This is a genomic window from Pseudomonas sp. CJQ_9, from assembly GCF_043106615.1.
Taxonomy (GTDB): Bacteria; Pseudomonadota; Gammaproteobacteria; order Pseudomonadales; family Pseudomonadaceae; genus Aquipseudomonas; species Aquipseudomonas juntendi.
Map to the genome: position 1 here is coordinate 1 of NZ_JBICMS010000107.1, position 56,019 is coordinate 56,019.

The window sequence follows — 56,019 nt, forward strand, 5'->3', positions numbered from 1 at the left end:
TGGGCCAAAAACAATCTCCGGCACCATCACTGTGGGAGCGGGCGTGCCCGCGAACACCGGCACAGCCGGTGCCATTCACCGCGCCGTGCGCTTCACGGGCACGCCGGCTCCCACAATTCGAGCCAGAACACTAGAATAGGCCCACGCACCTATTCAGAAGCACTCTATGTCCAATCCCGTCGAACCTGAATCGCTGGCCCGGTTGCCGCTGGAAGAGCTCGTGGCCTGCCACGAATGTGACCTGCTGCTGCGCAAGCCCGTGTTACAGCATGGTGAAAAGGCCCTCTGCCCGCGCTGCGGTTACGAGCTGTATGCTCACCGGCACAATGTGGTCAATCGCAGCCTGGCCTTGGTACTGACGGCCTTGTTGCTGTTCGTGCCAGCCAATTTTCTGCCCATCATGCAGCTGCACCTGCTTGGCCAAACGTCTGACGATACTGTCTGGAGTGGTGTGCTAGGCCTGTACAACTCGGAAATGCGTGGCGTGGCGGTGGTGGTTTTCCTCTGCAGCATGGCCATTCCATTAACCAAGTTGCTGTGCCAACTGGCTGTATTGCTGAGTATTCGCCTGAACGTGGGGCGCAGTTTGGGCCTGCTGTTCTACCGTATCTATCACCACCTGCGCGATTGGGGCATGCTCGAGGTCTATTTCATGGGTGTGCTGGTGGCCATCGTCAAGCTGGTCGACCTGGCTGAGTTGACCGTAGGGTTAGGGTTGTTCTGTTTTATCAGCCTGTTGTTGATTCAGGTTTGGCTGGAAGTGGTGATGTCACCGCACCAGATCTGGAGTGCGCTATCGGGGGAGGACCTGCATGCGGGCGATTGATGCGGGCATTCTGGTCTGCAATGAATGCCATGAGCTGAACCGGCAGGCGCCGGACAGTAAATCGCAAAGCTGCACACGTTGTGGCGCTGTAGTGCATGCGCGGCGTCCGAACAGCATCGTGCGCACCTGGGCGCTGCTGATTGCCGCGTCGATTCTGTACATTCCGGCCAACGTGTTGCCCATCATGACCGTGAGTACCCTCGGCCAAGGCAGCCCGGACACGATCATGTCCGGGGTCATTACCTTGCTCAAGCACGGCATGGTGCCGATCGCTGCAGTGGTGTTCATTGCCAGCATCCTGGTGCCGACCTTCAAGCTGGTAGGCATCGGTTTGCTGCTGTACTCCGTACAACGGCGGCAGCCGCTTTCGGCCCGGCAACGGATATTCATGTACCGCTTCATCGAATTCATCGGGCGCTGGTCCATGCTGGATATCTTCGTCATTGCCATTCTCGTGGCAGTGGTGAATTTCGGCCGAATAGCCAGTGTCGAAGCCAATTTGGGCGCCGTCGCCTTCGCAACTGTGGTGATCCTGACAATGTTTGCTGCTTTAACTTTCGATCCCCGACTGATTTGGGATAACACGGAGTCGGATGACGACCATGAGTGACCTGCCAACGGCTAAAACCCGCCCAGCCTCGAACTGGTCGGCCATCTGGATCCTGCCTTTGATCGCCTTGATGATCGGTGGTTGGCTCGCTTGGCAGGCTTACCGCCAGGCCGGTGTGGAGATTGAAGTGCGCTTCGAGTCGGGCGACGGCATCGTCGCCAACAAGACCGAGGTGATCTACAAAGGGATGCCGGTTGGCAAGGTCAAGAGCCTGGTGCTCGATGCCGAGGGTGAGAACCAGGGTGTTATCGCCACGATCGAAATGAACAAGGATGCCGAACCGCACCTGACCAAGGGGACGCGTTTCTGGCTGGTGAAGCCCAGTGTCACCCTGGCAGGCATTTCAGGCCTGGAAACCCTGGTGTCTGGTAACTACATCGCAGTCAGCCCGGGCGAAGGTGAGCCTACCAAGCGCTTTACCGCGCTGAAGGTGGCGCCGCCACTGTCGGACAGCGAACCTGGCCTGCATCTTGTACTCAAGGCTGAACGGCTAGGTTCGCTCAACCGTGACAGCCCAGTGTTCTATAAACAGATCCAGGTCGGCCGGGTGAAGAGTTATCGCCTGTCCGAAGACCAGAGCACGGTGGAGGTAAAAGTATTCATCGAGCCGGCTTACGCCAGCCTGGTGCGCAAACACACGCGCTTTTGGAATGCCAGCGGGGTAAGCATCGACGCTTCGCTTTCGGGTGTGAAAGTGCGTAGCGAGTCGCTGTCGAGCATCGTTGCCGGTGGTATTGCCTTTGCAACCCCGGAGTATCGCAAGGACAGCCCGCCAACCGACCCCAGCCTGCCGTTCCGCCTGTATGAAGACTTCGATGCAGCTCAGGCGGGGATCCGGGTCAAGGTCAAGCTCACCGATTACGAAGGCCTGCAGGCGGGCCGTACCCCGGTCATGTACAAAGGCATCCAGGTTGGCTCGCTGAAAACGCTGAAGATGGAAGACAACCTGGCCAGCGCTTCGGCCGAGCTGACACTGGACCCGCTCACCGAGGACTACCTGGTGGAAGGGACCCAGTTCTGGGTGGTCAAGCCTTCGATTTCCCTGGCGGGTATCACGGGGCTGGAGGCGCTGGTAAAAGGTAACTACATCGCCATTCGCCCCGGCGAAAAGGGCGCGCGGCCAGAGCGCGAGTTCGAGGCGCGTGCCAAGGCGCCGCCGCTGGACCTCAAGGCGCCTGGCCTGCACATGGTGCTGTTTGCCGACACCCTCGGTTCGCTGGAGGTCGGCAGCCCGGTGATGTATCGCCAGGTCAAAGTGGGGAGCGTGCAAAGCTATCAGTTCGCCCGCAACAGTAACCGCATCCTCATTGGTGTGCACATCGAGAAAGAATACGAAAAACTGGTCAACGGTTCGTCGCGCTTCTGGAACGCCAGCGGTATTACCCTGACTGGCGGCTTGTCGGGCATCAAGGTGAAAAGTGAGTCGCTGCAAACGCTGATGGCCGGTGGCATTGCCTTCGACACGCCGCGTGCGGATGTTCCGCTGAAGCGGCACATTCCGCGTTTCCGGCTGCACGAAAGCCAAGAGGCGGTGAACCGTGCGGGCACCTTGATCACCATCCGTGTCGACCGCGCGGATGGCCTGAAGCCAGGCACAGCGATTCGCTTCCGGGGCCTGGATGTGGGCAGCATCGAGAGCGTCGACTTGACCAATGACCTGCAGGCGGTGCTGCTGCGGGCGCGTATCACCGAAGCGGCGAATCGCATCGCCCGGGCCGGGACGCAGTTCTGGGTGGTCAAACCGGCGTTTGGCCTGGTGCGCACTGAGAACCTGGATACCCTGGTGACCGGCCAGTACCTGGAGGTGCAGCCGGCTACCAAAGACCGCGGGCCGCAGAGTGACTTCATTGCGCTGCCCGAGGCGCCGCAGGTGGCAGGGCCAGAGGTCGGCCTGCCGTTGACCCTCAGTGCACCACGCCGTGGCTCGATCAAGCCTGGGGTACCGGTTACTTACCGCGAGGTAGCCGTGGGTAAGGTGACAGGCTTCGAGCTTGGGCAGAGTGCTGACCGCGTGCTGATCCATATCCTGATCGAGCCGCGTTATGCCGCGCTGGTGCGCAGTGGCAGCCGCTTCTGGAACACCAGCGGCTTCGGCTTCGACTGGGGGCTGTTCAAAGGCGCGACCGTGCGCACCGAGTCGCTGGAAACCGTGATCGATGGTGGCATCGCCTTCGCGACGCCGGATGGCGAGCGGATGGGTAACCCGGCCAGGCCGCAGCAGACCTTCGCCTTGTTCGACAAGGCCGAGGACGAGTGGCTGCAATGGGCGCCGAAGATTCAGCTAGGCAAGTAACAGCAGGCAAACACAGTCACTGGGGCTGCTTTGCAGCCCGGTGGCGACCAAAGCCGCCCCTGCAAAATTGCGGTTACACCTTGGCGCATGCCCAAATCGCAGGCAACAAAAAGCCGACCCTAGGGTCGGCTTTTCGACTTTAACGTCGCTTAGGCAGCTGCAGCTTCTTTCAGCGCCTTGATGTGGCCATTCAGACGGCCTTTGTGACGAGCAGCCTTGTTCTTGTGGATGATACCTTTGTCGGCCATACGGTCGATTACAGGTACAGCCAGAACATAAGCGGCTTGTGCTTTTTCAGCGTCTTTTGCGTCAATGGCTTTAACTACATTCTTGATGTAGGTGCGGACCATGGAACGCAGGCTGGCGTTGTGGCTGCGACGCTTCTCAGCCTGTTTTGCACGTTTCTTGGCGGAAGGTGTGTTGGCCACCGTCGAGCTCCTCGAAAGACTTTAGGTAAATAGCAAACAAAATAGGCCGCGAATCATGCCGATCAGTCGAGCGGATGTCAAGGCCACCTGCAAGGTTCCGCCGAGCGGTGCGCCAACAAGCTGGAAAGATTCCTTTCTGCTGCGCGACCTGTACACTCGGGAATTTTTGGCTCCCCTGCGAAGGCGCGGGAGTATCGCACATTCGGATGCTGTCTGGCAGCGTCCTCTGTCATTGGCGTGAATCTTTTCGATGAACCTGCTCAAATCCCTGGCTGCAGTAAGCTCGATCACCATGATTTCGCGGGTGCTGGGCTTCATTCGCGACACCATTCTGGCGCGTATCTTCGGTGCAGGCATTGCCACCGACGCTTTCTTCATCGCTTTCAAGTTGCCCAACCTGCTGCGGCGCATTTTCGCCGAAGGTGCATTTTCCCAGGCCTTCGTGCCGATCCTGGCCGAATACAAGACGCAGCAAGGCGAGGAGGCGACCCGCACTTTCGTTGCCTATATCACCGGTTTGCTCACCCTGGTCCTGGCCCTGGTGACCGCCATCGGCATCCTGGCGGCACCCTGGGTGGTGTGGGCCACGGCCCCGGGGTTTGTCGACAGCACGGAAAAGTACGAACTGACCACGGCCCTGTTGCGGGTGACCTTTCCTTATATATTGCTGATCTCCCTGTCGTCCCTGGCCGGGGCGATCCTCAATACCTGGAACCGTTTCTCGGTACCGGCCTTTACCCCGACCTTGCTCAACGTGGCGATGATCGCCTTCGCGGTACTGCTCACGCCGTACTTCAACCCGCCGATCATGGCCCTGGCCTGGGGGGTGCTCGCCGGTGGCCTGGCGCAACTGTTGTACCAGTTGCCGGCGCTGAAGAAGATCGGCATGCTCGTGCTGCCCCGCCTGAACCTGCGCGATACCGGCGTGTGGCGCGTGCTCAAGCAGATGCTGCCGGCCATTCTCGGGGTATCGGTGAGCCAGATCTCGCTGATCATCAACACCATCTTCGCCTCGTTCCTGGTGGCTGGCTCGGTATCCTGGATGTATTACGCCGACCGCCTGATGGAGCTGCCTTCCGGCGTGCTGGGCGTGGCGTTGGGTACCATCCTGCTGCCGACCCTGGCCAAAACCTACGCCAACAAGGACCGCGAGGAGTATTCGCGGATCCTCGACTGGGGCCTGCGCCTGTGCTTCCTGCTGGTGTTGCCGTGCACCCTGGCACTGGCCATTCTGGCCGAGCCGCTGACCGTGGCGCTGTTTCAGTATGGCAAGTTCAGCGCGTTCGATGCCGCCATGACCCAGCGGGCGCTGATGGCCTATTCGGTGGGCTTGCTGGCGATCATTCTGGTCAAGGTACTGGCACCCGGCTTTTATGCGCAGCAGAATATCCGCACGCCGGTGAAGATCGCGGTCTTCACCCTGGTCTGCACCCAGCTATTCAACCTGGCCCTGGTCGGCCCGCTGGCGCATGCCGGGCTGGCATTGGCCATCAGCCTGGGTGCCTGCCTGAATGCCGGCTTGCTGTTCTGGAAACTGCGCAGCCAGCGCTTGTTCGAGCCGCAGCCGGGCTGGGCGATGTTCCTGACCAAGCTGGTGCTGGCCGTGGCGCTGATGTCGGCAGTGCTGCTGGTAGGCATGCACTATATGCCGGCCTGGGAGCAGGGCATCATGCTGGAGCGCTTCATGCGCCTCGGCGTGCTGATCGTGGCGGGGGTCGTGACCTATTTCGGCTGTTTGTTCCTGTGCGGTTTCCGCCCCCGGCATTTCGCTCGCAAGGCCTTGCACTAGGGCTACCTGCAGGTCAGGCGTCGGTTTTTCGCATTCCACGCCGCCCCTGGGCGCTGCTGCCTGTCACCGGCGCCCGGGTGTGGTTATAATCGGCCACTTTATGAGCAAGAAGCGCGTTATGCAGCTGGTTCGAGGTCTTCACAACCTGCGCCCCGAGCACCGGGGCTGTGTCGCCACCATTGGCAACTTCGACGGGGTTCACCGTGGCCACCAGGCAATCCTGGCGCGCCTGCGCGAGCGCGGTCAGGCCTTGGGCCTGCCGACCTGCGTGGTGGTCTTCGAACCGCAACCGCGCGAGTACTTCGCGCCCGATACCGCACCTGCGCGCCTGGCCCGCCTGCGCGACAAGCTCGAGCTGCTGGCCGCCGAAGGCATCGACCGGGTGCTGTGCCTGGCCTTCAACCAGCGCCTGAGCAAGCTCGGCGCCGATGCGTTCGTCAAGACCATCCTGGTCGATGGCCTGGGCGTGCGTCACCTCGAAGTGGGCGACGATTTCCGCTTTGGCTGCGACCGCGCCGGCGACTTCGCCTTCCTGGTCGAGGCCGGCAAGCAATATGGCTTTACCGTCGAAGCTGCCAACACCGTGATTCAGGACGGCCTGCGGGTCAGCAGCACCGAAGTGCGCCAGGCCTTGGCCGACGGCAACTTCGAGCTGGCCGAGCACCTGCTGGGCCGCCCGTACCGCATTACCGGCCGTGTGTTGCACGGCCAGAAGCTGGCTCGCCAGCTTGGCACGCCCACTGCCAACATCCAGCTCAAGCGCCGCCGCGTACCGCTGTCCGGGGTCTACCTGGCCAGCATCGAAATCGACGGCAAGGCCTGGCCGGGTGTCGGCAACATTGGCGTGCGCCCCACCGTTGCCGGTGATGGGCGCCCGCACCTGGAAATTCATCTGCTGGACTATGCCGGCGACCTTTACGGCCGGCGCCTTACGGTGGAGTTCCACCACAAGCTGCGTGAAGAGCAGCGATTCGCCTCCCTGGAGGCGCTGAAGTCGGCGATCGATGCGGATATCGCCGCCGCACGTGCACATTGGCACGCTCAACCGCTAACGAAGAGCCTGAAATGACCGACTACAAAGCCACGCTTAACCTTCCGGACACCGCCTTCCCCATGAAGGCCGGCCTGCCTCAGCGCGAACCGCAGATCCTGCAGCGCTGGGACAGCATTGGCCTGTACCAGAAGCTGCGCGAAATTGGCAAGGATCGTCCAAAGTTCGTCCTGCACGACGGCCCGCCCTATGCCAACGGCAAGATTCACATCGGTCATGCGCTGAACAAAATTCTCAAGGACATGATCGTCCGTTCCAAGACCCTGGCCGGTTTCGACGCGCCGTACGTGCCGGGTTGGGACTGCCATGGCCTGCCGATCGAGCACAAGGTCGAGGTTACCCACGGCAAGCACCTGTCGGCCGACCGCACCCGCGAGCTGTGCCGCGAGTATGCTGCCGAGCAGATCGAAGGGCAGAAGACCGAGTTCATTCGCCTGGGCGTGCTGGGTGACTGGGACAACCCGTACAAGACCATGAACTTCGCCAACGAGGCGGGTGAAATCCGTGCCCTGGCCGAAATGGTCAAGCAAGGTTTCGTGTTCAAGGGCCTGAAACCGGTGAACTGGTGCTTCGACTGCGGTTCGGCGCTGGCTGAGGCGGAAGTCGAGTACGCCGATAAAAAATCCCAGACCATCGACGTGGCCTTCCCGGTTGCCGACGAAGCCAAGCTGGCTGCTGCCTTCGGCCTGGCGTCGCTGGCCAAGCCTGCCGCCATCGTGATCTGGACTACCACCCCGTGGACCATTCCAGCCAACCAGGCGTTGAACATCCATCCCGAGTTCACCTACGCCCTGGTCGACACCGGTGAGCGCCTGCTGGTGCTGGCTGAAGAACTGGTCGAGTCGTGCCTCAAGCGTTACAACCTGGAAGGCTCGGTCATCGCTACCGCCCAAGGCGCGGCGCTGGAGCTGGTCAACTTCCGTCACCCGCTCTACGACCGCCTGTCGCCGGTGTACCTGGCCGACTACGTCGAGCTGGGCGCCGGTACCGGGGTGGTGCACTCCGCGCCAGCCTACGGTGAAGACGACTTCGTCACCTGCAAGCGTTATGGCATGGTCAACGATGACATCCTTACCCCGGTGCAGAGCAACGGTGTGTATGTCGAGTCGCTGCCATTGTTCGGCGGCCAGTTCATCTGGAAGGCCAACCCGGCCATCGTCGAGAAACTCGGTGAAGTCGGTGCGCTGATGCACACCGAAACCATCAGCCACAGCTATATGCACTGCTGGCGCCATAAAACCCCGCTGATCTACCGCGCGACCGCGCAGTGGTTCGTGGGTATGGACAAGCAGCCGACTACCGGCGAGCCGCTGCGTGAGCGCGCGCTGAAAGCCATCGAGCAAACCAAGTTCGTTCCGGCCTGGGGCCAGGCACGCCTGCACGCGATGATCGCCAACCGCCCAGACTGGTGCATTTCGCGTCAGCGCAACTGGGGCGTACCGATTCCGTTCTTCCTGCACAAGCAGACCGGCGAGCTGCACCCGCGCACCGTCGAACTGATGGAAGAAGTGGCCAAGCGCGTCGAGCAGCAGGGCATCGAAGCCTGGTTCAAGCTGGACGCTGCCGAACTGCTGGGCGCTGAAGCCGAGCAGTACGACAAGATCGCCGACACCCTCGACGTGTGGTTCGATTCGGGCACCACCCACTGGCACGTGCTGCGTGGCTCCCACAACATCGGCCACGCCACCGGCCCGCGCGCCGACCTGTACCTGGAAGGCTCCGACCAGCACCGCGGCTGGTTCCACTCTTCCTTGCTGACCGGTTGCGCCATCGACAACCATGCGCCGTACCGCGAGCTGCTGACCCACGGCTTCACCGTGGACGAAAACGGCCGCAAGATGTCCAAGTCGCTGGGCAACACCATCGAGCCGGAGAAGGTCAACAACACCTTGGGCGCAGACATCCTGCGCCTGTGGGTATCGGCTACCGACTATTCCGGTGAAATGGCCGTTTCCGAGCAGATCCTGCAGCGCAGCGCCGACGCCTACCGGCGTATCCGCAATACCGCACGCTTCCTGCTCTCGAACCTGTCCGGTTTCGACCCGGCCCGCGACCTGCTGGCCCCGCAAGACATGCTGGCGCTGGACCGCTGGGCCGTGGACCGCACCTTGTTGCTGCAACGCGAACTCGAAGAGCACTACAGCGAGTACCGTTTCTGGAACGTGTACTCCAAGGTGCACAACTTCTGCGTGCAGGAGCTGGGCGGCTTCTACCTCGACATCATCAAGGACCGCCAGTACACCACCGGCGCCAACAGTGTCGCCCGCCGTTCCTGCCAGACTGCGCTGTATCACATCAGCGAAGCGCTGGTGCGCTGGATTGCACCGATCCTGGCGTTCACCGCCGACGAAATCTGGCAGTACCTGCCGGGCGAGCGCAACGAGTCGGTCATGCTCAATGGCTGGTACCAGGGCCTGAGCGAGCTGCCGGAAGGCACCGAGCTGGACCGTGGCTACTGGGACCGCGTCATGGCTGTGAAGGCCTCGGTCAACAAGGAGCTGGAAAACCAGCGTACCGCCAAAGTCATCGGCGGCAACCTGCAGGCTGAAGTGACCCTGTACGCCGATGAGGCCCTGAGCGCCGACCTGGGTAAGCTGGGCGACGAGCTGCGCTTTGTGCTGATCACCTCCGCTGCCAGCGTGGTGCCATTTGCCCAGGCGCCTGCCGAAGCGGTTGCCACCGAAGTCGAGGGCCTGAAACTGCAGGTGGTCAAGTCCGGCCACGCCAAGTGCGGCCGTTGCTGGCACTTCCGTGCCGACGTTGGCAGCCACCCGGAGCACCCGGAAATCTGCAGCCGTTGCGTCGACAACCTGACCGGCTCGGGTGAGGTGCGCCACTATGCCTAACCCTGCAGCGGGCCGCTTCGGGCGCCTCGCATGGCTGTGGCTGAGCTTGCTGGTCCTGGTCATCGACCAGGCCACCAAGCTGTATTTCAACAACGCCCTGACCATGTACCAGCAGATCGTCGTCATACCTGACTACTTCAGCTGGACCCTGGCCTACAACACCGGCGCCGCGTTCAGCTTCCTGGCCGACGGCGCCGGCTGGCAGCGCTGGTTGTTCGCCCTGATCGCCGTGGTGGTCAGCGCAGTGCTGGTGGTGTGGCTCAAGCGCCTGGGGCGCAATGAAACCTGGCTGGCCGTGGCGCTGGCGTTGGTGCTCGGTGGGGCGATCGGCAACCTGTACGATCGCATCGTGCTGGGCCATGTGGTCGACTTCATCCTGGTGCACTGGCAGAACCGCCACTACTTCCCGGCTTTCAACGTGGCCGACAGCGCCATCACCGTTGGTGCGGTAATGCTGGCGCTGGATATGTTCAAGAGCAAGAAGTCCGAGGATCCGGTCCATGACTGACACCCGTATCGGCCAGAACACCGAAGTCACCCTGCACTTCGCGCTGCACCTGGAAAACGGCGACACCGTAGACAGCACGTTCGACAAGGCCCCGGCAACCTTCAAGGTCGGCGATGGCAACCTGTTGCCGGGCTTCGAGAACGCCCTGTTCGGCTTCAAGGCCGGTGACAAGCGTACGCTGCAGGTTGCACCAGAAAATGCCTTCGGCCAGCCCAACCCGCAAAACGTGCAAATCATGCCGCGGTCCAACTTTGAAGGCATGGAGCTGTCCGATGGGCTGTTGATCATCTTCAACGACGCCGCCAACGCCGAACTGCCAGGTGTGGTCAAAGCGTTCGACGACAACCAGGTGACCATCGACTTCAATCACCCACTGGCTGGCAAGACCCTGACCTTCGAGGTAGAGATCCTCGAGGTGAAGGCCCTGTAAGCCTGGAGCCGAGCATGCAAATCAAACTCGCCAACCCTCGCGGCTTCTGCGCGGGGGTCGACCGGGCGATCGAGATCGTCAACCGCGCGCTGGAAGTCTTCGGCCCGCCGATCTACGTGCGCCATGAAGTGGTGCACAACAAGTTCGTCGTCGAAGACCTGCGCAACCGTGGCGCCGTCTTCGTCGAAGAGCTGGACCAGGTGCCGGATGATGTCATCGTCATCTTCAGTGCCCACGGTGTTTCCCAGGCCGTGCGCCAGGAAGCTGCTGGCCGTGGCCTGAAAGTGTTCGATGCCACTTGCCCACTGGTGACCAAGGTGCATATCGAAGTCGCCAAGTACAGCCGCGATGGCCGTGAGTGCATTCTCATCGGCCACGAAGGGCACCCGGAAGTCGAAGGCACCATGGGCCAGTACGACCCCAGCAACGGTGGCGCCATCTACCTTGTCGAAGACGAGGAAGACGTGGCCAAGCTGCAGGTGCGCGACCCGGACCACCTGGCTTTCGTCACCCAGACCACCCTGTCGATGGATGACACCAGCCGTGTGATCGACGCCCTGCGTGCGCGCTTCCCGAACATTGGTGGCCCGCGCAAGGACGACATTTGCTACGCCACGCAAAACCGCCAGGACGCCGTCAAGCAACTGGCCGATGAAAGTGACGTAGTGCTGGTGGTTGGCAGCCCGAACAGCTCCAACTCCAACCGGCTGCGCGAGCTGGCCGAGCGCATGGGCACCCCGGCCTACCTGATCGATGGCGCCGAGGACCTGCAACGCGGCTGGTTCGACCAGGCTGCGCGTATCGGCATCACCGCCGGTGCGTCGGCCCCGGAAGTGCTGGTGCGTGGTGTGATCGAACAGCTCAAGGCCTGGGGTGCTACCGGCGCTGAAGAGCTGGATGGGCGGGAAGAGAACATCACGTTCTCGATGCCCAAAGAGCTGCGGGTTCGCTCGCTGATCTGACCGGCCAGGGCTTAGGTGCACGAGCGGCCTTGCGCGACGCAAGGCTGCTCGATAAGCGCGTTAGCCGGGGCAGCGCTGATTGTCGCGGTGCTCAGCCAGCAAGTTGACCCTCCCTGAAGAGGCCATCACCACTTGGTGGCGGCTGCTGGCCGCCGAGCGCTCGCACACCTCCAGGGTGATGGCGAACCAGCCGTTGCCCAGCTTCATTGGCACACCCAGGGCACTGAACTTGAACTGTTCGTCGCTGTTGCCGACGATTACCAGCGGCCTGGCCAGGCGCTGCTCACGCAGTACCTGCCGGTTGTGCTCCAGGGCTACACGCCAACCATTTCCCCAATTGCCATCCAGCGCCTGCACCAGCACCGGTTGCCCCTGCAACAGCGCGTGGCTACGGGCGCTACGCAGTGCCTGGGCCAAGTCGCGCGCCACCGCCGCCCGCTGCAGGTCATCGCTCATCCTGGCGTAGGCCGGTAGGCCGATCTGCGTCAGCAACGTCGCCACAGCCAAGGCCGACAACATCTGTATCAGTGTTACCCCACGTTGCTTCACCGTGCATTGCTCCCAGGAAGTGCTTCGCTAATAGCTTCTCGGTGGCTGGGCAGGAGGTCCAGTCGCTCAAGTTGAAGGCTATAGCGGGAAAAATCGCAGGAGGTGCAGGGATGCACGCATGGCAAAAGGGCATGACGCTGCTGGAGGTGTTGTTGGCGGTGGTGGTCGTGGCCGTGGGCATGTTCGCCGCTGCGGGGCTGCAACTGCAGGCCTTGCAAGCCACAGACAGTGCGCGCCGCGATGGGCAGGCGGCAATGGCGGCACACAGTGAGCTTGAAAGGGCACGGCGATGAGGCGCCGGCAAACGGGTGCTGGTTTGCTTGAGTTGCTGCTGGCGCTGACCATCGGGTTGATGGTGCTGGTGGCGGCCAGCCAGCTGTTCGCCTCCGTGCACCAAGCCTGGCGGCTGCAAGGCGCCGCGCTGCGCATGCAAGGGGAGGCGCGCCAGGCGCTGCTGCGCATGGCCCAGGATATTCGCATGGCGGGCATGTTTGGCTGTTTGCGCCTGAAACCTGGCGACTTTCCGGCCCAGGCTGTGCCGCCTGGCTTCGCCCGGCCAATGGAGCTGGGGCCGTCCAGCTTGAGCCTGATGGTCGCCGAGTTGCCGGGGCATACCGGCGACCCGGATTGGACCTTGCTGACCAACTGTATCGACGAGGTCAAGGTGCTGAGCCGCCGGGCACAGGCTAGCGCCACACAGATGGCGGTGCCCATCAGCCATCACCATTATGCGCACAGCGGCGGCAGGCTGTATTTCAAGCGCCGGGGCAACACTCAGCCGCTGGTCGAGCATGTGCGGGAGCTGCGCATCGTGCAGGTTGCCGGTGAGCGGGTGGATATTCAGCTGACCTTGTATGAGCCCACGCTGCAACTTGAGCAGCACCACGCGTTGAGCGTGGCATTGCGCAACCCGGTACCGGCTTCATGAGCCGCCAGCGGGGTGTGGTGCTGCTGTTGGCCTTGGTCCTGAGCCTGCTGCTCGGTCTGCTGGCCGCATCGGCGCTGCGCGACGCGCTGGTCGAAACGCGTATGAATGGTTACCTGAGCGATGGCCTGCACGCACTGGAAGAGGCCGAGGCCGCCTTGCAGGCCGGGGTGCGCCAGCTGGAACAGGGCCCGCCGCCGCCCTCGTGCAATGCCTGCCTGCCGCCACCACAGCCACACGACCTGGCTGGCCAGTGGCAAGCCACTCCGACCGGCTATTTCCAGCTACAAAACCTGGGCATCAGTCAGCGCGCTGCCCACGTGCCCGAAGGGCAGGCGGTCACCCTGTTGCGCATTACTGCCGTCAGCAAGCGAAGCCAGTCCAGGCATGTACTGGAGGCGGTCTACGCCGCAGCCGACGGCACATTCCAGCGCATCACCTGGCGACAGAGACTGAGAGGAGACTGACATGCAGCAAGGTTTGAGCCTGATGGAGTTGTTGATTGTCCTGGCCGTGACCGGCATTCTGGCAGCCATTGCCTACCCCAGTTACAGCGACCAGCTTCGGCGAGCCGCGCGCAGCGAAGTGGTTGGCCTGCTGCACGATGCCGCCCTGCGCCTGGAGCGCCACCGCGTACGCACCGGCCAATACGCCGGGGGCGACCCGGCGCTGCCCGGCGGCACCCGCCATTACAGCCTGCAGGCGCAACGCGACAGCGACAGCTTCACGCTGCGGGCCCGGCGCTTGCCGCATGGGCTGATGGCGCAGGATGGCTGTGGCGACTTCCAGCTGGACCAGGCAGGGGTGCAGCGCAACCCAGGTGCCGTTGAGCACAGCGCGCACTGCTGGGGGAGCTGAAGGTTGAATGGTGCCCGGCGCATCGCGGTTTTACTTCAGGTGTTGGATCGACAGATGAGCAAGCGAGTAGTGGTGGTTGGCGGCGGGGTGATCGGCCTGTTGACGGCGTTCAACCTGGCGGCCAAGGTCGGCCATGTGGTGGTGTGCGATCAGGGCGAGGTCGGCCGTGAGTCGTCGTGGGCCGGTGGCGGCATCGTTTCGCCGCTGTACCCGTGGCGCTACAGCCCGGCAGTGACTGCCCTGGCGCACTGGTCACAGGACTTTTATCCGCAGTTGGGCGAACGCTTGTTCGCCAGCACTGGTGTCGACCCCGAAGTGCACACCACTGGCCTGTACTGGCTGGACCTGGATGACGAAGCTCAAGCGCTGGCCTGGGCCGAGCGCGAACAGCGGCCGTTGAGTGCGGTGGATATCTCGGCAGCCTATGACGCGGTGCCGGTACTGGGCCCGGGTTTCAAGCGCGCCATCTACATGGCGGGCGTGGCCAATGTGCGCAACCCGCGCCTGGTGAAATCGCTGAAGGCGGCGTTGCTGGCAATGCCGAACGTGACTTTGCGCGAGCACTGCCAGATCACCGGTTTCGCCCAGCAAGGCGGGCGTGTGGCCGGGGTGCAGACGGCCGACGGTGTGCTGGCGGCGGATGAGGTGGTGCTCAGTGCTGGCGCCTGGAGTGGCGACCTGTTGGCTACGCTTGGCCTGGCGCTCCCGGTGGAGCCAGTGAAGGGCCAGATGATTCTGTTCAAATGTGCCGAAGCCTTCCTGCCGAGCATGGTGCTGGCCAAGGGGCGCTATGCGATCCCGCGGCGTGATGGGCACATTCTGGTGGGCAGTACGCTTGAGCATGCCGGGTATGACAAGACCCCGACCGGGGATGCGCTGCAGAGCCTGAAGGCTTCGGCGGTGGAGTTGTTGCCTGAGCTGGAAGGGGCCACCGTGGTGGCGCACTGGGCCGGGCTGCGGCCGGGGTCGCCTGAGGGCATTCCGTATATCGGGCCGGTGCCGGGGCATGCGGGGTTGTGGCTGAACTGCGGGCACTACCGGAACGGGTTGGTGCTGGCGCCGGCTTCGTGCCAGCTGTTCACCGATTTGCTGACCGGTGCCGAACCGATCATCGACCCGGCGCCCTATGCCCCAGCGGGGCGTTTGGGCTGAGAATGCCGGGGCCGCTGTGCGGCCCTATCGCAGGCAAGCCAGCTCCCACAGGTATTGCACAAGGCTCAAGGGCAGTACAGGTATTTCACAAGGCTCAAGGGCAGTACAGGTATTTCACAAGGCCCAAGGGCAGTACAGGTATTTCACAAGACTCAAGGGCAGTACAGGTATTGCACAAGGCTCAAGGCCTGCGAGGTACCTGTGGGAGCTGGCTTGCCTGCGATGAGGCAGGGGAGGCCAGTAGCGATATCAGCCTGTAATCGGCGCCTGTAAATGCCGGCTTGGGTAATGCTGCTCATACACCTTGCACACCCGCAGCACCTGATCATCGGCAAAACGCCCGGCCACGACCTGAAGCCCCACCGGCAAGCCTTCGCGGGTGAACCCGCAAGGCACCGATGCTGCGGGTTGTTGGGTCAGGTTGAAGGGGTAGCTGAACGGCGTCCATTCCATCCATTGCGCCATCCCCGACCCAGGCGGCACGTTGTGCCCGGCCTCGAACGCCACCAGCGGCAGCATCGGCGAAACCAGCACGTCATAGCGCTGGTGGAAGGCATTCATCTTCGCAATCAACTCCGCCCGTGCCTCCAGCGCTTGGGTGTATTCGCTCAGGCTGATGCGAGCCCCCTGTTCGGCAATCCAGCGCAGCCCAGGGTCAAGCAGCGCTCGCTGCTCATCACTCAACGCACTGGCCAGCCGCGCTGCACCTGCAAACCACAGGGTATTGAACGTTTCCAGCGGGTCGCTGAAGCCGGGGTCCACTTCTTCGACCTGCGCACCCAGCCGGGCCAGGCGCTGTACCGCTTGCGCCACCAGCGCCTCGATCTGCGGGTCGACCTGCACGTAACCAAAATTGGCACTGTAGGCGATGCGCAGACCATTCAGGTCTTGCTGCTGGCCCAGCCACGGAGCCTGTCGTGGCGCACCGGCCAGCCCGTCACGTGGATCGGGGCGGGCGACACAGTCGAGCATCAGCACCGCGTCGTCCACCGTGCGCGTCATCGGCCCCAGGTGCGACAGTACGGTCATGGCACTGGCCGGCCATTGCGGCACATAGCCAAACGTGGGCTTGATGCCGAAGGTGCCGGTAAAGGCGCAGGGTATGCGGATGGAGCCCCCGGCATCGCTGCCCTGGTGCAGTACGCCCAGGTTCAATGCGGCAGCGGCGGCGGCACCACCCGACGAGCCACCGGCAGTCAGCCGTGTGTTCCAGGGATTACGGGTGATGCCGTACAGCGGGTTGTCGGTTACGCCTTTCCAGCCGAACTCGGGGGTAGTGGTCTTGCCCACCAAGACTGCACCGGCCTCACGCATGAAGGCGCTGAAGGGGGCATCGACCTCCCATGGCCCGGCCGCAGACGTGGTGCGCGACCCTTTGCGGGTGGGCATGCCACGGGTCAGGGTCAGGTCCTTGATCGAGGCGGGTAGGCCATCGAGCCGGCCACAAGGCTCGCCCCGTTGCCAGCGTTGTTCGCTGCCCCGTGCAGCGGCGCGTGCGCTTTCGCCGTCGACGTGGCAATAGGCGTTGACCGCCGGGTTGTGCTGGTCGATGCGCGCCAGCACATCGTCGACCACCTCCACAGGCGACAACTGGCGGCGCTGGTACAGTTCGAGCAGTTCGGCAGCGGTGAACTCGCCAATCGCGGTTTTCTGAGGCATTTCAGCAGGCTCCTGGGTTGGCGGCCTGGAACATGGCGCGCAGCAACACGTCGCAACCATCGGCCAGGTCCTGCGGCGCGGCATTTTCGATTTCGTTGTGGCTGATGCCGCCTTCGCACGGTACGAATATCATCCCGGCCGGGCCCAGCTCGGCGAGGAAAATCGCATCGTGGCCGGCACCACTGACAATATCCATGTGGCTCAGGCCCAGCGCATGCGCCCCTTGGCGCACGGCATCCACGCACTGCTCGGCGAAGTACAACGGCGGGAAGTCGGCCGTCGGGGTGAGCTGCCAGGCAAGGCCGTGTGCCGTTGCGCTGGTTTCGATGGCCGTGCGCACTTCACTGACCATGGCAGCGAGGTGCCCAGGGTCGAGGTGGCGCAGGTCGATGGTCATGTGCACTTGGCCGGGGATGACGTTGCGCGAGCCCGGGTGCAGGGTCAGGCAGCCTACCGTGCCGCAGGCATGCGGCTGGTGGGCGTGGGCAACACGGTTGACCGCAGCCACGACCTCGGCGGCACCGACCAGCGCATCCTTGCGCAAGTGCATGGGGGTAGGGCCTGCATGTGCTTCTACACCGGTCAGCACCAGGTCGAACCATTTCTGCCCCAGGCAGCCCTGGACCACGCCGATGGTCGTGCGCTGGTCTTCCAGTATCGGGCCTTGCTCGATATGCGCTTCGAAGTAGGCACCCACGGCATGCCCGGTAGGTACGCGCGGGCCGGCATAGCCGATGCGCTGCAGCTCGGCCCCCACCGACAGGCCCTGGTCATCGACCTTGTCCAGGGTCTGCTGCAGGTCGAACTTACCGGCGAATACCCCAGAACCCATCATGCACGGTGGAAAGCGCGAGCCTTCTTCATTGGTCCACACCACCACTTCCAGTGGGGCTTCGGTGGTCAGCTTCAAGTCGTTGAGGGTGCGCATGACTTCGAGGCCGGCCATGACCCCGTAGCAGCCATCGAACTTGCCACCGGTGGGCTGGGTGTCGATGTGGCTGCCAGTCATGACCGGCGGCAGGGCCGGGTTGCGACCGGGGCGGCGGGCAAAGATGTTGCCGATGGCGTCGACGCTGACGGTGCAGCCGGCTTCTTCGCACCAGCGTACGAACAGGTCGCGGGCCTGGCGGTCAAGGTCGGTCAGGGCCAGGCGGCACACACCGCCCTTGGCGGTGGCGCCGAGTTGGGCCAGGTCCATCAGCGATTGCCAGAGGCGTTCGCGGCTGACCAGTGGGCCCTGGGCAAGCAGGTGCTGCGGGGGATCGATGCGGGTGTTCATGGTTCATCTCTCCTGAAAGTATCGGGTTGCTGGTACCGGCCTCTTCGCGGGCTTGCCCGCTCCCACAGGTCCTGCGTAGTCCTCAGAAGAGGCCGGTACAGAAAAGCAGGTATGAATCAGGCACTCAGGGCCAGATAACGGTTCTTGATACTCGGGTCCTCACGGAACTGCGCCGCACTGCCCTGGTAGGCAACCCGACCCTGCTCCAGCACGTAGTGGCGATCTGCAAGGGCATCGCAGACCATCAGGTTCTGCTCCACCAGCAGGATCGACAGCCCTTCGTCCTTGATGCGCCGTAGAATCTTCACCAGCTCGTCGACAATCACCGGCGCCAGACCTTCAGTCGGTTCATCAAGGATCAGCAGCTTGGGCCCGTTGAGCAGGGCGCGGGCGATGGCCAGCATCTGCTGCTCGCCACCGGACAACGCGAAGCCACCGTTACGGCGCCGCTCCTTCAGCCGCGGAAACATGCTGTACACGTCCTCCAGCTGCCAGCGGCTGGTCTTGCGCACGGCGATCTTCAGGTTCTCCTCGACACTGAGCTGGCGGAAAATGCCGCGGTGCTCTGGCACCAGGGCAATGCCCAGCCGGGCAATGTCGAAGATTTCGCGGCCGACCAACTGTTGGCCGTTGAAGCTGATCTGCCCCTGTCGAGGGCGAACGATGCCAAGAATGCTGCGCAAGGTGGTGGTCTTGCCGGCACCGTTGCGCCCAAGCAGTGTGACCAGTTCGCCTGCCTCGACCTTGAGCGAGACGCCTTCGAGCACATGGCTCTTGTCGTAGTAGGAATGGATCGAATCGACGTTGAGCATCAGGCGGCCTCACCAAGGTAGGCAGTGCGCACGCGCTCGTCGTTGCGCACCTGTTCAGGGGTACCCTCGACCAGGATCTGGCCGTGGCTCATTACCGTGATGCGCTGGCTGATCGACATGACGATGCTCATGTTGTGCTCGATCAACAGCACGGTATGGTCACGGCCCAGGTCGCTGATCAGGTCGGTCATGACCGGGATGTCATCAATGCCCATGCCCGAAGTGGGTTCGTCGAGCATCAGCAGGGTAGGCTTGGCGCAGATGGACATGCCCACTTCCAGCACCCGCTGCTGGCCGTGCGAAAGCTCGCCCGCGAGGGTGTTGGCGCGGCCAGTCAGCTGCAGGCGCTCCAGTACCTGGTCGGCGGTGTCCCAGTGGCTGCGCTTGTGCTCGACGCTACGCCAGAAGTTCAGCGCGCCCAGGCCATCGCGGCCCTGGGCCGCCAGGCGCAGGTTCTCGCGTACCGACAGGTTCTGGAACAGGCTGGTGAGCTGAAAAGAACGCGCCATGCCCAGTGCCACACGGCCGTGGGACGGCTTGCGGACGATGTCCTGGCCATTGAACAGGATCTTGCCCGCGGTGGCCTGGCGCTCACCGGTCAGGCAGTGGAACAGGCTGGTCTTGCCGGCGCCGTTGGGCCCGATAACGGTGTGAATGGTGCCGGCGCGCACGTTGAGGTCCACGCCCGCGACCGCCTTGAACGGCCCGTATGCCAGCTCCAGCTGGCAGGTTTGCAGGAGGTAGTCGCTCATCACAAGGTCTCCTTGGTCTTGGCCTGGGGTTTGTCATGGGGGGCACGGCTAGCCAGCAGGCGCTTGGCCAGTTCGGTAAGGCCGCCCCACAGCCCACCGCGCATGAACACCACGACCAGGATCAGGATCACCCCCAGCAGCATCAGCCAGCGTGGCCACAGTTCGGACAGCACATCGCCCAACAGCACGATGGCACCGGCCCCCAGCAGCGAGCCGAACAGCGAGCCGGTACCGCCGACGATGGTCATGATCAGAATGTTCTCGCTCATCATCAGGTCGATGTTCGACAGCGGCGCAAAATGCAGCAGCATGGCGTACAGCGCCCCGGCAATCCCGGTGATGGCGCCCGACAGCATGAACACCAGGATCTTGAAATGGCGGGTGTCATAGCCGATGGCAGCAGCGCGGGTCTCGTTCTCGCGGATGGCCAGCAAGGTGCTGCCGAACGGCGAGCGGATGACCCGCAAGGCGCCGGCAAAGATCAGCAGGAACAGCACGGCGACAAACACATAGAAGTGCCGCGGGTCGGCCAGGTCGACCAGCACATGGCCGGCGATCTCGATGTTCGGCCGTGGTACGTCGAGCAGGCCGTTGTCGCCGCCGGTCCAGCCACTGAGGGTATAGGCCAGGAAGTAGGCCATCTGGCTGAAGGCCAAGGTCAGCATGACGAAGTAGATGCCCGTGCGGCGTATGGCCAGGGCCCCCACCAGCAGCGCGAGGAAGGCGCCGAATACAGCGGCGCCAAGCAGCGCGGCGAACATGCCCCACTGCAGGTGGATCATCAGCAATGCCGCGCCATAGGCGCCCACACCAAAAAAGATGCCTTGGCCGAACGACAGCAGGCCGGTGTAGCCCAGCAACAGGTTGCAGGCCAGCGCGGCCAGGGCAAAGATCAGGATTTCAGTGGCCAGGGTGGCCGATGGCAGCAGCAACGGCAGCGCCACCAGGCTGGCGACCACCAGCAACAGCAGTGCCGGGGCACGGCCCTTGGCGACTGGCAAAGGGTTTTTTTCACTCATCTCAGGCTCTCCCGAACAGGCCATACGGACGCACCAGGATCACCGCCGCCATGGCGCCGTAGATCATCAGGCTGGCGCCTTGTGGCCACAGGCTGGTCATCATGCTTTGCACCACACCCACCAACAGGCCGCCGACCAGCGCACCGCCAAAAGAGCCCATGCCGCCGATCACCACCACCACGAAGGCGATGCCGAGGATTTCCGGGCCGACGAAGGGCTGGGCCCCGCGCAGCGGCGCGAACAGCACACCGGCCACGCCGGCCAGGCCTACGCCCAAGGCGAATGTCAGGGAGAACAGGCGGAAGATATTGGTACCCAGCAGCGACACGGTTTCGGTGCTCTCGCTGCCGGCCCGCACCAGGGCGCCGAAGCGGGTGCGCTCCAGCAGCAGCCACAGGCCAACGCCGATCAGTGCGGCGAAACCGATCAGGAACAGGCGGTAGTACGGGTAGATGAAATCACCCAGGATCAACACCCCGCGCAGCTCGGGCGGCACGGCGATGTTCTTGCCCACGGGGCCCCAGATCAGCACCGAGGCTTCCTGGATGATCAGGGCGATGCCAAGGGTGACGAGGATCTGGAAGGTGTGTGGCAGGTGATAGATGCGTTTGATCAGCAGGCGCTCGACCGCCCAGGCCAGGGCGGCCACCACCAGGGGGGCGATCAGCAGCGCCAGCCAGAAGCTGCCGGTGATGGCCACGGCGGTGTAGCACAGGTAGGCGCCAAGCAGAAAGAACGCACCATGGGCGAAGTTGACGAAATTGAGCAAGCCGAAAATGATCGTCAGGCCTACGGCGATGAGGAAGTAGATCATCCCCAGGCCCAGGCCGTTGAGCAGTTGGAACAGGTACAAATCGAGCATGAGCGTGCCCTCGACAGCGCGCGGCGCGGCTGCCTGTACGAGTGTGAGTGACTAACGCCGCGGCTTCAGGCCAAGGCGCAACCGGTGTGGTCGGGCTCGACGAACGAGCGGCCCGAGCTGATGACTTCGGCCAAGTCGTCTTCGTCGCGCATCTGCCCTTGGGGCTTGCCGCGCAGCAGGTAGTAATCCTTGAGCACCTGGTGGTCGCCCGGGCGGATCAGCTCGTCGCCGGTCGGCCCCTGGAAACGCATGCCCTGCAGTGCTGCAGAGACGGCGGCACCGTCCAGGCTACCGGCCTTGACGATGGCTTCGAGCATGACCTTGGTGCCGATATAGTCGGCGGCCAGCGGGTAGTTGGGGTTGATGCCGTAGGCCTTGCGGGTGGCGGCAACCAGTTGCTGGTTCAGCGGCGTATCCACCTGGTGCCAGTACTGCGCGCCCAGGTACACGCCTTCGAGCACGTCGCTGCCCAGCTCCTGGAACTGGTCAAGGCCGGCTGACCACACCATCAGCACTTTCATACGGTCCTTGATGCCGAAGTTGACCGCCTGGCGCAGCGCGTTGGAGGCCTGGCTGCCGAAGTTGAGCAGCACCAGCACGTCGGGTTTGGCCGCGATGGCATTGGTGAGGTAACCCGAGAATTCCTGCTCTTGCAGCGAGTGATAGCTGTTGCCGATATGTTCCACGCCCTGCTCGGCGAAGACTTTGCGGGCGTTGTCCAGCAGCGCGTCACCGAACACGTATTGTGGGGTGATGGTGTACCAGCGCTTGGCCTGCGGGAGTTGGCGAATCATCGGCACCAGGGTTTCGCGGATGGCGCCGTAAGTCGGCACCGACCAGCGGAAGGTCGAGGCGTTGCAATCCTTGCCGGTGATTTCGTCGGCGCCCACCGGGGTCATGAACACGCCACCGGCCTTGTGTATTTCCTTGGAAACCGCCAGCGCGGAAGACGACAAGGTGCAGCCCTGGAAGAAACGGGCGCCATCCTGGCCAATGGCCTCCTGGACCTTGCGCACGGCCTTGCCGGCGTTGCCTTCGGTGTCGATGACTTTGTACTTGAGCGGGCGCCCCAGCAACTGCGGGTATTCGGCGATGGCCAGGCGCGAGCCCATGTCGGCGTACTTGCCGTAGCTGGCGAAGGCACCCGACATGGACTTGAGCCCATAGAAGGTCAACGGTTGATCGGCGAATGCCCGGTGTGCTCCCAAGGGGAGGCTACCGAAGGCACCCAGGGCAAGGCCTGCCTTGAGCAGGGTACGTCTTTGCATGAGTAACTCCTTGGTTGTGGTTATTAGGCAGGAGTGGCAATGACAAAGCGGGTACGGCCGGGCCTGTGAGCAGGCCTCTTTCCAGGCGGATCAGTGGTGGTGGTTGAACTCCAGCAGGAAGTGGCGGGCGACCTCGCCCTCCAGTGCGGTCATGTGGTGTTCGGCGTCGCACATGTGCTCGTGCATCAGCCGGCGTACGCTGGGCTCGTCACTGGCGCGCAGGGCGCTGAGCAGTTGTTTGTGGTAGTCGATGTTGGCTGCGGCGAACTGCTGGCGCTTGGGCAGGTAGGCCTTTTTCAGCACCACCAGGTCGCGCAGCAGGTCGTTGAGGAACACCGCCATGAAGCGCAGCAACGGGTTGGGGCAGCGGTGGGCCAGCAGGGTGTGGAACTCCAGCTCTGCCAGGCGCTGTTCGCGCTGGCCCTCTTCGCTGTCTTCCGGCGCACTGCAGAAGTCGATGTTGGCCTCAAGCGCGGCATAGTCCGCTTCGCTCAGCTGGCCCATTACCGACACTGCCAACTCGACCTCGATGACTTTGCGCAGTTGGTACACCTGCTCGCCGTCCAGGTGCTGAAAGTGCAGGTAGTTGCGCAGCGCTCGGCTGGCGGGCTCGATGCCCACCTCGGCCAGGTAGGCACCCCCGGCAGGGCCGGTGCGGGTGCTGACCAGGCCTTCTACCTCAAGTGCCTTGAGTGCCTCGCGGGCAGTGCCCTTGGAGCACTCGAAGTGTTCCATCAGCTCACGCTCGGTGGGCAGGCGGTCGCCGGGGTGCAGCGCTTCGGTGACGATCGAGCGCTTGACCGATTCGACGATCACATCCGACAGCTTTTGGCGCTTGCGTTTGGGTTTGAGCATTTCGCTATTTTTCATATTTATGCGGATAAATAGGATTTAGCGAGTTTTGCCGGGGTGGGTCAATGCTGGAGGAGGGGAGGGGGTCGTATTTGGTGTGAAAGGGTCGGGGAGGGATATGTGAAGCGGTGAATTGACTGCAGCCCCTGTGGGTGCGGGTAAACCCGCTCTCACAGGGCTCTTTGCTTAGCCTTGGCGGCCAGGACCTTGCTGCAGGTGGGCCTGGCTGCAATACCACTCATTGCCCTGCCGCAGCGCCCGATCGTTGGGCAGGTGCACGCCGCAACGGGCGCAGCGCACCATCTTCAGCGGCGCATCGAGCTTGGCTTCGGGGCGCGACTGCTGGCTGATTTTGAATTTGCGCCACAGCCAGAACGCGGCGGCGATCAGGGCGATCCAGAAAAGTAGGCGAACCATGGTGTCCAGCTTGTTGATTGAAGAAGCCGTCAGTCTAGGATGCAGCCAATAAAAAAGGGAGGCCCAAGGCCTAATGCCAGTCAGTTAAGTCATTTGGGGCCGCTTTGCGACCCTTCGCGGGCACGCCCGCTCCCACAGGGGATCGCGCATCTCTTGAGTTCAGCGCCAAACGTGTGGGAGCGGGCATGCCCGCGAAGGGCTGCAAAGCAGCCCCAGTAACGCAAGGCCTCCCTTTCATTTACCGCGGTCGGTCAATCGAACAGACCAAAGGTCATGTAGCTGAACCAGGACCGGTCTTTCTCGGCCTCTTTCGGGCCCTCGGGCACGATCGGGTCGCCGTTTTCATCTTTTGGCAGCAGCTCTTGCGGCATCTCGTCGCGCGCGTCCTGGAACTGCTTGACCACGTCCTGGTTGGCGCGGGTTTCGCCCGGCGGCAGCGGCGTGTCGGTCTCGATCAGGCCCAGGGTGGCCTTGGACAGCCAGCCGCGGCCGTCAGACTCGGTCTGCTTGGGCTGGAACTCGCCATCGACCAGGCTCGGGTGGTCTGGGTAGTTGAGCTTGAGGGTTTCCAGGCTGGTGGCGGCCAGTTCGTCCAGGTGCATCTTCTGGTACGACTCGACCATTACTGCCAGGCCGTCGCCGACCGAGGGGGTTTCCTGGAAGTTCTCGACCACGTAGCGGCCACGGTTGGCGGCAGCTACGTAAGCCTGGCGGCTCAGGTAATAGTCGGCCACGTGGATTTCGTACGACGCCAGCAGGTTGCGCAGGTAGATCATGCGCTGCTTGGCATCGGGCGCGTAGCGGCTGTTGGGGAAGCGGCTGGTCAGTTGGGCGAACTCGTTGTACGAGTCGCGTGCAGCACCCGGGTCACGCTTGGTCATGTCCAGCGGCAGGAAGCGCGCCAGCAGGCCACGGTCCTGGTCGAACGAGGTCAGGCCCTTGAGGTAGTAGGCGTAGTCCACGTTCGGGTGCTGCGGGTGCAGGCGAATGAAGCGCTCGGCAGCCGACTTGGCCGCCTCGGGCTCGGCGTTCTTGTAGTTGGCGTAGATCAGCTCGAGCTGCGCCTGGTCGGCATAACGGCCGAACGGGTAGCGCGACTCCAGGGCCTTGAGCTTGTTCACGGCGCTGGTGTAGCTGGAGTTGTCCAGATCAGCCTGGGCCTGCTGGTACAGCTCGGCCTCGCTGAGGTTCTCGTCGATGACTTCCTTATTCGAGGAACAGGCCGCGGTGAGCCCAAGGATGGCGATCAGCAGCAGGTGTTTCACTTGCATGGCGGCTTGCGTCCCTTTGACGGCCGCTGTTTTGGGCGGTGCCGTCCTGTTATGATGAGCGCCCCGGCCAACCCCGGGACAAAAGAAGCCGTATTTAACCACAAGCTCGCAGCCGAAACCAAAGGCTGTGCGCCCGCCGAATCGAGCATGTCCGAGATCATTCAACTTAGCGCAGAGGTCCCGTCCGAATTGGGCGGCCAACGCCTCGACCAGGTCGCCGCCCAATTGTTCGCCGAGTACTCGCGTTCGCGGCTAACTTCGTGGATCAAAGAGGGCCGCCTGACGGTCGATGGTGCCGTCGTGCGCCCTCGCGACCTCGTTCACGGTGGCTCCCAGCTTGCCCTGCAGGCCGAACAGGAAGCCCAGGGTGAGTGGGTAGCAGAAGATATCGAACTGGATATCGTCTACGAAGACGACCACATCATGGTCATCAACAAGCCCGCCGGGCTGGTCGTGCACCCGGCTGCCGGGCACGCCAGCGGCACCCTGCTCAATGCGCTGCTGCACCACGTGCCAGACATCGTCAACGTACCGCGTGCGGGTATCGTTCACCGCCTGGACAAGGACACCACCGGTCTGATGGTGGTCGCCAAGACCCTGCAGGCGCAGACCAAGCTGGTCGAGCAGATGCAGGCGCGCAAGGTCAGCCGCATTTATGAGTGCATCGTCATCGGGGTGGTCACCGCCGGTGGCAAGATCGACGCCCCGATCGGTCGCCACGGCGGCATGCGCCAGCGCATGGCGGTCACCGACGGCGGCAAGCCAGCCGTCAGCCACTACCGGGTGCTAAAGCGCTTCCGCTCGCACACCCATGTACGGGTCAAGCTGGAAACCGGCCGCACCCACCAGATCCGCGTGCACATGGCCCATGTCGGCTTTCCGCTGGTCGGCGACCAGACCTACGGTGGCCGCTTCCGCATTCCGCCGGCTGCCAGCCCAACCATGGTCGAGGCAGTGAAAAGCTTCCCGCGCCAGGCGCTGCACGCGCGGTTCCTTGCCTTGGCCCACCCGATCACCGGTGAGGTCATGAAGTGGGAGTCGCCACTGCCTGACGACTTCGTCTGGTTGCTGTCGCTGCTCAACCAGGACCGTGAGAGCTTCATCGGATGAGTGACCTGGCGCAGACGCTGCTGTTTCCCGACTGGCCGGCCCCGGCCTCGGTACGCGCCTGTGTCACCACCCGTCAGGGCGGTGTGAGCCTGCCGCCCTACGCCACGTTCAACCTGGGTGACCATGTGGGGGATGACCCTGCCGCGGTTGCCGAAAACCGTCGCCGCCTGCGCGAGCAGTTCGCCATCCAGCCAGCCTGGCTCAAGCAGGTGCATGGGCTGGAGGTGGCGGATGCCAACCCGGCCGTGGTAGCCGAGGCCGATGCCAGCTGCACCAGCCAGCCCGGCATTGCCTGCACCGTGATGACGGCCGACTGCCTGCCTGTACTGTTCTGTGACCGTGCGGGCACCCGCGTGGCGGCGGCGCATGCGGGCTGGCGCGGGCTGGCGGGTGGCGTGCTGGAAGCCACCCTCGACCGCCTGGCGCTGGCGCCCCAGGAGGCGCTGGTGTGGCTGGGGCCGGCGATCGGGCCCAAGGCCTTCGAAGTGGGGCTGGAAGTGCGCGATGCCTTTACTGCCGTGCACCCTGCAGCGGCCCGGGCTTTTGTCGAGGGCGGGCGGCCAGGTAAGCTGATGGCAGACATCTACGAATTGGCGCGCATTCGCCTGGCGGCCCGTGGGGTATCGGCTGTTTATGGCGGTGGCTGGTGCACGGTCAGTGACGAGCGGTTTTTCTCTTACCGCCGTACGCCGCAGGGTGGCCGCTTCGCTTCGCTGGTGTGGTTGCAGCCGCTCTAGCCTTGATGGGCACCCCCTGCCCCAAGCGCTAATCCAACCTGTTGATCCCGGTCAACCCCGCTACGCTTGAATCTTCCAGAATCAGCCTTATCTATAAAGGCATCTCAGGCAGGTTTCTTTATAAACAGGCGCTGTCCATCGCTCCGACCTGCCCTTTAAAGGAAGGTACACCATGCGAATAGACCGTTTGACCAGCAAGCTGCAACTTGCAATATCCGATGCCCAATCCCTGGCCGTAGGCATGGACCACCCTGCCATCGAGCCTGTGCACCTGTTGCAGGCATTGCTCGAACAGCAGGGCGGCTCGATCAAGCCACTGCTGATGCAAGTGGGCTTCGATATCAATAGCCTGCGCCAGGCACTGGTGAAAGAACTCGACCAGCTGCCGAAAATCCAGAACCCCACCGGCGACGTGAACATGTCGCAGGACTTGGCGCGCCTGCTCAACCAGGCCGACCGCCTGGCCCAGCAAAAGGGCGACCAGTTCATTTCCAGCGAGCTGGTGCTGCTGGCCGCCATGGATGAGAACAGCAAGCTGGGCAAGTTGCTGCTCAGCCAGGGTGTCAGCAAAAAGGCCCTGGAAAATGCCATCAACAACCTGCGCGGTGGCGCGGCGGTGAATGACGCCAACGCCGAAGAGTCGCGCCAGGCGCTGGACAAGTACACCGTCGACCTGACCAAGCGTGCCGAAGAAGGCAAGCTGGACCCGGTCATTGGCCGTGACGACGAAATCCGCCGTACGGTCCAAGTGCTGCAACGCCGTACCAAGAATAACCCGGTGCTGATCGGCGAACCCGGCGTGGGCAAGACCGCCATCGCCGAGGGCCTGGCCCAGCGCATCATCAATGGCGAAGTGCCGGACGGCCTGAAAGGCAAACGCCTGCTGGCGCTGGACATGGGCGCGCTGATTGCGGGTGCCAAGTACCGCGGTGAGTTCGAGGAGCGCCTGAAAGGGCTGCTGAACGAGCTGTCCAAGCAGGAAGGCCAGATCATTCTGTTCATCGACGAACTGCACACCATGGTTGGCGCCGGCAAGGGCGAGGGTGCCATGGACGCAGGCAACATGCTCAAGCCGGCCCTGGCCCGTGGCGAACTGCACTGCGTGGGCGCCACTACGCTGAACGAGTACCGCCAGTTCATCGAGAAAGACGCCGCCCTGGAGCGCCGCTTCCAGAAAGTGCTGGTAGAGGAACCGAGCGAAGAAGACACCATCGCCATCCTGCGTGGCCTGAAAGAACGCTATGAAGTGCACCACAAGGTGGCCATCACCGACGGTGCCATTATCGCTGCGGCCAAACTCAGCCACCGCTACATCACCGACCGTCAGTTGCCGGACAAGGCCATTGACCTGATCGACGAAGCGGCCAGCCGCATCCGCATGGAGATCGACTCCAAGCCGGAAGTGCTCGACCGCCTCGATCGCCGCCTGATCCAGTTGAAAGTGGAATCGCAGGCGCTGAAGAAGGAAGAAGACGAGGCGGCGAAAAAGCGCCTGGAGAAGCTGACCGAAGAAATCGAACGGCTGGAGCGCGAGTATTCCGACCTGGAAGAAATCTGGGCTTCGGAGAAAGCCGAAGTACAGGGCTCGGCGCAGATCCAGCAAAAGATCGAGCAGGCCCGCCAGGAGCTGGAGGCTGCCCGCCGCAAGGGCGACCTCAGCCGCATGGCCGAGCTGCAGTACGGGGTTATCCCGGACCTGGAGCGCAGCCTGCAGATGGTCGACCAGCACGGCAAGACCGAGAACCAGTTGCTGCGCAACAAGGTGACCGAGGAAGAGATTGCCGAGGTGGTGTCGAAGTGGACCGGTATTCCGGTATCCAAGATGCTGGAGGGCGAGCGCGAAAAACTGCTGAAAATGGAAGCGTTGCTGCACCAGCGCGTGATCGGGCAGGGCGAAGCGGTAACCGCCGTGGCCAACGCTGTGCGCCGCTCACGTGCCGGGTTGTCCGACCCCAACCGGCCAAGTGGTTCGTTCCTGTTCCTGGGCCCTACCGGTGTGGGCAAGACCGAGCTGTGCAAGGCACTGGCCGAGTTCCTGTTTGACACCGAAGAGGCCATGGTCCGCATCGACATGTCCGAGTTCATGGAGAAACACTCCGTGGCTCGCCTGATTGGTGCGCCACCCGGGTACGTAGGGTACGAAGAGGGCGGTTACCTGACCGAGGCGGTACGGCGCAAGCCCTACTCGGTGGTGCTGCTGGACGAGGTGGAGAAGGCTCACCCGGATGTGTTCAACGTGTTGCTGCAGGTGCTGGAAGACGGCCGCCTGACCGACAGCCACGGGCGCACCGTGGACTTCCGCAATACGGTGATCGTGATGACCTCCAACCTGGGCTCGGCACAGATCCAGGAGCTGGTCGGCGACCGCGAGGCACAGCGTGCGGCAGTGATGGATGCAGTAGGGGCGCACTTCCGTCCGGAGTTCATTAACCGTATCGACGAAGTGGTGGTATTCGAGCCGCTGGGCCGCGAGCAAATTGCCGGCATTACCGAGATACAGCTGGGCCGCCTGCGCAGCCGCCTGCTGGAGCGCGAGTTGTCGCTGAGCCTGAGCCCGGAAGCGTTGGACAAGCTGATCGCCGTGGGTTATGACCCTGTCTACGGTGCCCGCCCGCTGAAACGAGCGATCCAGCGCTGGATCGAAAACCCGCTGGCGCAATTGATCCTGGCAGGCAAGTTCATGCCGGGTACCGCGATCACTGCCAAGGTGGAAGGCGACGAAATCGTCTTTGGCTGACCTGCTTCACCATGAGCCCCGCGTTTGCGGGGCTTTTTTTGCCTGGCTGCCTGCGCTGGCCTGTTAGCGGGTCATACATTTACCTGCAGCCTTGAAGCCTGCGCACAACCCTGTAGGAGCGGGTTCACCCGCGAAGAAGCCGGCACCGCCCCAGCAAATCCGGGCTTTCCCAGCCTGCCTGGATAACTCGCTGAAATTTTTGAAATTTTTGCTTGCATCAAAAAACGAGTGCCCCTAATATACGCCGCGTTGTCAGGCACTAAGCGAATCATCAGCAGTAACGATGGTCGCAAAACAACTTACAAATCAGTAAGTTGAATGAAAAAAAGTGGTTGACAAGCAAAACGAAGAATGTAGAATAGCCGGCCTCAGCAGCTACAACGCGAAAGCAGCGAAGCTCAAGAGTCCGAAGCGAACACACTCTTCGGAGTAGCAAATCGGAAAGTAGTACCGAAGTTCAGTTCCGCGATAGCTCAGTCGGTAGAGCAAATGACTGTTAATCATTGGGTCCCTGGTTCGAGTCCAGGTCGCGGAGCCATCTCGGGGTGTAGCGCAGTCCGGTAGCGCGCCTGCTTTGGGAGCAGGATGTCAGGAGTTCGAATCCCCTCACCCCGACCATTTTCCGGGTCGTTAGCTCAGTTGGTAGAGCAGTTGGCTTTTAACCAATTGGTCGTAGGTTCGAATCCTACACGACCCACCATTTAAAGAAGGGCATCTCAAAGAGATGCCCTTTTTTTTGAAAGACCTCGGGGTGTAGCGCAGTCCGGTAGCGCGCCTGCTTTGGGAGCAGGATGTCAGGAGTTCGAATCCCCTCACCCCGACCATTTTTGGGTCGTTAGCTCAGTTGGTAGAGCAGTTGGCTTTTAACCAATTGGTCGTAGGTTCGAATCCTACACGACCCACCATGTAAAAAAGGGCATCTCCTACGAGATGCCCTTTTTCTTTGCCTCGGGAAAATGCCCCTTGCCTTGTTGGAGCAGGTAAACCTGATCCAACAAGGGGCAAACCAAGGCCTTGAGCCTGCTGCAGCCCCTGTGAGGCTGGCTGACGATAAGGCCCGTACAGGCAGCCTCTATTGCAAGTTTTTCAGTGCAACTTCAACCGCGGCTCGGTACCCCGGCCAATCTTGCTGCCCAACATCATCAATGCCGTACGGAAGAACCCGTACAACGCCATCTGGTGCATGCGGTACAGCGACACATAGAACATCCGCGCCAGCCAGCCTTCCAGCTTCACACTGCCCATCAGGTTACCCATCAGGTTGCCCACCGCCGAGAAGCGCGACAGAGAAACCAGCGAGCCGTAGTCCTTGTAGGCATAAGTGGGCAGCGGCTTGTTCTCCAGCCGCGCTTTAAGGCTTTGCGCCAGCATCGACGCCTGCTGGTGCGCCGCTTGCGCGCGTGGCGGTACATTGCGGTCGCTGTCTGGCTGCGGGCACGCCGCACAGTCGCCAAAGGCGAAAATGTTGTCGTCGCGGGTGGTTTGCAGGGTAGGGCGTACCACCAGCTGGTTGATGCGGTTGGTTTCCAGGCCATCGATGTCCTTGAGGAAACCGGGCGCACGGATACCGGCCGCCCACACCTTCAAACTGGCCTGGATCACCTCGCCGTCCTTGGTTTTCAGGCCGTCCTCGGTCACTTCGCTGACAGCGGCGTTGGTCATGACCTTGACCCCGAGTTTTTCCAGGGTCTTGTGCACCGGTACGCTGATGCGCTCGGGTAGCGCCGGCAGAACGCGCGGGCCGGCCTCGATGATGGTGATGTGCATGTCCTTGGGCTGGATGCGGTCCAGGCCATAGGCCGCCAGCTCGTGGGCCGCGTGGTGCAGCTCGGCCGCCAGCTCTACACCGGTGGCGCCTGCACCCACAATGGCTACGCTGATTTTCTCGCTGGCCACGTCGCCGGCGTGGGCACGCAGGTAGTGGTTGAGCAGTTGCTGGTGGAAGCGCTCGGCTTGCTTGCGGGTGTCCAGGAACAGGCAGTGCTGCGCCGCGCCCAGGGTGCCGAAGTCGTTGGTATTGGAGCCCACGGCAATGACCAGGGTGTCGTAGCCCAGGGTACGCGCAGGCAACAGCTCGCGCCCCTCTTCGTCCAGGGTGGCGGCCAGTTGGATCTGCTTGCCTTCACGGTCCAGGCCGCTCATGCGCCCCAGCTGGAAGTTGAAGTGGTTCCACTTGGCCTGGGCCACGTAGTTCAGTTCGTCTTCCGAGGAGTTCAGCGAGCCGGCGGCCACTTCGTGCAGCAGTGGCTTCCAGATATGCGTGAGGTTGGTGTCGACCAGGGTGACGTCGGCCTGCTTGCGCTTGCCCAGGGTTTTACCCAGGCGGGTCGCCAGTTCCAGGCCGCCGGCGCCGCCGCCGACAATCACGATGCGATGAGTCATGGGGATATCTCATAAGGTTTACGGAATGCTTGCCCTTTGGGGGCGGCCGCAAACTGCACGAGGGGAGGGCGAGCGCAAGGCAGCTCATAGCACCAGTCCACTCAGCAGGCGGCTGACAAGGCCCAACCCGATGGTCACGGCCACCACCAGCACAAGGAGCAGCCATGGCCGGAAGGGCCGGCGCTCGACTTGGTGCTGGGGGGCTCGCAGATACTCATCGACACGACGCTGATCTTCCGGGTTCAGGCGGCTGGTCATGGTAGGGCCTCGTCAGGTAGACGTAAGAGACTGCACAAACGCTACAGCGTTCGTGCAAGCGCTTGAAACAAATGATAATGCTTTCTATCCCTGGCGCCGAGTGTACGCCATCGCAAACACTCGCTGCACTGGATCAAAGACTGATGCCAACGTCGAAGACGATGCTGCGCCCTAGGTTGCTGCGCAGGAAATCCGGCGCATCGGGGTGGGCGAACAGCACGCGGGCAAAGGTTGGCCCGACCAGCGACAGCGAGCGCCAGCCCTGGCGCAGGTATTCGGTGGGCGGCGGGAAGTGGGTGTTCAGGTCCAGCACCTCGCGTTTGAGGCTGGAAAACGCAATGATGTCCAGCTCGTTCAGCTCCAGCCCGCGCTCGCGATAGTTGCGCGCCTTCTTGCGCAAGGTGGGTGCCAGCCGCCCGAGCAGTTCGGTGGCACTGATGCGCCGTGGGCGGGCTTCGCGGCGCACCAGTTGCGCCAGGGAAAATGCACTGCGCCGGCGCTGCAGCTCCTCGCGCCATTCATCATTCAGCCGGCGGCCCTCGTCGAGCACGAAAAACACCTCGAAGGCGGCGTCGCGGAACAGCACGTCGGGCGGCTCTTGCCCGGCCGGGGTGAAATCTTCGCTGCGGTAGGAAATGTTCAGCCCCTGCAACAGGCGCTGACACACCCACCGCTCCCGCTCCCACTTGCGGGCGTTGGAGAGGAAGGCATTGGCTTGTTCGGCCTGAATGGTCAGCAGGCGCAGGTAGTCGGAGTCATCCATGCAGACAAGCTTAGCCGTTAATCGATGACAGCAAGAGGCACGCATGCGGCCGCAGGCCATCCGCTGCAGAGGGGCCGCGAAGTTTGCGTGTACACTGCCCTTATCCACAGGCTGGCAAGGGGCATTGTTCAGGTGATCAGCGCACAGGTGTTGTCTGGCACCACCCTAAGCCTTGGCTGGCTGGGCTACGTGCCGCTGCTGGCCTGGGCCGCCAGCCAGGTTCGCTGGGTGGAACTGCTTGCCGACCGGCGCCGCCAGCACCTGCTGTTTGGCACGGTGTTCTGCCTGTTCGCGTTGTGGCTGGTAAGGCGCGATTTCGATACCGGCGTGGCGTACCACTTCATCGGCATGACGGCGGTTACCCTGTTGCTGGACTGGCCACTGGCCGTGCTGGGTGGTTTCATGGCCCAGCTGGGCCTGCTGGTGCTGGGGCGCCAGGACCTGGCGGCGTTGGGAGTCAATGGTCTGTTGCTGGTGGGTTTGCCGGTGCTGATCACCGAGGTGTGCGCCCTTGTGGTGGAACGGGCACAACCGCGGAACCTGTTCGTTTACATCTTCTGCTCAGGGTTTTTCCCTGCCGCACTCACGGTGCTGGTCTGCGTGCCGGTGGCGCTGGGGCTATTGTGGCTGGACGGGCGCTTTGCGCTGCCAGAGTGGCTTGGCGACTTTGTCGGTTACCTGTGGCTGATGATGTTCCCCGAAGCGTTCATCAACGGCATGGTGATCAGTGCGCTGGTGGTGTTTTGCCCGGACTGGCTGGAAACCTTCAACCGCACCCGGTACTTGCAGGCGCCGTGGAAGGACGATGAGCACTGAGCCCGCAGGCTAGGCCGGTGCATCACCGCCTGCCCGGCAGGTGGGTCAGTTCAATGCCGCGACTCCAGGTCGCCTGAATACAGCTCGTCCTCGGACTCCTGCGCCCCAGGAATCTTGTGTTCCTCCGCTGCCCAGGCACCCAGGTCGATCAGCTTGCAGCGGTCCGAGCAGAACGGCCGGAACGCGCTTTTCTCGGTCCATTCCACAGGTGCGCCACAGGTCGGGCAATCGACGGTCAATGGCTGGCTCATGGCTGGCCTCCTTTCAAAGTCAGGTAAAAGTGGTGCAGGCGGTCAATCTGCTCATGCAGCGCGGCGAGGTCGCCGTCATTGACCACCACATCGTCGGCATGGCGCAAGCGTTCCTCACGGGCCAGCTGGGCCTTCAGGATCGCCTGCACCTGCTCGGTACTGGTGTTGTCCCGGGCCAGGGTACGCGCCACTTGCAGCGCCTGCGGCGCATCGATCACCAGCACGCGCTGGGTCTTGTGGTGCTGCCCCGACTCGATCAGCAGCGGCGACACATAGATCGCATACGGGGACTCTGCCTTGGCCAGGTAGCTGAAAATCTCTTGCCCGATCAGCGGGTGCAGCAGTTGCTCCAGCCATTTGCGCTGCGCGGGGTCGGCGAAAATCAGCTGGCGCAGCGCGGCACGGTCGAGCTGGCCGTCGGCCTGCAGCACCCCCGCGCCAAAGCGCTCAACAATGCTGGCCAGGGCCGGGCGGCCAGGCTCGACTACCCAGCGCGCAGCCTGGTCGGCGTCGACCAAGTGCACGCCAAGCTCGACGAAGCGCTCGGCGGCGGCGCTTTTGCCGCTGCCAATGCCGCCAGTAAGGCCGAGAATCCAGGGGGTAAACGCCGCAGTGGTCATCAGTATCCCAGCAGTTGCAGGTAAGAGGCGTATATTTCATCACCCCAGAGCACGGCAATCCACCCCGCAATGGCCAGATAAGGGCCAAACGGCATCGCCGTGCCCAGGGCGTGCCGGTGCAAACGCAACAAGCACAGGCCCACCAGCGCCCCGACCACCGACGACAACAGCAGCGTCAACGGCAGCACCTGCCAGCCACCCCAAGCGCCGATCAGCGCCATCAGCTTGAAGTCGCCATAACCCATGCCTTCCTTGCCGGTGACCAGCTTGAACAGCCAGTACACCGACCACAGGCTGAGGTAACCCGCCACCGCCCCCCATACCGCACTGCCCAGCGGCACATACACCGCAAAGGCGTTGACGATCAGCCCCAGCCACAGCATCGGCAGCACCAGTACGTCGGGTAACAGCTGGTGATCGGCATCGATCAGGCTCAGGGCCAGCAGGCACCAGGTCAACGGCAATGCCAGCAATGCCTCGGCTGACGCACCAAAACGCCAGGCCACCAGCAGCGACAGCAGCGCACTGGCCACTTCCACCAGTGGGTAACGCGGGCTGATGCGGGCCTTGCAGGCAGAGCAGCGCCCACGCAAGGCCAGGTAGCTGAGCACTGGAATGTTTTGCCACGGGCGAATCGGGTGTGCGCACTGCGGGCAGCGCGAAGCGGGCAGGCACAGGTCGAAGCGCGGGTGCTGCGTAGTCGGCAGCCCCAGAACCTGCTGCGCTTCACGCTGCCATTGGCGCTCCAGCATGATCGGCAGGCGGTACACCAGCACATTCAGAAAGCTGCCTACCAGCAGGCCGAGCACGCTCGCCAGGGTGTAGAAGTACGCCGGCTGTTCAGCCAGCAAGGTCCATAAAGTCATGTTCAGATCAAGCTACCCAACTGGAAGATCGGCAGGTACATCGCCACTACCAGGCCACCCACCAGCAAGCCCAGGACCAGCACGATGGCCGGCTCCAGCAAGCTGGTCAACTGGTCCAGCGCCTGGCTGACCTGTTCCTCATAATGGCTGGCGGCTTTTTCCAGCATCGTGTCCAGCGTGCCGCTGGCTTCACCGATGGCCGTCAGTTGCACCAGCAAGGGTGGAAACAGCGGCTCACCCGCCATCGCCTGGTTCAGCCCCTGCCCATTGGCCATACCCTGGCGCAAGCGCAGCACCGCCTGTTCATGCAACTGGCCCCCGGTTACCCGCGCCACCGTACCCAGGGCATCCAGCAGGGGCACCCCGGCCGCATAAGCGGTTGCCAGGCTACGCGCAAAGCGCGCCAACGCCGCCTGCCCCAGCAGCGTGCCGAATACCGGCAAGCCCAACACCAGGCGCCCGAGCCACAACCGCGCAGGCGCATGCCGGCGGCACAGCTGGCGCCCGGCAAAACCTAGCACCAGGCCCAGCGCCAGCAACATCGGCGCAAACTGGCCGAACCCTGTGGACAAGTCGATCACCCACTGGGTAAATGCCGGCAATTGCGCGCCCATGCCCGCGAACATGTCCTCGAACCTGGGTATTACCTCCAGCAACAACACCGCCGACACGCCCAGCCCGGTCAGTAACAGCAGCAACGGGTAGACCATCGCCTTGCGCACCTTCTTCTGCAGCGCCCGCCGCTGTTCCAGCATGCTTGCCAGCTGCTCCAGCTGCCGGTCCAGCGTGCCCGACTGTTCGCCCACCCGCACCAGGTTGCAGTACAGCGCATCGAACCAGCCCGTGTGGCGTTGCAACGCATTCGCCAGCCCCAGGCCCGCAGCTACATCCTGTTTCAATCTAACCAGCAGCGCAGCCAGAGCAGCACCACAGCCACTGCGCCCCATCACCTCGAACGCCTGCAACAGCGGCACCCCGGCCTTGAGCAAGGTCGCCAACTGCCGGCTGAAACCCGCCGGGTCGGCTTTTTCCCGCCGCTTTGGCAGCTTGAGGCCAAGCCCGCTGGCCGGCCGCAAACTGGCCACGTTGATGCCTTGGCGAATCAGCCCGGCACGCACATGGGCCGGGCTGGGCCCAGGCGTTTGGCCACTGACCGGCGCGCCATTGGCGTCGGTGCCGTGCCAGCTGTAGAGGGAGGTGGTAGTGGTCATGCGAAGGTCCTTTTATTGCCCGTGCGACAAGCCTGGAAACAGCTTGCCGCGCCTATGCCAGGGCGCGCGTCCATGATGCTCACTAGAGTAGTTCAGCGATGATGAAGCCCAAGCAGGCAGGGGTGACAAAAGGTGACTGTTCAGGCCTACTGCGCCGCTGTCGCTTGGGGCGAGATTGACCCTAACGAGTACGCGTATCAAAAAGGAAACTGTTCATGAAAGGGCAACGCGGTATCACCCTGATCGAACTGATGATCGTTGTGGCGATCATCGGCATTCTGGCGACCATCGCCTTACCGATGTACACCAACCACCAGGCCCGCTCCAAGGCCGCGGCCGGCTTGCTGGAAATCAGCGCCCTGAAAACGGCCATGGACCTGCGCCTGAACGACGGCAAGGATGTAGCCGACGTAGCCGAACTGGGCGGCCAGCCGGCAACGGCGCATTGCGCGATCACCGCCAACGGCAAGGCGGCGGATAGCAGCGGCAGCCTGGTTTGCACCCTGGTGGACGCACCGGCCACCGTGCTGGGCAAGGCCCTGACGTTGACCCGTTCGGCAACGGGCTGGGCGTGCACCACCGACATCGAAGAAGACCTGGCGCCGAAGGGCTGCAAGGGGGCCTGAGGGCAGGGCAATAAAGTAGTGGAAACAGGGGTTTGCGTAACGGGTGCGAGCAGTGGTACGTTGCGCTACACGCCGGTGTAGCTCAGTCGGTAGAGCAGCGCACTCGTAACGCGAAGGTCGCAGGTTCGATTCCTGTCTCCGGCACCACATCCAGCTCCACTGCATTCCGCTGAATGCTTTGGAAGCCCTCTAAAACGGCCTTTTGGCTAGTGCCAGTCAGTTAAATAATTTGGGGCCGCTTTGCGACCCTTCGCGGGCACGCCCGCTCCCACATGGATCGCGCATTTCTTGAGTGCAGCGCCAAACGTGTGGGAGCGGGCGTGCCCGCGAAGAGCTGCAAAGCAGCCCCAGTAACGCTCAACTGACAGGCATTACCCTTCTGGCCGGTTTTTCGTCTCCAAGACCGACCGTCGGGAACCAACTAAATCCCCAATAACCGGGGGTGTTTTTTGGGTTACAGCGTCTTTCCTGAATGGAGAGCGTACCCCAATGCCACGCCTAGCCACTCCGCTCAGCGGCCTCAAATGCCGCACGGCCAAACCGAGTGATCGCGCCTACAAACTGTTCGACGGCGGGGGCATATACCGGTAAGTCACGCCCAGTGGCTCGAAGACTTGGCGGCTGCGGTATTTCAAACCCAGCGGCAAGGAAGGCACGCTGATCATCGGTAAATACCCCATCGTTTCGTGGCCGTCGCGAGGACCAAGCGCGATGAGGCTAAAGCTCTGTTGCTCGACAACCTTGATCCGATGGAAGAAAAGCAGAAGGCCAAGATCGCAGCTCAGCGGGCGAGTCTTCTGTTTGAAACCGTCGCTCTGGAGTGGCACGTCGAAATGTCCCGACGGTGGACTGAGGGCCATGCCAAGACGGTGCTGAGTAGGTTGCGCACCCATGTGTTTCCACTGATTGGCCAGCGGCCGATTGCTGAGCTCGACACCCACGATCTGCTTGAGGTCACTCAGCGAATCAAGGATCGCGGCACGATGGATGTTGCGCTGCGGGTGCAGAATTACCTGTCCACGATCATGCGAGGTGCGAAGCGGGCGCGGCAGATCACCCAAAACCCGGCGCTCGATCTGGCCGGCTCGATTCAAGCGCCGCGCACCGTTCATCGTCCTGCACTATCACTGACCCGCCTTCCTGAACTATTGGATCGAATCGACAGCTACACCGGTCGCGAACTGACCCGGCTCGCGGTGCTACTGACGCTGCATGTGTTCGTGCGCTCCAGCGAGCTGCGTTTCGCCCGGTGGGATGAATTCGACCTGCAACGGGCGATGTGGGAGATCCCCGATACCCGCAAGCCGATTGAAGGTGTCCGCTATTCCACGCGCGGGACCAAGATGAGTGGGGACATTCAGATAGTGCCGCTGTCCCCTCAAGTCATCGAGATCCTTGAACGGCTGCGCAGCTTGAATCGCTTCTCTGAACTCGTGTTGCCCGGTGATCACAGGTACTGGAAACCCTTGTCGGAGAATACGGTTAACAAGGTGCTTCGCAATATGGGCTACGACACCACCAAGGACGTGTGCGGGCATGGTTTCAGGACCATGGCTTGTAGTGCCTTGCTCGAATCAGGACTGTGGACGGACGCGGCGATTGAGCGGCAGATGAGCCATCAGGAGCGTAACCGCGTGCGCGCCGCTTACATCCACAAGGCCCAGTTTCTGGAGCAGCGTCGGTTGATTATGGCGTGGTGGAGTAACTACATCGATGCCAACAGATCGGGCCATGTCACTCCGCATGAGTTTGCCCATCCGGTAGGCGACAACGTCACAGCGTTGCCAAATGGTCATTGCGCATTCAATCGCGGGTAAGTCTGCGAGATCGGTGCTGGCTGCTCTTTCACGCGGGTCCATCCAAACAGGGCTGCAAAGCCGCCCTGTTTGGATGGACCTCACTTTGAAAAGCTAAAAGCCACGACGTTGTCCGGGAGTTACCACGGAATTCCACCGGTGGATGACCTCTTTTCACGTCCCAAGTAACGGTGAATTACGACCCTTGACCGGGTTTATCCACAGGCGTAGAACTGGCCGAGCAAGCGCTGTCGATGACAGCACCCAGGTGGCCCGAACCTTCAAGGTCACGCCGCTCTGGCGGTGGTTCTCCCCAAGGGCGATTCGCATCCGGCAGCTCGCCCGGTCACTACCCATGTGATGGATGCTCTTACACATATAGCGCTCGTGCGCCAGATACACCGTACCTCGCTGCCCTGCAGCAACCTATCCGCTTGGCCGACTATTGCGCCAACCTGTGCCCGTCTCTTTCTTCTGGAAAGAGACGGGCACTTCTACCACTGCTGCAGCCTTGATCGCAAAAGGCTTTGCGGCATTTCCCCCTTGTGACAATCGGCGTGACAAACGCCGATGTCACCAGCAACAGCCATGTAGATGATGGTGCCGCAGACCAGGGAGAGGACTGCACCTGACTGACAGTCAGGCATGCCCCGGTCATCGCATTGCTGCGTTTACCCGGCTCAGGATCTTCAGGCGCTGGTCTCGTCAGCCAGTGCTGCCTCCACCCGCCCACCGGTAACGGTGTTTAGGAGGCCAGATCATGAGATGCCCTTGCTCTTGGTCGTAAGGAGCCGCCAGTCCCGCGTTAGAGGACATCCCCACAGGTAGCAGGGGCCTTGATTCCTGATAACACTCAGCATTCTTGGCGGGATGACGTGGGGGACGATTCTGTGGCTGCAGATGTTGAGTGGCCTAGCGAGTGTGGCTATCTCAAGCAAGGCCTTAGAAATGTGGCACACAGTGTTCACTTTTGAAGTCGATAAACGGAGAATTTCGGCTGGCAGAATGCGATTAACAGCTGATCCTTAGGAGCTGGCGGGTAAGGGGGGAGCCATCAGTGGACATCATGATGGCAAAAAGATAGCCTGCGCTTAGGAGTGAGCAGTCATGTTGCCTGCTCTTAGTGTTGATAAGTATAAAACTGCACATGGATTGAGTATGATTTACCTCGGCGGCACGGATTTTTATATCGACGTACCGAGTCTGCCTCGGCACGAATTCGAACAATACTCTACTAAATTGTTTGATAAGTGGGAGGTGTATGTTGAAAGTGCACTAAAGATTCCAGATTATTCACTTGCGCTTGAGGTTCAAGAAGGGTCAATAAAGGGCGGCGCTAAAATTGCCGCTACCCTTGGCCCACTCTATTTGGGTATAGGCCAGTACGGTTCGTTTATTTCAGGGCTGCAAACTATACAAGCTCAGGTAAGCGCAGTAGGAAGTTTTTTAGCTGCTCAGGCCGTTACACCTTTTCCTTATGATAAAATCAAACCAAAAACTAATAAGTACAATGGCTCTTTGGGTGAGTTGCAGCGGTTGTTTTATAAGGTTCAGAGGGGAGAAATTACCGCTGAGCAGGCAATGCTGAAGGCTGAACTTATTCTTGGTGATGAAGTAAGGTCTGAGCCGCACTTCATGGCTGAACTAAAAGACTCATTTGAAAGCACGCCTCTGCTAGCTACGCAACTGGACTTACCTCTGAATAGTATCGGGCAAGACACCATCCTCCAAGCTGACAATAAGATGCGTAAGCCGCGCTTGCCAAGACCTAAGCCTGAGCAGCCTATTGGTCAGCAGTTTCGTGTGGAAGTTTGGCGGGACTCAAAAAAACAGAAGAGAAAAGTGCGAATAATTCAGTTGTAGCCAAAAAGGGGACAGCCAAAATTGGCTGATTATCACCCTTTTTCACGAATGGCTGCTAACGACCCGAAGCTGTCGTTTTAGAAGCGCAGAAATAAGCATGAAAAACTTTCTAGGGAAGATGATTGCGCCTCTCGCGAATAGTAATAAAGGAAAAAGCAATTTCCTAGAATTTGCTCGATAAACCTAACCACGCGGAACATTATCTAAGCAGAAAAAACTGATTTAAACGGCTGAGTACTTCACGGTGCATTTTTTAAAATTATACACCTATCTCCGGTTGGCCTTTTTTTCTGTGCTGATATGGCAACGTTCTCTTGGGAGATCTGGTAAAATACCAAGAACATGTGTAATATCTTTATAGTAGAAGAAAGATAGCTGCGCACGAAATGCTTTATTATGACTCTAGATTTTTAAGTTAAAAATTTAAGGGAGTGTGAAATCTTGGCGAAAAAATACACCTATTCAGTTTCCGTTATTCGCGAAGGGCGAGACCGCGATTATCGTGATTTTTGGGATAGAAATCAGCGTGTCAACGAAAGCGGAGAAGTGCTTCATTCGGATTTGGTCGGATTTACTGAAACGGTAGATGCGAATAATCTAAATGATGCCATTTCAATTGTTGAGAAAAAATATCCAAACTTAAGGGTGGCTCGAGAATACTCTAGCAAGCTTTGATTGGCTATCTAGCAGGTGCGGTTTAATTAGAGTGTGTACGTTGAACTTTAATAGATGCTGAGTAAATAGTAATGGACTACGATCGCAAGTTGGAGAAGTTTTTTTTCGAATATTTATTGTCTATAGGCTATCCAAAGGAGTCGATTGCCTATCAGCCGGGTATACAGCCGGTGCGGCACATGCAATGTTACAGGCCAAGCTTTGCACTCATAGATCCTAAAACGAATGAATATTTAGCAATTGTGGAGGTCAAGGAAGCCAAGATACATGAAGAAGGTCCGGGTGGCTTTATTTATGAAAATATGATTGACTATCGAAAGGCTCTAGGTGCGAACTCAGTTCCCGTATTCATTGTGTCTACTGATTTTAATGACTCATCTCCATTTCTGCTTCATTCGTTTAACGAGCAAGGAGAGATAAGTGTCATCGACCACACTCTGTTTCCAACATTTGAGGCGTTGGCGATCAAGGAGCAAGCAGACAGGAAAGCAGATCTGAGGGTTCGGCGGGACAAGGCGAGTGAGAAATTCACCGTAGTTTGTTGGAGTGTATCATTTGTTCTTTTTGTGCTAGTGATTGGCGACTTCTACGTTAAAATAGAATACGATCGAGATATGTTAACTGCGGAACGTATTAGCTTGATTGGCGCGGCTTTAGCGTTGATAGTTATACCTTTTGCTCAAAAATTTAAAGGCTTGGGTATAGAATGGGAGAAGATCGCTGGTCCTAATAAGCAAGAAGACGATTAGTCATTACTCCAGCCTTGCTTCAGGTAAGGCATAACGGTTGTCGTTCAGTGATCACGATCTGACTATCAGTGCAAAGTCGCTTTGGGCCGTCTCTGTTGGCGAGGTAGCAGCGTAGGCTAGCCAGGCGCAGAGTGCCACGAACTGCACGCTGAAGACTTCACTCTCGTGATGAGGCATGATAATCGGTCGATCACTCAATATTCTCTAAAACTCTTGTAATTCATGAGGCCGTACGCCCTCTATCAAGCGGTTCACGAGCATGCGCATTTTGACAAGGCCCAAGGATCTGCACGGAAATCCCGAATAACTAAATCGGCGCCCCTCGAAAGCTGAAGGCTTTAGTTTTTCGAGCCCTCTATGGAAAGGAATTCTGTGATGGTAAAGCGTTTCCAACAATCGGATGAGGCCTAGGCTATGAACGCTGAGTTGTTTAACGAAACTCAAGGCCGGGGCGGTTGCGCCTAGATGGCTCTCGCGGAGTATCGATTCTAAGCATTGTCGCTCCACCAGTTGCGGATTATGAGTGGGGGTGGTGATCAACGCATCCCATCAGCCACGCCCTACTTATACTCCGGAATATGGAGTGTCGATTTATAAAATAATATTTATAAGTTCAGGTCTGCCTTGCTGGCTATAAAGCATGGTTTCCATGAGCGGGGTGTTATCTTTGATCATTTCGAGTAGTGCTTCGGCAGATGAGCCAGACGCTAGAGCTGTTTCTTTCAGAAGTTCATCGTACCAGTCCGATCTCATCGAGTTGATGCGGGAATTAGCATTCATGTGTATTTCAAGATATTGCTCTGGTGTAATAAGTTCACATGTTTTATGAAAGTAGCGCAGGGCATCTGTCGCATACGACATTCGCATAAAGCTCGCTATCAAAGATCTCCAGGTTATTGCTTCATATCCAAGCTTTTTTATGGCAGGTAAGAAAGCATCAATTCTATAGATGATTCTGCTAATAAAAGCAGAAGAGGCTTTTGCATCAACAGGCAAGAACGTGCCAATAACACTAGATGCTCCAGACCGGATAAAGCCATTCGCAACAGTTACATGAGAGCCAGTGATCGGTGCTGTTGAGCAGGCACTCAACATTACGATCGGCGGAACACGAGCTTGATCAAATAGTTCCCAACTATTCAGTTTCTCTTTTCCTATTTGAAGCCATCCTCCCCCTTCGTTCCCGCTGTGGTCGCCATGACAGTCAAATATGACTATTGCACCTTTGAAGGCGTTCAGGGCATGTTTAACTTCGGTGGTGGTATTTACATCCTTGAATGTGATTTTTGTCCCATTTTTAAGAGGGAATATATTGATTCCGGTTTCGAGAAATTTTTTTATTCTGTCATGATTTTGAAAGGAACGAATTACTAGAATGTCTTTCAGTAAGTCTGAGGGTATATTCTTTGAATATCCTATTGCGCTTTGCTGTAGAAGCATATTTCCAGGGGTCATGCATATCTTGCTTACCTCATGGCTGATCATGAGTGGAAGTTTTCCAAGATAGATCCATTCAAGTGGCGCATCGCTACAGAGCTTTAGACTTGAAAAACGGCTTGCTATTAACTGTTCAAGTTGCGGGCCAATTTCTGACTGCATGGAGTCTGATAAGGCTTTAAACTTAATCTGTAACTGCCGGGCTGCTTTTTGATCGCCGCGTTTATGCAGGAACTCGATCTCCTTAAGCTCAGCGGTGTGAAGATTAATAGCGTTTGGCAGGCGAATCGCTGGGATGCATTCGCTGCTGGCGAGTAATGCTATCGAGTGATTTGTTAAGGCAAGTTCTGATTGCCTCTCGTGTAAGATTTCACCGAGATAGGGTATCTTGTAGGGGTTGAATACAGGCTGTCCAACAGGGTGGCTGATACCGGAATATCCAGGATTCTTAATAAGTCCATTCTTTATCATGTCCTTTTGCCATCTTTCTGATAGCTGGCGAAGTATCTGGTTCCAGAGGTGTGAGTTTGTATTGTATAAAAAAGCCTTAATGGCTGGCGCATAAACTATAGCTTCGCCATGTTTTTCGCCTAAAGTGCTTAGTAGGGATTCTACACTTTCGTTAATTGCTGCTTTAAAATTTTCTATTTTGTCAGCCTTGATTCGACGTTCTTCATTGTACATAATTCCAAGAGAGTAGTGAACTAAGTTATTTGCTAGAGTTGATCCTGATCCGTACCCAGGGGTGCTTGCCTTACGTGTGTATGTGTCTCTGAGTTGTTTTAGTGATATTTCGCTGCCAGCTAAGGTTTCAGCTTCTTCTATTTTTTCTAGGATCATACGATCCAGTAAGTGAATAGGATTTTCGATTTCGTCGAATGGTATTTTTAGGGCTCCTGCTGTTTCTTTAGTAGTGACAATGATAGGACGAATTCCTTGCCCGAAATCTATGTCAACTACTTTTTTGGCTAGTGCGCATGGCGTGATTATTATGCAGAACCTGTCCTTGGCTATTTCTGGGGTCATATCCAGAAATCCATCGCCTAAAGTTATTACTTCGCGGTGCACTCCATCTGCTCTACACGAAATAAGAGCTTCTTGCTCTAAAAAAATTTCGCCTGTGTCAAATGGGGCAGTTGCGGCTGTTGTCAACAGGGAAAGAAATTCCGAGTTGGCTAGCGTTCGGCACCACCCTTGGAAAAGAGTCGCGTCCTCACTTGTTGGTACTACTATGATGTACAATATTCTCGACATAATGGTGCCTGTTTTTTGCTTAGGTTTAATAGTGGTTTTGCTAGGAGGGGCTGAAAATTGTTAGCCTTGATAGTGGTGCCCCAGGCTATAGTTTATGCGCCAGCATAGCAACTTAAAATGCTTGTTCGCTTGACATGTGGTTGCTATCAAAGAGAGCAAGATTGTTTTCAAATAACCTTGCAGTAGTGCGGAAATATTGTTATCGAAGACTCTCATCGCATCGCAATTCGACCTCAGGGCTGTGTGCTGTCAGCGCTGCTTACGGCGGTTGGCAATCTAGAAGTAGAGATAAAGTGCTGTACCATGAAAAATAATACCCATTGAGATCAGCTACTTTCGTTTTGATACGATTCCTGTCTCCGCACCAGTCTTTAATCCGCGATGGTTCACCATCATACGTGGATCCCAATGAAACCGCCGCCTAGGCGGTTTTTTTGCGCTGACTCGATGGGCGTTAAAACGCCACATTCTGCGGCATTTATGTACATTCATTAGTACATCCTAGTTTCGGTTAGCAAGCGATGTACTCACGCGTCGTGCCGGTTGCCTGAGGTTGGGTCTGACAATTCGCAGGCCGCTTTCCTAGCTTGTACTGTTCGCCCAGCCCCTCGCCCAATCGACTTATCACCCCGCCTGTTTTGACTTAATCTTGCAGAGGATTTGAGATAATGCTTTTCTTTGATATGCCCTTAGCCCAGTGTTTACGGGCATAAAAGCAAAAAAATTTGAGATAAAGCATTCGCCTCCTAGAGATAATTCCAAGATGCCTCAATTTTCTCACCACGATCTCCAGCTGTTGAACCCATCCTTTGACTCGCTCCTGGTCGACGTGCTAAACGAGCTTGAGTTCCTGCGTCGCCTGAGGCTAGAGGGCGATACCCCGCAATAGATCAAACCCACATTCATAACCCTGCCTCGCCCCTCGACCGACTATCTACCCACACATTTCCGCGATTTCTCCCACAGCAAACAGCCTTGATTTTAAGCCCCCGCAGCGCTACCTTCCCCCAGTCGCGGCCAATTCCGCGGCCGGGTTTGGCGACCCGAACGAAAAGGCGCATCGGCGCCCCCAACCACGATTGCAGGCGCTTTTTTTGCGTCCGCCGTTTCGTGTAATGGCGGCTGTGCGTGGGAGACCTTCGGGTCTGCCGAGTTCCTTTTCCTCGGTTCGCCAACCTGCGTACAGCTGCCACCCTAACCGTTTGGCGACGGTGAGGGCGGTGCTTCAATCGAAAAGGAAAGCATGCATGCACATTTCAAATCTATTCAGAATTCCCGCATTCGTTCCCCGCCATCGTTTCTCGAAGGCTTTCAGCGACATCACTGTCAATGCATCAGGCCTTAGCTCCCTCCACCAAGGGGTGCGCAATGTCTGACCAAGAACGCCTCTCCACCCTCCAAAGCTACGCCTGGACCCTCGAACTGCTAGGCGAAGCCTTGGTCCAGCACGACGAAATGCTGGAATGCGAACACAACCCGCGCCTGAGCTTTCGCAATACGGCCGGCATCCACCAGGCGATCCGGATCATCAGCCGGTTGACCAGCGAGCAGTGTGGCAAGGTAATGGAGCAAGCCGGGCGCGCCTCGACCGATTAGCAGAGTCATGGCTCGCTGGAGGGCGTCGTGGTCGTTTTCACGACCTCGGGCGCCCCGGCGAGAGAGTGCCGTAGCGTGCACATTGTTGATCCGGACGGTTCCACAGCGTCGAGCCTGATCAAGAAAGGCATGAACATGTGCGCGCGGGATCTCGGCACCAATGCTCAACAGTCGTTTCTTCCCGGCGGTGGTCATCGAGTGTTGCCTTGACCTAGTGGGGTCGCTGATGACCCGCCCTGTCCGTTGATTGGACCGCTTCAGGTCGCACTCTGGCCCTTCACCCTCAGCGGAACCACAGGCCTGAGGAAGCTGTGGGTACCAGCCACTAGCTCATGATCATGCTTGAGCCGGCGCCGAGCCTTGTTTCGTTTGTTGCGTTTCGTTTATTTCGATTATAAGATCTAAAACTGCCGTATGAGACGCCAGGAATTTCAAGTCGCTTTTGGAGACACATCATGACTACCGCCGATCTCGCTCGAAGCATCCTTCCAGATGAGAAAGCGATCGCCGCGGCTACTGAATCAAGCCGCCAGATCGCTGCTTTCGTTTCGACGAAACTGGATATTCAGCGTATTGAGCTGATTGATGAAGCCCAGCAACGCCAAGTCGTTGAGCTACCGACGTTCGCTCTTAGACTGCTCGGGGACATTCTTAACGAACTGGCTCTAGGTAACACCGTGAAAGTAGTGCCGGTTCACGCAGAACTGACTACTCAAGAAGCCGCCGACATGCTCAACGTGTCGCGTCCGCATCTTGTCAAGCTACTGGACGAGGGTCAGATACCACACACAAAAACCGGCAGCCACCGTCGTATCAAGTTCACCGATGTCATGGCGTTCAAGGCCGAACGTGACAGAGTGAGCCAAGCCGCCATGGAAGAACTGGCTGCGCAAGCCCAAGTGCTCAATATGGGGTATTAATGAGGCATTCCCCGTTCACTGTTATCTATGACGCCTGTGTGTTGTACCCAGCCCCTCTGCGTGATTTGCTGATGCACCTGGCCTTGACCGGCGCTTATCGAGCGCGCTGGTCCGTGCAAATTCATGATGAATGGACGCGAAATGTGCTGAAAAATCGTTCTGACCTGACTAAAGATCAGCTTGATCGCACTGTTGTAGCCATGAACCGGGCAGTACCTGATTGTCTTGTGAATGACTACGAGCCATTGATGCTAGGGCTTGACCTTCCTGACGAAGATGATCGGCATGTCTTGGCCGCTGCAATCAAATGCGGTGCATCGGTCATCGTCACATACAATCTCAAGGATTTCCCCGCTGAGATCTTAAAGCGCTTTGAGATCGAGGCTTTGCACCCCGATGTCTTTCTTTCTGACATATGGGACTTGGATCAAGCAGCCGTGCTCGAGGCAGTCCAAAAGCAGCGCGCCTCTTTGAAAAATCCTAGGTACACGTCTCGCGAGCTACTGGATATCCTGCTTAAGCAACGTCTCCCGGAAATCGTCAAGCACCTTTCCAGCTACGAGCTGTTGATTTGATCGTGCTCCCTTGCGTTGGTGGACAATGGGTCATAGAACTAGTGTTTGGTCCAGACATGGTGCCGCAAAGCTCAAGGACTTGGCCCTCGCGATGTGCCTCGCAGAAGAGCCCATATCATGCGGACTCTTGCCTCGATGATTCGCGGTGTTCCACTTAAAATTGTGTAATTTTCAAGATAATCATTGCCTGGTGATTCTGTTAAACCTGATATGCGGCTTATAAATCAACTTTTACTAGATAATAGCTTCGCTATTTAGAGCTTTTTTATATCTCGCAGTTTTCTCACTTGTCTTTTGTGTAATTTTCTCGACCAATTTCTGACATTTCCCGTAGACTTTTCCTACAAAGATCAATCTTGCACCGTCGACAGCTGTGAGGCTAAATTTCCTGGTCACGAAAAAACCGTGACCGGGCGTAGGAACCCGTTGGTAAACTTGGCGTACGCACTCGGCGCCGCTGCACCACAGCTGGCGCTTTTTTGTGCTTGCCGTGCTGTGTCATGGCGGCTGTGTGCGGGCAGGCTTCGGCCTGGCCGGGTTTCCAAGTTTCCCGGTATTCCTACCCCGCACACAGCTGCCACCCAATCCCGTAGGAAGGATCGTGGTAGCTCCAATCAAAACTTGGAGCTTCATGCATGTTTATCTCAAGCCTGATCTGGATCCTCGCATCCGTTCCCCTCCGTCATTCATTTGCTGCTCTGCGTGACCTCGCGGATAGCAATGCCGGCTGTGTCTCAACCCGTTCAGAGGTGCGCCATGTCTGACCAAGAACGCCTCTCCACCCTCCAAAGCTACGCCTGGACCCTCGAACTGCTAGGCGAAGCCTTGGTCCAGCACGACGAAATGCTGGAATGCGAACACAACCCGCGCCTGAGCTTTCGCAATACGGCCGGCATCCACCAGGCGATCCGGATCATCAGCCGGTTGGCCAGCGAGCAGTGTGGCAAGGTAATGGAGCAAGCCGGGCGCGCCTCGACCGATTAGCAGAGTCATGGCTTGCTGGAGAGCGTCGTGGTCGTTTTCACGACCTCGGCAGCCCCGGCGAGAGAGAGTCGTAGCGTGCACATCGTCGATCCGGACGTTTCCACAGCGTCGAGTCTCGTCAAGTCAGGCATGAACACCTGCTTTGCGCTTGCTGTCGCGGCCACAGGATTTTCGATCCATACCGCCTGCGTGGTGAGGCAGGGCGACAAATGGAATTCGTAGTACGCTCCAATGACTAGGTATTTCCAATACATCTGGCTTGTTCCCTGAATCGCCAGGTTTGCCTTTCAAACGGGAGAAACGCCATGACGGATGAAAACAACGATAACCGCCCTGTCTACCAAGCAGCGTGCCATTGCGGCACCGTGCGTTTCTCACTGCGGTTAACCGATGGTCTGCGCACCGCACGCAGGTGCAACTGCTCGCTGTGCCGGATGCGCGGGGCGGTGGCGGTGTCGGTCAATCTGGGCGATATCACGGTCACCCAAGGTGAAGAGGCCCTGACGCTCTACCAGTTCCACACCCGGGAAGCCAAGCACTACTTCTGCTCGAAATGCGGCATCTACACCTTCCACCAGCGGCGGTCCTCGCCGGACCAGTATGGGGTGAACGTTGCGTGTATCGACGGGATGAGCCCGTTCGATTTTGCAGAGGTGGCGGTCAGTGAAGGGCGTGTTCATCCCAAGGATCGGGTGGGTGGTGGCGCCGAGGTTGCGGGGTGGGTGCGGTATGCAGCTAACCCGCCCAGTGATCACGGCTGAGGGATGGTCGCTTGCTCTGCGTGTTGCCTATCGCAGGGCGCTCTCCTACGGCGCGCGTGCCCATTTCGTACCTGTAGAAACTTGCGAAAACCATCACCCGGGAATAAAGTCCCCCCGTCGCCGAAGCATCGGCGATGCGACCTTGGCCGGTCGGAATCGGAAGGCGCATCAGCGCCCAATCATCATCGCAGGCGCTTTTTTGTGCTTGCGATGGCGCGTTATGGCGGTGGTGCGCGGGACACCTTCGGGTGTGCCGGGCTCCTTTCGTCCCGGTCGGCCAACCCGCGTACTGCTGCCACCTTGACTTGCTTGGCCGCGAGCGGTGGCAGTTCCATAACGAAAGGAACTCATGCATGACCACCGTAAATCCGTCGCAGATCCGCGTATCCGTTCCCCGCCGTCGTTTATCCACGGGCCTCAGTAATCTAGCTGCCGCCAGGCCAAGCTTCATCTCCGGCTCTCTGGAGGTGCGCCATGCCTGATCATGAACGCCTGTCTACCCTCCAAAGCTACGCCTGGACGCTCGAACTGTTAGGCGAGGCCTTGGTCCAGCATGATGAAATGCTGGAGTGCGAACACAACCCACGCCTGAGCTTTCGCAATACTGCCGGCATCCACCAGGCGATTCGGATCATCAGTCGTTTGGCCAGTGAGCAGTGTGGCAAGGTGATGGAGCAAGCCGAGCGCACGCCGGCTGACTAGCGGGGGGCATGGCTCGTTGGCGAGCATGGGCATCGCCCATGCTCGCGTGAGCCTTTGAGATCTGACTTGCGCCTAAACCGGACAGGGGTAGGTTTTCAAACATCCCTGGCAGGCCTTACACAGGTCCAGCCCAGCCCGTGCAAGCCAGCTCGAACAGCTCCAGACTCACGCCATAGCGGGTAATGAACTGCGAGTCCGAGGCTGGCAGTGGGGCCGCTTTGCGGCCCATCGCGACGCAAGCCCGCTCCTGCAGGGTGAGGTGGCGACGCAAGGGAATAGCAAATGGCTCAAGTTGAGTGGAACGCTGGCGCCGCTCTCGGGCATGGTAATCAGGCAAGGCGCGGTGCCAGCACTTTGCAGTAACCATTCACTGGCCAATGCCAACTGCCGAGGATTTTGCATGGATCAGAACAGAGACAGCCTGAAAACAACCAACCCTATCGCCGGGCTGCCGGGGGCAGTATTCGAGAAAGCCTGGGAGGTGCGTTGGGCCCTGAAACTCACCTACGTGTGCCTGTTCATGGATATGGCTTTCATGACAGCCCTGGGGACCACTCTGCTGGATTTCTCGGGGGACATGGCTACGGTCTGGGGGAATATCGGGCGGATCTTTGTGAGTGTCGTGGTGTTTTGCCTGGCCGTGTCGGTGTGCGTTCCAGTGCTTGCGCAGGTCGCGGCCATGCTTGGTTCCTATATCCCTTGGCACTGGCTACAGAGCCGGCGCGATTACTCCCTGCTGCACAATCACGTGACCTACAGCGCCTTGAAAGAGCACAGCCTTCGTGAAGGCAATGAGTTCCTGTTCAACTACTGGCGCAGCAAGAGCCAGCAACGGGAGGTGTGGCGTCAGCAGCGCTACCAGGCCGGTGTACTGGTATTCGGGCTGGTGGTGATGGCCATTGCCAACGCCAATGTCGGGGCGCATTACCAGTTGCCTGGCTTGATGCATCAGGTCACCGCGCTGATTGGCTGGGAGGGCTATCTGGTGCTGGGGGGTATTACGCTCTGCCTGTTGCACTGGGCGTGGTGGGCTGCGGATGAGATTGGCCAGATCTACTACCCGCCCTTGGCAGAAAAGCTGAGGGAGCGCGACTACTGACCCCGCGGCATGTGAGCCAGCAAAACTGGCTCACCCGCTCATCCGGCTCAGCCCACCGTAACCGCCGCATTCAGCACCAACACCACGACCAACCCCACCACCGCCACGATCGACTGCACCACCGAGATGGTCTTGGTCGCTTCCCCCATGGTCATCCCAAACGACTCTTTCACCATCCAGAAACCGGCATGGTTGGCGTAATTGAAGAACAGTGAACCGCAGCCGATGGACAGGGCCAGCAAGGGCAGGTTCAGGCTGGGGTCAGCACCTGCCAAGGGGGCCAGCAGGCCGGCAGCGCCGACGATGCCAACGGTGGCCGAGCCGGTAGACACCGACAGCAGCATGGCGATCAGCCACCCCAGAATCAACGGCGGGAAAGCCGATTGCTGGGTCAGGTGCACGATGGCATCGCCAACCTTGGCGCTGGTCAGCATCTCCTGGAAAGCGCCGCCGCCGGCAATGATCATGATAATCGAGGCAATCGGCTTCAGGCTTTTGCCCAGCGCATCGCGCAACTGCTCGGCGTTGCCACCGCGCGCCAGTACCAGGCTGAAGCCTGCGAACAGCACGCCCAGCAGCATGGCGATCAGTGGGTTGCCAAGGAAGCTGGCCAATTCCAGCAGCGCATTGCCCTTGGGCAGCAGCATTTCGGCAACGGCGTGCACCAGCATCAGGATCGCTGGCAGCAGCGCGGCCAGCATGCCGATCAATACACCGGGGCGGGGTTGGCCGTCGGCCTGCTCAGCCAGGGTGAACTGGTCCAGCAGTGCTTGATCGGGGCGGGTGCTCATGCGCCGGGAAATGAACATGCCGTACAACGGGCCGCCCAGGATCATGGCTGGGATCGCGGCAAGGAAGCCGTAAAGCATGGTCGGCCCGACCGAGGTCTTGAGCACGGCAATGGCGGTCAGTGGGCCAGGGTGCGGAGGGACCATGCCATGCATGGCCGCCAAGGCGGAAATCACCGGCACCCCCACGTACACATAGGCAGAGCCCTTGAAGCGCGCCTTGCCCTCCAGTTTGCGTGCCACGCTGAAAATCAACGGCAGCATGATCACCAGGCCCACCTCGAAGAACATCGGGATGCCGATGACGAAGGCCACCAGCATCATCGCCCAGGGGATCAGGCGGTCGGGCGTGCGTTTGAGGATGATATCGGCGACCTGTTCGGTAACGCCAGCATCCGCCAGGATCTTGCCCAGCATGGCGCCAAGGGCAATCACCACCCCGACCGCACCCAGTGTCTTGCCGGCACCGGTGAGCAGGTGCGAAACGATACTGCCGGGTTGCATATGGGTCGCGAAGCCCACGCCAATGGACACCACCAGCAACGCCAGAAGCGGGTGCATCTTCAGGCGCGACACGATCAGCGCCACCAGCACCAGGACACTGACCAAGGCGGTCAGCAACAGCTGAATATCTAAGGGAGTCATGCAAGGAGTCTCGGTTGGGCAGGCGCGTCAGCGGCAAACAGAAGGTGCAGGCAGGGCAAACAATTGTGCGGGCTGGCCAGCATGCAAAGGCATCGGAACGGGGAGTGCGGTCATGGAACGATTCACCTTGTTATTTGGTCATCTATATGAATCTGACCAGAGTATTTGCGGTCAACCGGGATACTGTCAAGGGTGGGCTATGGCAGCTGCGGCGCCGAGCCCAGCCGCGATCAACCCATCAGGTGCTGAACAAACGCCGTTCCCGCGCCCACACGATCGCTTCACTGCGGCTGTGCACATCAAGCTTGGAATAAACCGTTGCCACGTGGTTGCGCACCGTGTTCAGCGCCAGGTTCAGGCGCGCCGCAATCTCCTTGTCGGCCAGCCCTTCGCAGATAAGCGCCAGTACATCCCGCTCGCGGCGGGTAAGTTCGGTGAACGAGGGGTCGGGCAACCGGCCGGTGTTGATGCGTTTGGCATTGGCCAGCTTTTCGATCAAGGTCTGGCTGAACCATGATGCATCCTGCATGACGGTCTCGATCGCCTCGACCAGTTCCAACTCCGAGCGCTTGCGCTCGGTGATGTCCATCAGCACCAGCAGGTAGCACGGGGTGTCCAGCAGGCTCACGGTGTCGGCTTGCAGCATGCAGTCGAGCGGGTCGTCACCTTTCTTGCGCAGCTTCACATCCAGCGCCTCGATACGCCCGCTCTTTTCCAGCGCATCGAACACCTGCGCTGCCACCGCGCAGTCGGCAAAGAAGTCGATTTCGGCCACGGTTTTCCCGATCAGCTCCTGGGCGGTGTAGCCCAGGCTGTCGAGGAACGCTTCGTTGGCATCGATCAGTTGCTGCTTGTCGGCGCTGCACAGCAAGGTCGGCACCGGGCTCAGGCGAAACGCCTTGGCAAAGCGCTCTTCGCTCTGGCGCAGGGCGTTCTCCGCCTTGCGCCGGGGCTCCAGGTCGGTGAACGAAAACAGCATGCAATCCTCTTCGTGCATGTCCAGCGGCTGCCCTGCCACGATCACCAGCTTGGTGCCGCCTTCTGGCAAGCGCAGCTCGGCCTGCATCTGCGGGATGGTCGCGCCTTCTATCAGGCGCTCGATCGCCAACTCCTTGCGCTCGGCGTTTTCCAGCACGTCCACTTCATACACCGAGCGGCCAATGACGTTTTCCCGCACATGCCCGGTCATTTCCAGAAAGCCCTGGTTCACCTTGATGAACCGCAAGTCGCTGAGGCGGCAGATAACGGCTGGGGCAGGGTTGGCGTTGAAGGTTTTTTCAAAGCGCTGCTCTGCGCTGGCCCACTCGGTAGCGTCGGTCAGTATCAGCACCAACGATTCGGCCTCGCCCTTGCTGTCTTCCAGCACCATGCTGCGAACACGGTGTACCCGGCTGCGCGCCTCCTCATCGCCAACCGGCGAAACCTCGACCACGACATCGCTGAACACTTGCCCCGCCGCCACGCGGGCAATGGGGTACTGGTCGGCTTCCAGTGGATGGTTGTTGCGGTAGCGCAGGGCAAAGCGCTGGCGATAACCCTCGGCGTCCCCGCCCAGCTGCTCCAGGCTGTCGACCCCGTGCATGCGCAGGGCGGCTTCGTTGGCCCAGATGATCGTCTGGTCCACTTCCAGCAGCATCACGCCATCCGAAAGCCCGGCAATTATCTGCTGCAGCTGGCGGCGGTTGGTTTCACGGGCAAGCACGGCGTCGCTCATGGGCGTCCCCCGGTCGGTAGTGGCTGGTGTGGTGACTGGCGTTGAGCATAAACGCAGCAGGCACCGGCAGATTGGTGCCAATGCACTAGTGCGGGTGGGGCAGATGCATCAATACACCCTTGCATGGGACCCGCAAACTGGCCATGACGTTGCATCAGGCACCCGTGGCCGGTGCAGCCAGTTCCCATTGACGAGGATGCATAGATGACTGAAGCCTATGTAAGCACCCCGGCAAATGCCGTGAGCCCGCTGCGGGTGTCGTGGAGTGCAGTTTTCGCCGGGGGGGCCATTGCCTTGGCTACCTACCTGGTACTCAGTGTGCTGGGCACCGCCATCGGGGCCGGGGCCGTTGACGCGATGGCCGATGGCAACCCGCTGCGTGGTTTTGGCACCGGTGCGGGGGTGTGGTTGTTCGTCAGCACCCTGGTTTCGGTCGCCGCCGGTGCCTGGGTTGCCGGCCGCACGGCGCCGGGCCGCGGTGGCCTGCATGGCCTGTTGAGCTGGACGGTGACCACATTGCTGGCGACCTGGCTGCTGGCTTCGCTGGCCGGGGGCGTGGTCGGCACTGCCGGCAATATTGCCGGTAAAGGCCTGTCGCTTGCCGCGGATGGTGTGGCTGCCGCCGCACCGGCAGTCGGCCAAGGCATCAAAGAGCGCCTGGGTAAG

The 56,019-nt window shown here is 60.1% G+C and carries 52 protein-coding genes, 6 tRNA genes and 2 pseudogenes (1 of these 60 only partly in view); 38 read left to right on the top strand and 22 right to left on the bottom strand.

Features of this window, described 5'->3' with window-relative positions:
• The first annotated feature begins 166 nt into the window (after positions 1–166).
• Genes ACF8SD_RS23920 through ACF8SD_RS23930 form a run of 3 tightly spaced genes read left to right on the top strand, consistent with a single transcriptional unit; the run spans position 167 to position 3,729 of the window.
• A complete protein-coding gene (locus ACF8SD_RS23920) occupies positions 167–826 on the top strand; it encodes a paraquat-inducible protein A (RefSeq protein WP_173887507.1) in 660 nt (219 codons plus the stop codon).
• Positions 813–1,436 (top strand): paraquat-inducible protein A, encoded by a 624-nt coding sequence (locus ACF8SD_RS23925; protein ID WP_054913778.1) that lies wholly within the window; start codon positions 813–815, stop codon positions 1,434–1,436. Before ACF8SD_RS23920 ends, ACF8SD_RS23925 begins: the two co-directional genes overlap by 14 nt.
• Positions 1,429–3,729 carry a PqiB family protein gene (locus ACF8SD_RS23930; RefSeq protein WP_110679456.1) on the top strand — a complete coding sequence of 767 codons (2,301 nt, stop codon included), beginning with the start codon at positions 1,429–1,431 and terminating at the stop codon, positions 3,727–3,729. The genes ACF8SD_RS23925 and ACF8SD_RS23930 overlap by 8 nt, the downstream gene beginning before the upstream one ends.
• Positions 3,730–3,878: 149 nt before the next feature.
• Here ACF8SD_RS23930 and rpsT read toward each other — a convergent pair whose 3' ends face one another.
• Complete coding sequence (gene rpsT / locus ACF8SD_RS23935; protein ID WP_003247625.1) at positions 3,879–4,157, bottom strand: 30S ribosomal protein S20; 279 nt, start codon at positions 4,155–4,157, stop codon at positions 3,879–3,881.
• 250 nt (positions 4,158–4,407) lie between these two features.
• Between rpsT and murJ the strand changes: the two genes are divergently transcribed.
• From murJ to ispH, 6 genes are all read left to right on the top strand, one after another.
• The gene (gene murJ, locus ACF8SD_RS23940) at positions 4,408–5,946 is read left to right on the top strand and encodes a murein biosynthesis integral membrane protein MurJ (RefSeq protein ID WP_173887508.1); all 1,539 of its coding nucleotides are present in this window, start codon (positions 4,408–4,410) and stop codon (positions 5,944–5,946) included.
• Between the two features lie 118 nt (positions 5,947–6,064).
• Complete coding sequence (ribF, locus tag ACF8SD_RS23945; RefSeq protein WP_009682081.1) at positions 6,065–7,015, top strand: bifunctional riboflavin kinase/FAD synthetase; 951 nt, start codon at positions 6,065–6,067, stop codon at positions 7,013–7,015.
• Positions 7,012–9,843 (top strand): isoleucine--tRNA ligase, encoded by a 2,832-nt coding sequence (gene ileS / locus ACF8SD_RS23950; RefSeq protein WP_392485039.1) that lies wholly within the window; start codon positions 7,012–7,014, stop codon positions 9,841–9,843. The genes ribF and ileS overlap by 4 nt, the downstream gene beginning before the upstream one ends.
• A complete protein-coding gene (lspA, locus tag ACF8SD_RS23955; protein WP_003247609.1) occupies positions 9,836–10,351 on the top strand; it encodes a signal peptidase II in 516 nt (171 codons plus the stop codon). The genes ileS and lspA overlap by 8 nt, the downstream gene beginning before the upstream one ends.
• Positions 10,344–10,781, top strand: coding sequence for an FKBP-type peptidyl-prolyl cis-trans isomerase (fkpB, locus tag ACF8SD_RS23960; RefSeq protein ID WP_173887511.1), 438 nt, complete (start codon positions 10,344–10,346; stop codon positions 10,779–10,781). Before lspA ends, fkpB begins: the two co-directional genes overlap by 8 nt.
• Before the next feature lie 14 nt (positions 10,782–10,795).
• A complete protein-coding gene (gene ispH / locus ACF8SD_RS23965; RefSeq protein WP_029886696.1) occupies positions 10,796–11,743 on the top strand; it encodes a 4-hydroxy-3-methylbut-2-enyl diphosphate reductase in 948 nt (315 codons plus the stop codon).
• A gap of 60 nt (positions 11,744–11,803) precedes the next feature.
• Here ispH and ACF8SD_RS23970 read toward each other — a convergent pair whose 3' ends face one another.
• A complete protein-coding gene (locus ACF8SD_RS23970; protein WP_029886697.1) occupies positions 11,804–12,292 on the bottom strand; it encodes a GspH/FimT family pseudopilin in 489 nt (162 codons plus the stop codon).
• Positions 12,293–12,402: 110 nt separating this feature from the next.
• On the opposite strand from ACF8SD_RS23970, the gene ACF8SD_RS23975 reads away from it, so the two are divergent.
• From ACF8SD_RS23975 to thiO, 5 genes are read left to right on the top strand one after another with little or no spacing between them, the layout of a single operon-like run.
• The gene (locus tag ACF8SD_RS23975) at positions 12,403–12,585 is read left to right on the top strand and encodes a prepilin-type N-terminal cleavage/methylation domain-containing protein (protein ID WP_009682085.1); all 183 of its coding nucleotides are present in this window, start codon (positions 12,403–12,405) and stop codon (positions 12,583–12,585) included.
• On the top strand, positions 12,582–13,220 hold the full coding sequence (locus ACF8SD_RS23980) for a PilW family protein (protein ID WP_173887512.1): 639 nt from the start codon (positions 12,582–12,584) through the stop codon (positions 13,218–13,220). Before ACF8SD_RS23975 ends, ACF8SD_RS23980 begins: the two co-directional genes overlap by 4 nt.
• Positions 13,217–13,684, top strand: coding sequence for a hypothetical protein (locus tag ACF8SD_RS23985; protein ID WP_392485042.1), 468 nt, complete (start codon positions 13,217–13,219; stop codon positions 13,682–13,684). The genes ACF8SD_RS23980 and ACF8SD_RS23985 overlap by 4 nt, the downstream gene beginning before the upstream one ends.
• A 1-nt stretch (position 13,685) precedes the next feature.
• Positions 13,686–14,075, top strand: a complete 390-nt coding sequence (locus ACF8SD_RS23990) for a type IV pilin protein (RefSeq protein ID WP_392485044.1) — start codon at positions 13,686–13,688, stop codon at positions 14,073–14,075.
• Positions 14,076–14,129: 54 nt separating this feature from the next.
• Positions 14,130–15,227, top strand: a complete 1,098-nt coding sequence (gene thiO / locus ACF8SD_RS23995) for a glycine oxidase ThiO (protein WP_392485045.1) — start codon at positions 14,130–14,132, stop codon at positions 15,225–15,227.
• 249 nt (positions 15,228–15,476) lie between these two features.
• On the opposite strand, the gene ACF8SD_RS24000 is transcribed toward thiO, so the two are convergent.
• The 10 genes from ACF8SD_RS24000 to ACF8SD_RS24045 form a co-directional block, all read right to left on the bottom strand.
• Positions 15,477–16,886 carry an amidase gene (locus ACF8SD_RS24000; RefSeq protein ID WP_392485046.1) on the bottom strand — a complete coding sequence of 470 codons (1,410 nt, stop codon included), beginning with the start codon at positions 16,884–16,886 and terminating at the stop codon, positions 15,477–15,479.
• A 1-nt stretch (position 16,887) separates the two neighbouring features.
• Positions 16,888–18,165 (bottom strand): Zn-dependent hydrolase, encoded by a 1,278-nt coding sequence (locus tag ACF8SD_RS24005; RefSeq protein ID WP_274411507.1) that lies wholly within the window; start codon positions 18,163–18,165, stop codon positions 16,888–16,890.
• 116 nt (positions 18,166–18,281) lie between these two features.
• Positions 18,282–18,977, bottom strand: coding sequence for an ABC transporter ATP-binding protein (locus ACF8SD_RS24010; protein WP_009683015.1), 696 nt, complete (start codon positions 18,975–18,977; stop codon positions 18,282–18,284).
• Positions 18,977–19,729, bottom strand: coding sequence for an ABC transporter ATP-binding protein (locus tag ACF8SD_RS24015; RefSeq protein WP_054913584.1), 753 nt, complete (start codon positions 19,727–19,729; stop codon positions 18,977–18,979). The genes ACF8SD_RS24010 and ACF8SD_RS24015 overlap by 1 nt, the downstream gene beginning before the upstream one ends.
• On the bottom strand, positions 19,729–20,748 hold the full coding sequence (locus ACF8SD_RS24020) for a branched-chain amino acid ABC transporter permease (RefSeq protein WP_173887518.1): 1,020 nt from the start codon (positions 20,746–20,748) through the stop codon (positions 19,729–19,731). The genes ACF8SD_RS24015 and ACF8SD_RS24020 overlap by 1 nt, the downstream gene beginning before the upstream one ends.
• 1 nt (position 20,749) lies before the next feature.
• Positions 20,750–21,610 (bottom strand): branched-chain amino acid ABC transporter permease, encoded by an 861-nt coding sequence (locus ACF8SD_RS24025; protein ID WP_029887332.1) that lies wholly within the window; start codon positions 21,608–21,610, stop codon positions 20,750–20,752.
• Positions 21,611–21,675: 65 nt separating this feature from the next.
• Positions 21,676–22,878: an ABC transporter substrate-binding protein gene (locus tag ACF8SD_RS24030; RefSeq protein WP_009683011.1), complete on the bottom strand. Its 1,203-nt coding sequence runs from the start codon at positions 22,876–22,878 to the stop codon at positions 21,676–21,678.
• 90 nt (positions 22,879–22,968) lie between these two features.
• Entirely contained in the window at positions 22,969–23,733 is a 765-nt protein-coding gene (locus ACF8SD_RS24035) for a FadR/GntR family transcriptional regulator (protein ID WP_173887519.1), read from the bottom strand.
• Positions 23,734–23,916: 183 nt separating this feature from the next.
• Positions 23,917–24,147, bottom strand: coding sequence for a PP0621 family protein (locus tag ACF8SD_RS24040; protein WP_173887520.1), 231 nt, complete (start codon positions 24,145–24,147; stop codon positions 23,917–23,919).
• Between the two features lie 251 nt (positions 24,148–24,398).
• Complete coding sequence (locus ACF8SD_RS24045; protein ID WP_009683008.1) at positions 24,399–25,418, bottom strand: outer membrane protein assembly factor BamD; 1,020 nt, start codon at positions 25,416–25,418, stop codon at positions 24,399–24,401.
• A gap of 147 nt (positions 25,419–25,565) precedes the next feature.
• Here ACF8SD_RS24045 and rluD point away from each other — a divergent pair, with 147 nt between their 5' ends.
• The 8 genes from rluD to ACF8SD_RS24085 all read left to right on the top strand — a co-directional run bounded on the left by rluD (position 25,566) and on the right by ACF8SD_RS24085 (position 30,907).
• Positions 25,566–26,528, top strand: a complete 963-nt coding sequence (rluD, locus tag ACF8SD_RS24050; protein ID WP_009683007.1) for a 23S rRNA pseudouridine(1911/1915/1917) synthase RluD — start codon at positions 25,566–25,568, stop codon at positions 26,526–26,528.
• Entirely contained in the window at positions 26,525–27,265 is a 741-nt protein-coding gene (gene pgeF / locus ACF8SD_RS24055; RefSeq protein WP_173887521.1) for a peptidoglycan editing factor PgeF, read from the top strand. Before rluD ends, pgeF begins: the two co-directional genes overlap by 4 nt.
• 172 nt (positions 27,266–27,437) lie before the next feature.
• A complete protein-coding gene (gene clpB, locus ACF8SD_RS24060; RefSeq protein WP_009683005.1) occupies positions 27,438–30,002 on the top strand; it encodes an ATP-dependent chaperone ClpB in 2,565 nt (854 codons plus the stop codon).
• Positions 30,003–30,464: 462 nt separating this feature from the next.
• Positions 30,465–30,540 (top strand) — tRNA-Asn (locus tag ACF8SD_RS24065).
• A 3-nt stretch (positions 30,541–30,543) separates the two neighbouring features.
• Positions 30,544–30,620: transfer RNA gene (locus ACF8SD_RS24070), tRNA-Pro, on the top strand.
• Between the two features lie 6 nt (positions 30,621–30,626).
• Positions 30,627–30,702 (top strand) — tRNA-Lys (locus tag ACF8SD_RS24075).
• A gap of 47 nt (positions 30,703–30,749) precedes the next feature.
• Positions 30,750–30,826, top strand: a tRNA-Pro gene (locus ACF8SD_RS24080).
• A 5-nt stretch (positions 30,827–30,831) separates the two neighbouring features.
• Positions 30,832–30,907 (top strand) — tRNA-Lys (locus ACF8SD_RS24085).
• A 181-nt stretch (positions 30,908–31,088) separates the two neighbouring features.
• Here the strand turns inward: ACF8SD_RS24085 and ACF8SD_RS24090 are convergent.
• The 3 genes from ACF8SD_RS24090 to ACF8SD_RS24100 all read right to left on the bottom strand — a co-directional run bounded on the left by ACF8SD_RS24090 (position 31,089) and on the right by ACF8SD_RS24100 (position 33,405).
• A complete protein-coding gene (locus ACF8SD_RS24090) occupies positions 31,089–32,384 on the bottom strand; it encodes an NAD(P)/FAD-dependent oxidoreductase (protein ID WP_009683004.1) in 1,296 nt (431 codons plus the stop codon).
• 84 nt (positions 32,385–32,468) lie between these two features.
• Positions 32,469–32,642, bottom strand: a complete 174-nt coding sequence (locus tag ACF8SD_RS24095) for a DUF3094 family protein (protein ID WP_033744188.1) — start codon at positions 32,640–32,642, stop codon at positions 32,469–32,471.
• A 133-nt stretch (positions 32,643–32,775) separates the two neighbouring features.
• A complete protein-coding gene (locus ACF8SD_RS24100; protein WP_173887522.1) occupies positions 32,776–33,405 on the bottom strand; it encodes a DUF1780 domain-containing protein in 630 nt (209 codons plus the stop codon).
• A 132-nt stretch (positions 33,406–33,537) separates the two neighbouring features.
• Between ACF8SD_RS24100 and ACF8SD_RS24105 the strand changes: the two genes are divergently transcribed.
• Positions 33,538–34,221, top strand: coding sequence for an energy-coupling factor ABC transporter permease (locus tag ACF8SD_RS24105; protein WP_054903879.1), 684 nt, complete (start codon positions 33,538–33,540; stop codon positions 34,219–34,221).
• 50 nt (positions 34,222–34,271) lie between these two features.
• On the opposite strand, the gene yacG is transcribed toward ACF8SD_RS24105, so the two are convergent.
• The 4 genes from yacG to ACF8SD_RS24125 are packed head-to-tail and all read right to left on the bottom strand — an operon-like array spanning position 34,272 to position 37,169.
• Positions 34,272–34,472, bottom strand: coding sequence for a DNA gyrase inhibitor YacG (gene yacG, locus ACF8SD_RS24110; protein WP_009683001.1), 201 nt, complete (start codon positions 34,470–34,472; stop codon positions 34,272–34,274).
• Complete coding sequence (gene coaE / locus ACF8SD_RS24115) at positions 34,469–35,092, bottom strand: dephospho-CoA kinase (protein ID WP_110679436.1); 624 nt, start codon at positions 35,090–35,092, stop codon at positions 34,469–34,471. Before coaE ends, yacG begins: the two co-directional genes overlap by 4 nt.
• Positions 35,092–35,958: a prepilin peptidase gene (locus ACF8SD_RS24120; protein WP_392485052.1), complete on the bottom strand. Its 867-nt coding sequence runs from the start codon at positions 35,956–35,958 to the stop codon at positions 35,092–35,094. The genes coaE and ACF8SD_RS24120 overlap by 1 nt, the downstream gene beginning before the upstream one ends.
• A 2-nt stretch (positions 35,959–35,960) precedes the next feature.
• The gene (locus tag ACF8SD_RS24125) at positions 35,961–37,169 is read right to left on the bottom strand and encodes a type II secretion system F family protein (RefSeq protein WP_392485054.1); all 1,209 of its coding nucleotides are present in this window, start codon (positions 37,167–37,169) and stop codon (positions 35,961–35,963) included.
• Positions 37,170–37,384: 215 nt separating this feature from the next.
• Here ACF8SD_RS24125 and ACF8SD_RS24130 point away from each other — a divergent pair, with 215 nt between their 5' ends.
• From ACF8SD_RS24130 to ACF8SD_RS24155, 6 genes and pseudogenes are all read left to right on the top strand, one after another.
• Positions 37,385–37,795: a pilin gene (locus ACF8SD_RS24130; RefSeq protein ID WP_173887526.1), complete on the top strand. Its 411-nt coding sequence runs from the start codon at positions 37,385–37,387 to the stop codon at positions 37,793–37,795.
• Between the two features lie 71 nt (positions 37,796–37,866).
• A tRNA-Thr gene (locus ACF8SD_RS24135) sits at positions 37,867–37,942 on the top strand.
• A gap of 342 nt (positions 37,943–38,284) precedes the next feature.
• A pseudogene (locus tag ACF8SD_RS24140) lies at positions 38,285–39,612 on the top strand (tyrosine-type recombinase/integrase).
• 1,086 nt (positions 39,613–40,698) lie between these two features.
• A complete protein-coding gene (locus ACF8SD_RS24145; protein WP_392485056.1) occupies positions 40,699–41,454 on the top strand; it encodes a hypothetical protein in 756 nt (251 codons plus the stop codon).
• A gap of 441 nt (positions 41,455–41,895) precedes the next feature.
• On the top strand, positions 41,896–42,129 hold the full coding sequence (locus ACF8SD_RS24150) for a hypothetical protein (protein ID WP_392485057.1): 234 nt from the start codon (positions 41,896–41,898) through the stop codon (positions 42,127–42,129).
• 71 nt (positions 42,130–42,200) lie between these two features.
• Positions 42,201–42,878, top strand: coding sequence for a hypothetical protein (locus tag ACF8SD_RS24155; protein ID WP_392485058.1), 678 nt, complete (start codon positions 42,201–42,203; stop codon positions 42,876–42,878).
• Between the two features lie 591 nt (positions 42,879–43,469).
• On the opposite strand, the gene ACF8SD_RS24160 is transcribed toward ACF8SD_RS24155, so the two are convergent.
• Entirely contained in the window at positions 43,470–45,383 is a 1,914-nt protein-coding gene (locus ACF8SD_RS24160; RefSeq protein WP_392485060.1) for a CHAT domain-containing protein, read from the bottom strand.
• Positions 45,384–46,332: 949 nt separating this feature from the next.
• Here ACF8SD_RS24160 and ACF8SD_RS24165 point away from each other — a divergent pair.
• The 8 genes and pseudogenes from ACF8SD_RS24165 to ACF8SD_RS24200 all read left to right on the top strand — a co-directional run.
• A pseudogene (locus ACF8SD_RS24165) lies at positions 46,333–46,452 on the top strand (Fic family protein); the annotation flags it as partial.
• Between the two features lie 485 nt (positions 46,453–46,937).
• Positions 46,938–47,165, top strand: a complete 228-nt coding sequence (locus ACF8SD_RS24170; protein WP_392485061.1) for a hypothetical protein — start codon at positions 46,938–46,940, stop codon at positions 47,163–47,165.
• A 455-nt stretch (positions 47,166–47,620) separates the two neighbouring features.
• Positions 47,621–48,085 (top strand): helix-turn-helix domain-containing protein, encoded by a 465-nt coding sequence (locus ACF8SD_RS24175; RefSeq protein WP_125854783.1) that lies wholly within the window; start codon positions 47,621–47,623, stop codon positions 48,083–48,085.
• Positions 48,085–48,660 carry a PIN domain-containing protein gene (locus ACF8SD_RS24180; protein ID WP_173887527.1) on the top strand — a complete coding sequence of 192 codons (576 nt, stop codon included), beginning with the start codon at positions 48,085–48,087 and terminating at the stop codon, positions 48,658–48,660. The genes ACF8SD_RS24175 and ACF8SD_RS24180 overlap by 1 nt, the downstream gene beginning before the upstream one ends.
• Positions 48,661–49,416: 756 nt before the next feature.
• On the top strand, positions 49,417–49,644 hold the full coding sequence (locus tag ACF8SD_RS24185; protein WP_054903892.1) for a hypothetical protein: 228 nt from the start codon (positions 49,417–49,419) through the stop codon (positions 49,642–49,644).
• A gap of 305 nt (positions 49,645–49,949) precedes the next feature.
• Positions 49,950–50,405 (top strand): GFA family protein, encoded by a 456-nt coding sequence (locus tag ACF8SD_RS24190; RefSeq protein ID WP_392485064.1) that lies wholly within the window; start codon positions 49,950–49,952, stop codon positions 50,403–50,405.
• Positions 50,406–50,879: 474 nt separating this feature from the next.
• Positions 50,880–51,107 (top strand): hypothetical protein, encoded by a 228-nt coding sequence (locus ACF8SD_RS24195; protein WP_392485065.1) that lies wholly within the window; start codon positions 50,880–50,882, stop codon positions 51,105–51,107.
• Positions 51,108–51,507: 400 nt separating this feature from the next.
• Positions 51,508–52,206 (top strand): hypothetical protein, encoded by a 699-nt coding sequence (locus ACF8SD_RS24200; protein ID WP_392485067.1) that lies wholly within the window; start codon positions 51,508–51,510, stop codon positions 52,204–52,206.
• 47 nt (positions 52,207–52,253) lie between these two features.
• Here the strand turns inward: ACF8SD_RS24200 and ACF8SD_RS24205 are convergent, their stop codons facing one another.
• Complete coding sequence (locus ACF8SD_RS24205) at positions 52,254–53,639, bottom strand: GntP family permease (protein WP_392485069.1); 1,386 nt, start codon at positions 53,637–53,639, stop codon at positions 52,254–52,256.
• Between the two features lie 238 nt (positions 53,640–53,877).
• The gene (locus tag ACF8SD_RS24210) at positions 53,878–55,353 is read right to left on the bottom strand and encodes a PAS domain S-box protein (protein ID WP_392485070.1); all 1,476 of its coding nucleotides are present in this window, start codon (positions 55,351–55,353) and stop codon (positions 53,878–53,880) included.
• 204 nt (positions 55,354–55,557) lie between these two features.
• Here ACF8SD_RS24210 and ACF8SD_RS24215 point away from each other — a divergent pair, with 204 nt between their 5' ends.
• Positions 55,558–56,019 carry the beginning of a hypothetical protein gene (locus ACF8SD_RS24215; protein WP_009686079.1) on the top strand. Its footprint extends 525 nt past the window's final position, so 462 of the gene's 987 nt are visible here — the first part of the coding sequence; its start codon is at positions 55,558–55,560; the stop codon falls past the right edge of the window.

Coding starts and splice junctions, on each gene's coding strand:
- ACF8SD_RS23920 (WP_173887507.1), top strand. CDS start 167: ATGTCCAATCCCGTCGAACCTGAATCGCTGGCCCGGTTGCCGCTGGAA.
- ACF8SD_RS23925 (WP_054913778.1), top strand. CDS start 813: ATGCGGGCGATTGATGCGGGCATTCTGGTCTGCAATGAATGCCATGAG.
- ACF8SD_RS23930 (WP_110679456.1), top strand. CDS start 1,429: ATGAGTGACCTGCCAACGGCTAAAACCCGCCCAGCCTCGAACTGGTCG.
- murJ (WP_173887508.1), top strand. CDS start 4,408: ATGAACCTGCTCAAATCCCTGGCTGCAGTAAGCTCGATCACCATGATT.
- ribF (WP_009682081.1), top strand. CDS start 6,065: ATGCAGCTGGTTCGAGGTCTTCACAACCTGCGCCCCGAGCACCGGGGC.
- ileS (WP_392485039.1), top strand. CDS start 7,012: ATGACCGACTACAAAGCCACGCTTAACCTTCCGGACACCGCCTTCCCC.
- lspA (WP_003247609.1), top strand. CDS start 9,836: ATGCCTAACCCTGCAGCGGGCCGCTTCGGGCGCCTCGCATGGCTGTGG.
- fkpB (WP_173887511.1), top strand. CDS start 10,344: ATGACTGACACCCGTATCGGCCAGAACACCGAAGTCACCCTGCACTTC.
- ispH (WP_029886696.1), top strand. CDS start 10,796: ATGCAAATCAAACTCGCCAACCCTCGCGGCTTCTGCGCGGGGGTCGAC.
- ACF8SD_RS23975 (WP_009682085.1), top strand. CDS start 12,403: ATGCACGCATGGCAAAAGGGCATGACGCTGCTGGAGGTGTTGTTGGCG.
- ACF8SD_RS23980 (WP_173887512.1), top strand. CDS start 12,582: ATGAGGCGCCGGCAAACGGGTGCTGGTTTGCTTGAGTTGCTGCTGGCG.
- ACF8SD_RS23985 (WP_392485042.1), top strand. CDS start 13,217: ATGAGCCGCCAGCGGGGTGTGGTGCTGCTGTTGGCCTTGGTCCTGAGC.
- ACF8SD_RS23990 (WP_392485044.1), top strand. CDS start 13,686: ATGCAGCAAGGTTTGAGCCTGATGGAGTTGTTGATTGTCCTGGCCGTG.
- thiO (WP_392485045.1), top strand. CDS start 14,130: ATGAGCAAGCGAGTAGTGGTGGTTGGCGGCGGGGTGATCGGCCTGTTG.
- ACF8SD_RS24000 (WP_392485046.1), bottom strand. CDS start 16,886: ATGCCTCAGAAAACCGCGATTGGCGAGTTCACCGCTGCCGAACTGCTC.
- ACF8SD_RS24005 (WP_274411507.1), bottom strand. CDS start 18,165: ATGAACACCCGCATCGATCCCCCGCAGCACCTGCTTGCCCAGGGCCCA.
- ACF8SD_RS24010 (WP_009683015.1), bottom strand. CDS start 18,977: ATGCTCAACGTCGATTCGATCCATTCCTACTACGACAAGAGCCATGTG.
- ACF8SD_RS24015 (WP_054913584.1), bottom strand. CDS start 19,729: ATGAGCGACTACCTCCTGCAAACCTGCCAGCTGGAGCTGGCATACGGG.
- ACF8SD_RS24020 (WP_173887518.1), bottom strand. CDS start 20,748: ATGAGTGAAAAAAACCCTTTGCCAGTCGCCAAGGGCCGTGCCCCGGCA.
- ACF8SD_RS24025 (WP_029887332.1), bottom strand. CDS start 21,610: ATGCTCGATTTGTACCTGTTCCAACTGCTCAACGGCCTGGGCCTGGGG.
- ACF8SD_RS24030 (WP_009683011.1), bottom strand. CDS start 22,878: ATGCAAAGACGTACCCTGCTCAAGGCAGGCCTTGCCCTGGGTGCCTTC.
- ACF8SD_RS24035 (WP_173887519.1), bottom strand. CDS start 23,733: ATGCTCAAACCCAAACGCAAGCGCCAAAAGCTGTCGGATGTGATCGTC.
- ACF8SD_RS24040 (WP_173887520.1), bottom strand. CDS start 24,147: ATGGTTCGCCTACTTTTCTGGATCGCCCTGATCGCCGCCGCGTTCTGG.
- ACF8SD_RS24045 (WP_009683008.1), bottom strand. CDS start 25,418: ATGCAAGTGAAACACCTGCTGCTGATCGCCATCCTTGGGCTCACCGCG.
- rluD (WP_009683007.1), top strand. CDS start 25,566: ATGTCCGAGATCATTCAACTTAGCGCAGAGGTCCCGTCCGAATTGGGC.
- pgeF (WP_173887521.1), top strand. CDS start 26,525: ATGAGTGACCTGGCGCAGACGCTGCTGTTTCCCGACTGGCCGGCCCCG.
- clpB (WP_009683005.1), top strand. CDS start 27,438: ATGCGAATAGACCGTTTGACCAGCAAGCTGCAACTTGCAATATCCGAT.
- ACF8SD_RS24090 (WP_009683004.1), bottom strand. CDS start 32,384: ATGACTCATCGCATCGTGATTGTCGGCGGCGGCGCCGGCGGCCTGGAA.
- ACF8SD_RS24095 (WP_033744188.1), bottom strand. CDS start 32,642: ATGACCAGCCGCCTGAACCCGGAAGATCAGCGTCGTGTCGATGAGTAT.
- ACF8SD_RS24100 (WP_173887522.1), bottom strand. CDS start 33,405: ATGGATGACTCCGACTACCTGCGCCTGCTGACCATTCAGGCCGAACAA.
- yacG (WP_009683001.1), bottom strand. CDS start 34,472: ATGAGCCAGCCATTGACCGTCGATTGCCCGACCTGTGGCGCACCTGTG.
- coaE (WP_110679436.1), bottom strand. CDS start 35,092: ATGACCACTGCGGCGTTTACCCCCTGGATTCTCGGCCTTACTGGCGGC.
- ACF8SD_RS24120 (WP_392485052.1), bottom strand. CDS start 35,958: ATGACTTTATGGACCTTGCTGGCTGAACAGCCGGCGTACTTCTACACC.
- ACF8SD_RS24125 (WP_392485054.1), bottom strand. CDS start 37,169: ATGACCACTACCACCTCCCTCTACAGCTGGCACGGCACCGACGCCAAT.
- ACF8SD_RS24130 (WP_173887526.1), top strand. CDS start 37,385: ATGAAAGGGCAACGCGGTATCACCCTGATCGAACTGATGATCGTTGTG.
- ACF8SD_RS24145 (WP_392485056.1), top strand. CDS start 40,699: ATGTTGCCTGCTCTTAGTGTTGATAAGTATAAAACTGCACATGGATTG.
- ACF8SD_RS24155 (WP_392485058.1), top strand. CDS start 42,201: ATGGACTACGATCGCAAGTTGGAGAAGTTTTTTTTCGAATATTTATTG.
- ACF8SD_RS24170 (WP_392485061.1), top strand. CDS start 46,938: ATGTCTGACCAAGAACGCCTCTCCACCCTCCAAAGCTACGCCTGGACC.
- ACF8SD_RS24175 (WP_125854783.1), top strand. CDS start 47,621: ATGACTACCGCCGATCTCGCTCGAAGCATCCTTCCAGATGAGAAAGCG.
- ACF8SD_RS24180 (WP_173887527.1), top strand. CDS start 48,085: ATGAGGCATTCCCCGTTCACTGTTATCTATGACGCCTGTGTGTTGTAC.
- ACF8SD_RS24185 (WP_054903892.1), top strand. CDS start 49,417: ATGTCTGACCAAGAACGCCTCTCCACCCTCCAAAGCTACGCCTGGACC.
- ACF8SD_RS24190 (WP_392485064.1), top strand. CDS start 49,950: ATGACGGATGAAAACAACGATAACCGCCCTGTCTACCAAGCAGCGTGC.
- ACF8SD_RS24195 (WP_392485065.1), top strand. CDS start 50,880: ATGCCTGATCATGAACGCCTGTCTACCCTCCAAAGCTACGCCTGGACG.
- ACF8SD_RS24200 (WP_392485067.1), top strand. CDS start 51,508: ATGGATCAGAACAGAGACAGCCTGAAAACAACCAACCCTATCGCCGGG.
- ACF8SD_RS24205 (WP_392485069.1), bottom strand. CDS start 53,639: ATGACTCCCTTAGATATTCAGCTGTTGCTGACCGCCTTGGTCAGTGTC.
- ACF8SD_RS24210 (WP_392485070.1), bottom strand. CDS start 55,353: ATGAGCGACGCCGTGCTTGCCCGTGAAACCAACCGCCGCCAGCTGCAG.